The following is a 54,925-nucleotide window of genomic DNA, read 5'->3' as shown; positions in this document are numbered from 1 at the left end:
TCCGAACTGACCGGCAGGGCATGCCGTGGCGGTTTCGAATGCTTGCGGAACGGTTCATCACCGGAGCCGCAGATCAACAACAAACGCTCCCGCACCTTGTTGCGACGGCCGGAAACCGGGCATCGCGAGAAGGCTTCTTTGATGAAGCACGCAGGGGATCAGAAACGGAGTAGCAAAATGCCCAAGATGAAGACGAAGTCTGCTGCCAAGAAGCGGTTCAAGATCACCGCGACCGGTAAGGTCAAGGCTGCAGCTGCTGGCAAGCGCCATGGCATGATCAAGCGTACCAACAAGTTCATCCGCGATGCACGTGGCACGATGGTTCTCGCAGAACCCGATGGCCGCAAGGTCGTGAAGAACTACCTGCCGAACGGTCTCTAAGACTATTCCGCGAACGCTTTAGATTAAGGAGATCATGAAATGGCACGTGTAAAAAGAGGCGTTACCGCCCACGCCAAGCACAAGAAGGTTCTGAAGGCCGCTAAGGGCTTTTACGGCCGTCGCAAGAACACCATCCGCGCTGCGAAGGCTGCTGTCGATCGTTCGAAGCAGTACGCTTACCGCGACCGCAAGATCAACAAGCGCAACTTCCGCGCTCTCTGGATCCAGCGTATCAACGCTGCCGTCCGCGAATTCGGCCTGACCTACGGCCGCTTCATCGACGGCCTGAACAAGGCTGGCATCGAAGTAGACCGTAAGGTTCTCTCCGACATGGCAATCCATGAGCCGGAAGCATTTGGTGCACTCGTTGCTGCCTCCAAGAAGGCTCTCGAGTACCTGAAGGACGCCGGTACGAAGAACGAGTTTGAAGCAGCCGTCAACTAAGCCGGCGCTATCAAAGCTTTTGCTTCGATGATTTGGAACCCGCGCTGGCCAGGCCTGCGCGGGTTCTTTGCATTTGGCGCGATGGTGATTGAGACGGCTTAAGCGCTCCTCTTTCGACGTCGCGGGCTTTTTGTGGTGTGCCCGGTTGATTGGCCGCGTGCACATGGGTAGTGATCTGCGACGCTTCATCGTGGCGCTTGAGCTATCCGATGCATGTTTTCGTGAATTATCGACAAGACTGACGCCCTGTGAGGCAGGAAAAGATGACCGAACTCGAAACCCTGGAAAAGCAACTTCTGTCTGATGTGGCAGCCGCTGCCGACGAGCCGGCGATCGAAGCCGTGCGTGTCGGCGCACTCGGCAAGAAGGGTTCGGTCTCCGAGCTCCTGAAGACGCTTGGTTCGATGACGCCGGAAGAGCGCCAGACGCGCGGTGCCGCGATCAATGCGCTGAAGAACGCCGTCACCGACGCGATCACGGAACGCAAGGCAGACCTGAAGAAAGCCGCGATCGACGCCCGCCTGAAGGCGGAGACTGTAGACGTCAGCCTGCCGGTCCGCTCTTCGCCGGCCGAGCGCGGCCGCATCCATCCGATCAGCCAGATCATCGACGAGATCACCGCGATCTTCGGCGACATGGGCTTCTCGATCGCTGAAGGTCCCGATGTCGAGACCGACTATTACAATTTCACGGCGCTGAACTTCCCCGAAGGCCACCCGGCCCGCGAGATGCACGACACCTTCTTCTTCAATCCGGATGAGAACGGTGAGCGCAAGGTGCTGCGCACGCACACGTCGCCGGTGCAGGTGCGCACCATGGAAGCGCAGAAGCCACCGATCCGCATCATCATCCCCGGCAAGACCTATCGCCAAGACAGTGACGCGACCCACTCGCCGATGTTCCACCAGGTCGAGGGCCTCGTCGTCGACAAGAAGGCGAATGTCGCCAATATCCGCTGGGTGCTCGAAGAGTTCTGCAAGACCTTCTTCGAGGTCGACAGCGTGACGATGCGCTTCCGCCCGTCGTTCTTCCCGTTCACCGAGCCGTCCTTCGAGGTCGACATCCAGTGCGACCGCTCCGGCCCGATCGTCAAGTTCGGCGAGGGCACCGACTGGATGGAAATCCTCGGCTGCGGCATGGTGCATCCGAACGTGCTGCGCGCCGGCGGTCTCGATCCCGACGAGTACCAGGGCTTTGCCTGGGGCATGGGCCTCGACCGCATCGCCATGCTGAAATACGGCATGCCCGACCTGCGCGACTTCTTCAACGCCGATGTCCGCTGGATGACCCATTACGGCTTCCGCCCGCTCGACATGCCGACGCTGTTCGGCGGTCTGAGCGCGTAAGGGAGGATAGAGATCATGAAGTTCACACTTTCCTGGCTGAAGGATCATCTGGAAACGGATGCGACCCTCGATGAAATCTGCAAGCGCCTGACCGAGATCGGGCTCGAGGTCGAGGACGTCGACGACAAGGCGGCGTTCAAGCCCTTCGTCATCGCCAAGATCCTGACCGCCGAGAAGCATCCGCAGGCAGATCGCCTCAAGGTTCTCTCTGTTGATACCGGCAAGGGTGCGCCCGTCCAGGTCGTCTGTGGCGCTCCGAATGCGCGCGCCGGCCTGATTGGTGCCTTCGCGGCTCCTGGCACCTATGTCCCGGGCATCGACGTGACGCTTGCCGTCGGCAACATCCGCGGCGTCGAAAGCCACGGCATGATGTGCTCGGAGAAGGAACTGCAGATCTCCGACAGCCACGATGGCATCATCGATCTCCCCGAGGATGCGCCTGTCGGCCAGAGCTACGCCGCCTACGCGCACCTCGACGATCCCATGATCGAGATCAACCTGACGCCGAACCGTCCGGATTGCACCTCGATCTACGGCATCGCCCGCGATCTGGCGGCATCAGGCCTAGGCACGCTGAAGACACGGCCCGCGCCGTCCTTCGCCGTCGAGGGCGAGACGCCGGTGAAGGTGACGCTCGACCTCGACGACGAGAAGCTTTGCCCGGGCTTTGCACTGCGCCTCGTGCGCGGCGTCAAGAACGGCCCGAGCCCGAAGTGGATGCAGCAGCGCCTGCTGGCGATCGGCCTGCGCCCGATCAACGCGCTGGTCGACATCACCAACTACATGACCTTCGACCAGGGTCGCCCGATGCACGTCTTCGACGCCGCCAAGGTCAAGGGCAACCTGACCGTCCGCCGCGCCAAGGATGGCGAGACAGTGCTGGCGCTCGATCAGCGCGAGTACAAGCTTGGTCCCAACAATGTCGTGATCACGGACGCCGATGGCATCGAGTCGATCGGCGGCATCATGGGCGGCGAGCATTCCGGCTGCGATGAGAACACGACCGACGTCCTGATCGAGAGTGCTCTCTGGGATCCGATGAACATCGCAAAGTCAGGCCGCGGCCTCGGTATCATCACCGATGCGCGCTACCGCTTCGAGCGCGGCGTCGATCCTCAGTACATGGTCCCGGGTATCGAGCGCACCACCGAACTGGTCCTCGAGCTCTGCGGCGGTACGGCGGCCAAGGCCGACGTCGTCGGCTACAAGGGCTATGAGCCCAAGATCGTCGATTTCCCCTTCTCCGAAGTCAAGCGCCTGACGGGCCTTGAAGTCTCGACGGAAGAGAGTGTCGCAATCCTGACCCGCCTCGGCTTCAAGGTATCCGGCTCCGGCGAACGCGTCTCGGTCTCGGTTCCGTCCTGGCGCCCCGATGTCGACGGCAAGGCCGACCTCGTCGAAGAAGTCATGCGCATCCACGGCGTCGACAACATCAAGCCGGCGCCGCTGGAAAGCCACGCGGCCGTCAACGGCAGAATCCTGACGACCCTGCAGATCCGCACCCGCACCGCCAAGCGCGCGCTTGCCTCGCGCGGCATGCTGGAAGCCGTCAACTGGTCCTTCATATCAGAAGATCAGGCGAAGCTCTTCGGCGGCGGCTCGCCGGCGCTGAAGCTTGCCAACCCGATCGCAGCTGACATGTCCGACATGCGCCCCTCGCTGCTGCCCGGCCTGCTCACGGCTGCCCAGCGCAATGCCGACAAGGGCTACGGCGACGTCGCGATCTTCGAAGTCTCCGGCACCTATGAGAACGATCGCCCCGAGGGCCAGCGCCGCGTTGCCGGCGGTGTCCGCCGTGGCACCGCCTCGCTTGCCGGCGCCGGCCGCATGTGGCTGAACGCTGGCAAGGGTGGCGGCAAGCCGGTCGACGTTTTCGACGCCAAGGCCGATGCGCTGGCCGTGATCGAAGCTTGCGGCCTGCCGATGGGCAATATCCAGATCGAACAGGGTGGACCGGAATGGTACCACCCCGGCCGTTCCGGCACCATCAAGATGGGTCCGAAGGTCATTCTCGGCTATTTCGGCGAGTTCCATCCCTTGACGCTGGAAGCACTTGACGTGTCAGGCGCTCTCTCAGGCTTCGAAGTCTACATCGACGCCATGCCTGAGCCGAAGAAGAAGGCGACCCGCACCAAGCCGGCGCTCGAGCTTTCACCGTTCCAGGCCGTCAAGCGCGATTTCGCCTTCGTCGTCGACAAGTCGGTGGAGGCAGGTGCGATCATCAAGGCCGCGACCGGTGCGGACCGCAAGCTCGTGACCGGTGTCAACGTCTTCGACATCTTCGAAGGGCCGTCGCTCGGTGACGGCAAGAAGTCGGTGGCGATCGAGGTTCAGATCCAGCCGGTCGAGCGCACGCTGACCGACGAGGATTTCGAAGCGCTGACGCAGAAGATCGTTGCCAGCGTGACAAAGTTCACCGGCGGCGTCCTCAGAGCCTGAGGGCACGATCTCTTGAAGCAAAGGCTGGCGATCAATTTCGCCGGCTCAGACTGCTGACGAGTGTTCTCTTTGCGGAACGATCAGTTTCTCCGTCATGCCGGCCTTGAGCCGGCATCCAGCGGCACCGCGTCCGTGGCGCGAAAGGCCCTTTGCGCGCAAGGACTTGCGCGCGCTGGACCCCGGATCAAGTCCGGGGTGACGACCGATAGGGCATCCATCCCAACATGCCAGAAGACTTTCTCAACAAGCTGGGCCGGCGATCACTCGCCGGCTTTTCTATGCGTGGAGATAGTAGAGCTTGTTGACGATCGTCCAGCGGCCGTCGATCTTCAGCATCGAGAGGTAGTCGGTGAAGCGCATGCCGGCGAAATCGTCGCTGACCTTGACGCTTGCCGCATCCCCGATGATGTCGAGCATCTGGATGTCCATATGCGGCTGTGTCGTCGGCGGGGCCGAGCCCTCGGCGACGATCGCGGCAATGAACTCGTCCCGGCTCAGCCACTCGACGGCGTTTTCATAGTGTCCAATGATGGCGCATTGCGGATGAAAGGCCTTCCGCAACGCAGCTTCGTTCGCGAAGGTCATGCCTTCGACGTAGAGATGGACGACTGCTTCGATTGCTTGCTGGTCCGACATGTCTCACCTCGCCAGAACATCTCCTTAGCATAGTGCAGGGACTGCGCGCGGCAAGGCCGCTGAAGGATGTGGGCCGGCATTCGAAGCTTCAACCTTTAGAGGTTGGTCATCGCCAGCGACGACTCCGAGTAGCGCTTGCCGGCGATCTGATCGAGCGAAATCGTCTCCCTCAGTTCGGCCAGCTCGCCCTTGCTCAGCACGATATCGGCGGCAGCCGCATTCTGCTCCAGATGGTTCACCTTTCGCGCGCCCGGGATCGGCACGATGTCGTCGCCCTGGTGCAGAACCCAGGCGAGCGCCAACTGCGCCGTGGTCACGCCCTTCTGCTTTGCAAGCGCCTCGAGCTTCGCGACCAGCGCGGCATTGGCGTCGAAATTCTCGGCCTGGAAGCGTGGCAGCTGGCTGCGGAAGTCGTCGGCGCCGAGATCCTCGCGCTTCTGGATCGCACCTGTCAGGAAGCCGCGGCCAAGCGGGCTGTAGGGCACGAAGCCGATGCCCAGCTCGCGGCAGGTATCGAGAACGTCGTGTTCGGGTTCGCGGGACCACAACGAATACTCGCTTTGCAGCGCCGCGATCGGATGCACCGCATGGGCGCGGCGGATGGTGGCGCTGCCGGCTTCCGAGAGACCGAGTTCACGCACCTTGCCCTCCCGCACCAGCTCGGCCATGGCGCCGACGGTCTCTTCGATCGGAACGTTGGGGTCGACGCGATGCTGGTAGTAAAGGTCGATGACATCGGTGCCGAGCCGCTTCAAGGATGCCTCGGCGACCCGCTTCACATTCTCCGGGCGGCTGTCGACGCCGGTAATGGCCGCAGCCCCGGATTTGTTCGGATCGTACTTGAAGCCGAATTTCGTGGCTATGACCACGCGGTCGCGCACCGGCCTCAGCGCCCGGCCAAGCAGCTCTTCATTGGTGTAGGGGCCATACAATTCTGCCGTGTCGAAGAAGGTGATGCCAAGGTCGACGGCGCGATCAAGCGTCCTGATCGACTCGGTCTCGTCGCTGGCGCCATAGGCGAAGCTCATGCCCATGCAGCCGAGGCCGACGGCAGAGACTTCGAGGTTTCCAAGCTTGCGGGTTTTCATGCGGGTGCTCCTTTGTCGAGCGCAATTCGAACCGCCGTGTTGCGGTACGAGGCAAACCTAGCGTCTTGGCAGCCCTCAAAAAATACGTGCAATATGTAACGGGCTGTTCTAACTGATAGATCAATGAACCGCACCCAGCTCGCTCAACTCGCCGTCCTCGCTGCCGTCTCCGAACGGCGGAGTTTTCGCGCTGCCGCGAAGGAGTTGCAGATCGCGCCCTCGGCGGTCAGTCACGCGGTGTCGAGCCTGGAGGAAAGCCTTGGTGTCCGGTTGCTGGCGCGCACCACCCGCAGCGTGGCGCCGACCGAAGAGGGGCGCCTGTTGCTCCAGCGTCTGAAGCCGGCGCTGGATGAGATCGGTATCGCGCTGGAAGCCGTCACCGAAGCGGGCGGACGACCGGCTGGCAATCTGCGCGTCACGGCGCCGCGTTTTGCCTCGGATATCCTGCTGGCGCCGCGCCTCGGCGAATTCCTGAACCGCTATCCCGACATCACCCTCGAAATCGCCAACGAGGATGGTTTCATCGACATCGTGCGTGAAGGCTTCGACGCCGGCATTCGCCTGGAGGAAAGTCTTGAGGCGGATATGATCGCCGTGCGGGCGTCGCCGAACCTGACTACGGTCATTGCCGGATCGCCAGATTATTTCGAGCGGCACCCGAAACCGCTGCATCCTTCCGATCTCGTCAATCATCGCTGCATCAAGCGCCGCTTTACCAATGGCACGATCTATCGCTGGGAATTCGAGAAGGACGGACAGGAACTGGTGGTGGCGGTCAATGGCCCGTTGATCGTCAGCGAGGACAGGCTGGCGCTCGTTGCCGCGCTGAACGGCGCGGGTCTTGCCTACCTCTTCGATCTCCGCGTCGAAGATGAGCTGGCGAGCGGCAAGCTCGTTCGCGTGCTGGAGGACTGGTGTTCGCCCTATCCCGGCCCGTTCATCTACTATCCGAGCCGCCGCCAGATGCGGCCGGCCCTGCGCGCCTTCATCGACTTCTTCCGATATGTCGCGTGAGGCGAAAGGATGCCGTTGGGCATCCCTTCGGGTAGACAATCAGGCCGCTGCCTTCTGGTTGGCAGCTGTCGTGGCGAGCTTCGACAACGTCTTGTCCGTCGCTGCTTCTTCCTGCAATGTCTGGTCGAGCAGAGCGACGACGTCCTTCTTGCCGAGCGTCTGCGCCCAGGTCTTCAGCGTGCCGTATCGGGCGATCTCGTAGTGCTCGACCGCCTGCGCAGAGGAGATGAGGCCGGCATCGATCGCCGGTGAGCCCTTGAACTCCTCTATGATCTCCTCGCCCTCGGCAATAATGCCCTGGATCGCCTCGCAGGTCTTGCCCTGGGCGCGCTTGCCGACGATTTCAAAGACCTGTTGCAGGCGTTCGACATGGCCCTCCGTCTGCTCGCGATGCTTTTCGAAGCCGGCTTTCAGCTCTTGCGATTGCGCCGCCCGCGCCATTTTCGGCAACGCGCGCAGGATCTGCCGTTCGGCAAAATAGATGTCCTTGAGTGTATCGTAGAATAGATCGTCGAGGGTCTTTTCCTTGGCCATTGTCTCTTCCCTTGTTGTGTGGAGAACCGCGAAGCGCGGCCAAAAGGGTAAGATAAGAAGACGCTAATTGTTCCTATCGTTTTTCGGGTTGCGCTGATCGTCAAGGACGGCAGACTGCGCCGGTCAAAACACAGGAGCTTTTCGTGAAGAAACCTGGATCGATGAAGGGCCTGGAAGAACTCGGGCGTGTGCGGCTTTCGAAAAACTTCTTCCTTCGCGATTTCCTGCACTCCGAAATCGCCGATTTCTACCGCATACCCAATATCCCCGAGAATCCAGATCTGGCGATCGAGGCCGGGAGGCGGCTCTGCGAGGAGCTGCTGGAGCCGCTGCAGGCGACATTCGGAAGGCTGCATATCCGCTCCGGCTATCGCTCGCCCGAGGTCAACCAGTTCGGCAACCGCAACAATCTCAACTGCTCGTCAAATGCTGCCACGGCAGCCGACCACATATGGGACCTTCGCGATTTCGATGGCTGCATGGGGGCGACCGCCTGCGTCGTCGTCCCGTGGATGATCGATAGCTACAAGAACGAGGACGACTGGCAGCGGCTTGCCTGGTGGATCCACGACCATCTGCCCTATGCAGCACTTTGCTTTTTCCCGAAACTCTGGGCTTTCAACATCCAGTGGCACGAGCGTCCGCGCCGCGTCATCCAGAGCTATGTCCGGCCACGCGGCATTCTGACGAAGCCGGGGATGGAAAACTGGGAGGGTAGCCACGCCGCGTCCTACGAAGGTTTCCCGCCGCTCAGAAATTGATGCGGTAGCGAATGTGCCCGTCGCTTTCGACATAGCTGTCGTAGAGCGCCCGCGCTGATCTGTTCTGCTCGCTGGTGTGCCAATAGAGCCGCGACCAGCCATTCTTGGTGCAGAGCGAAACGAGGTCGTCCATCAAGGCGCGGCCGATGCCTTTGCCGCGCGCGGTCGGATCGACGAAGAGGTCTTCCAGATAGCAATCCTTGCCGCGGATCCAGGTGCCCTCATGCGTCAGGCTGAGCGTGAAGCCCATCACCTTGCCGTCCACTTCGGCAACGCGCATGAAGATCGCAGACGCCGGATCGAAGACCCGGCGCCATGTCGCATCGGTGATATCAGGATCGACCGTGACTTCGTAGAAGGCGAGATAGGCGGCCCAGAGCGCGCGCCAGCGCGCTTCGTCCTCGGGCTTCGCATCGCGGATCGTCACGGTCATTGGATGGCTCCCGTCAGGCGCCGGCCTTGTCGAGCAGCGCCATTGCGTCGTCGGAGAGCGAAAGTGTCGCCGACTTCGCCAGGCTGTCAAGCTGCGACAGGCTGGTGGCGCTGGCGATCGGTGCCGTCACGCCCTTCTTTCTGAGCAGCCAGGCAAGCGCGATCTCGGCCGGCTTGGCGTCGGTTTCAGCCGCGACCTTGTCGAGTGCCGCGAGGATCTTCAGTCCCTTGTCGTCGAGATAGCCGGCTGCCTTGCCGCCGCGTGCCTTGCCTTCGGTATCGGCCTTGCTGCGATACTTGCCGGAGAGGAAGCCCGCAGCGAGGCTGAAATAGGTGATGACGCCGATATCGTCCTTGACGCAGAGATTGGCCAGCGGGCCCTCGAAGGGCGCGCGGTCGTAGAGATTGTATTCCGGCTGGATCACGTCGTAGCGCGGCACGCCGGCCTTCTCGGCGGCATCGAAGGACGCCTGAAGCTGTGTCGCGTCGAGATTGGAGCAGCCGATCGCGCGGATCTTGCCTTGCTGCTTCAGCTTGGCAAAGGCGCCAAGCGTTTCCTCATAGGGCGTGCTCTCGTCCGGCCAATGCGAGAGGTAGAGATCGATATAGTCGGTCTGCAGCCGGCGCAGCGAATCCTCGACCGCCTTGAGGACATAGGTTTCCTTCAGCGTCTTGCCCTGGCCCATGTCGGAGCCGACCTTGGTGATCATGACAGCCTTGTCGCGGGAAACCTTGCCGCGCTTCAGCCACTTGCCGATGATTTCCTCGGAATCGCCGCCTTTGTTGCCCGGCACCCAGGCCGAATAGACGTCGGCCGTATCGATCGTGTTGAACCCGGCGTCGAAGAAGGCGTCCAGAATGTCGAAGGACGTCTTCTCGTCGGCCGTCCAGCCGAACACGTTGCCGCCGAAGACGATCGGGGCGATCGAAAGGCCAGTTTTTCCAAGACGGCGCATATCCATGGCGCTCTCCTAAAGTGCTGAATTGATTGAAATCGGTGACGCGGCAGAACGCCGCCGGGAGGTAACCTAGCGCGGTCGCCGTCTCATGGAAACCAGCTCCGCGAATTGTGATCGCACCATTGCGCCGCAGCCGCAGCCTCACTAAGCTTGCGCAAAAATCGAACCAGGAGAGGACCCAGGCTATGCTGCGTTTTGGCATTCTTTCGACCGCGAAGATCGGCCGCGAACTCGTTGTTCCCGCCATCCAGGATGCGGAAAACTGCGTCGTGACGGCGATCGCCAGCCGCGATCTCGCCAGAGCTCGCGAGATGGCGGATCGTTTTTCCGTCCCGCACGCCTTCGGCTCCTATGAGGAGATGCTGGCTTCCGACAAGATCGACGCCGTCTACATCCCGCTGCCAACCTCGCAGCACGTCGAGTGGACGATCAAGGCTGCCGATGCCGGCAAGCACGTGCTCTGCGAAAAGCCGATTGCGCTCAACGCCGATGAGATCGACAGCCTGATCGCCGCCCGCGACCGTAACAAGGTTCTCATCACCGAAGCCTATATGGTCACCTACGCGCCGGTCTGGCGGAAGGTCCGCTCCTTGATCGCCGACGGCGCGATCGGCACGCTCCTGCACGTGCAGGGCGCCTTCACTTACTTCAACCGCGACCCCGGCAACATGCGCAACATTCCCGAACTCGGCGGTGGTGCACTTCCCGATATCGGCGTTTACCCGACGATCGGCACGCGCTTCTCCACCGGCAAGGAGCCGCTGCGCGTCCAGGCGGTCACCCGCCGCGACCCTGAATTCGGCACCGACATCTATTCGAGCGTCAAGGCCGACTTCGGCGATTTCGAGCTGACCTTCTACATCGCCACCCAGATGGCAAATCGTCAGGTGATGGTGTTCCACGGCACGGACGGTTTCATCGAGGTGAAGTCGCCCTTCAACGCCGACCGCTGGGGTGCCGAGGAGATCGAGCTCACCAACCGCAACCACAATGAATCGACGATCTTCCGCTTCCCGGACAGTCGCCAGTACAAGCGCGAAGCGGAGGCGTTTGCCCGGGCTGCCAGCGGCGAGAATGAAGAGGTCGTGACGCTGGAGAGCTCCAAGCTCAGCCAGAAATTCATCGATGCGATCTATCGCGCCAGCGAGAAGGACGGCTGGGAGCCGGTCTGATCTCAGTCGCCGCGAAAAACGAAGCGCGAGTAGCCGAAGAAGCTGAACAGCATGGACGCGGCGGTGGAAAGCACCACTGCCGCGAGCGGCTGCAGGTCTGGCAGCCGCAGCAGCAGCGCCGAATAGAGCCCATAGTTGAGCAGTGCCGCCGTCACGCCGACGGAGCCATAGCGAAATCCTTCGACAGCGAGCGAGTGTCCGGAGCGGCCGAACGTGAACGTTCGGTTGAAGAACCACGTCGATGCCATTGCCAGAGCGATCGCGATCAAGCGGGCAAGAAAGGGGCCAAGCGACGTGACGTGCAGCAAGAGCGCAAGCACGCCGGCGTCGACAAGGAAGCCAAGGCCGCCTGCAATGCCAAAGCGGAGCAGCTTCTTCATCTGGTCCCGGTCTTGGCAGACTGATGATGAGCGCCGAGGTCCTCGATCGAGGGAAGCGTAAGCTCGCGCGCACCAGGGGCGACGAGGCCCATATAGTGGATGCGGAGCTGCTCGGCGCGGGCGCGTGAAACAGAATCGAGGATCACGCCTGCGGTAAACATCATGAACGAGACCATCATCAGCGCCATCGACAAGACCCATGTCGGCATACGGCTGACAAGGCCCGTCTCGAAATATTCGACAAGAACCGGCGCCATGAAACCCAGGCTCGCCAGCATGAAGGCCGCGCTGACGATGCCGAAGAACGCAAAAGGCCGCGTCTCTTTCATCAGCGTGGCGAACATCCAGAGGATCTTGGCACCGTCCTTGAAGGTGGAGAGCTTGGAGTGTGAGCCTTCCGGCCGGCGGCCGTAATCCAGCTCGAGCTCGCTGACGGGCAGCTTCAGACGCGAAGCGTGAACGGACATTTCGGTCTCGATCTCGAAGCCTCCCGAGACAGCTGGGAAGCTTTTGACGAAACGCCGCGAAAAAACGCGATAGCCCGAGAAAATGTCGGTGAAGTCGGTTCCGAAGATCGTTCGGTACAAGACGTTGAAAATCCTGTTGCCGAAGGCATGCCCCTGTCTGCCGGCGTCGGCATGCACGCCGCGCCGCGTGCCTACCACCATATCGGCGCGCTCGGTCAGCAGCGTGCGGATCAGTTCCTCGGCGTCGTCTGACGAGTACGTCCCGTCGCCGTCGGCCATGATGTAGATGTCGGCATCGATGTCGGCGAACATGCGCCGGACAACGTGACCTTTGCCCTGTCGCCGTTCGCGCACGACGTGCGCGCCGGCGAGCATCGCATGCAAGGCGGTGCCATCGGTGGAATTGTTGTCGTAGACATGAATGGCGGCGCCCGGCAAGGCGGACTTGAAGCCGCGCACGACGGAGCCGATGGTCGCGGCCTCGTTATAGCAAGGCAGGAGCACGGCAATACTGAGATTGTCGATACGCGATCCAGTCATGATCACACCCGTGGTGGAGAAAGTCCGGCCGACCATAGCAGTCGGCCGTTAACAACTCGCTATGGAGCCTGCGAAAGCGCCCCTGCCAGCAGCGCTTTTACCGTTTCTTGATAGGAGCGCGCTACGATTTCGCCACTCAAAACGGTGGGATCCGCCTGATGACGAATGTTGCCCAGATGGCCGATGCTCCCGCATCGGCATCGTCGATCGCCAAGCTGCGTTCCATGATGACCCGGCTATGGCCGGCGGTGCTCGTCTACTCTGCGCTCCTCATTGTCGCGATCCTTGCGCTGAAGCTGCCCGGCGCGATCGACTATGTCGGCGCGGACAATGATGATGGCATGCGGCTTGTCGAAGTGCGTGACTTCCTCAACGGGCAGGGCTGGTTCGACCTGATGCAGTACCGCATGGGGCTGGGCGACGGCACTCTGATGCACTGGTCCCGCCTGGTCGACCTGCCGATCGCGACGTTGATCAGATTCTTCGAGCTCTTTGTTTCGCAGGAGCGGGCCGAGGCGCTCGCACTGGCGGTCTGGCCGCTTTCACTCACCATCCCCACCATGTGGGCCATGGGGCTTGCGGGCCGCCGCATCGACGGCACTTTCGGGATGCACGTTGCTCTCGGATTGACGGCACTGCTGCTGGTCACGGGCAATCGCTTCCTGCCCGGTGCAATCGATCATCACAACGTCCAGATTGCCCTCGTCGCCATCATGGTCGCGATGCTGCTTGATGAGGACCATCGGCCATTGAGCTACACGGCCGCCGGGTTGGCAGCGGCGACAGCGATTGCAATCGGGGCAGAAACGACGCCCTTTGTTGCGGCGGCGTGCATCGCTGTCGCGGTCTCATGGGCCTGGGAGGGCGAAGCCTTTGCGCGCGCAGCCAAGGCTTTCGGATTCGCGCTGGCCGTGTCGATCAGCCTGCTGTTCTTTGCGACCGTCCCGCCGCGGCTCTATTCAGTCGTTTCTTGCGATAGTCTTTCCCTTGGCTACTACAGCCTTGCGACGATCGGTGGGGGTCTGCTCCTTTTCGGTGCGACCTTTGCAAGTCGGGCGAGCCGGTTGCTCCGATTTGTCGTCTTGGCCGGGGTAGGAGCAGTCGTTCTAGCCGCCACGGTGACGATAGCGCCGCAGTGCCTTCATAACCCGCTGGCCGACCTCGATCCCCTCCTGGTCACGCAGTGGCTTGATGGCGTGCAGGAAGCCCAATCCATTCTTGCTCTTGGCGGCCGCGATCCGTTCACGCTTGGCTTCTTCTATGCGACCGGCGTCTTCGCTATGGCCGTCTGTGTTTTCCGTCTCGTCCAGCGGGATCGTGTGCGGATCCACCTGATCCTGCTCTTCCTGCTGATCGTCAGCTGGGCCATCGCCGCGGTTCAGGTGCGCGGCGCCATGTTCTCCAATCTTGTCGCGATCTTGCCGCTGACATTGCTGATCGTCGACATGCGCCGGCTGTCGTCCACCGACAGTGAAAATGTCGCGGCCGCCTTCTGCTATCTATCCACCGTCCTGATGAGCGTTGCAGCCGTCTGGGGTCTCGGAGGGAGTCTCATGGACATGAACAACAGCGAAAGCTTCGGGCAAACAGCGTCCGCGAAGCCGTCCTGTTCATCGAGGGCATCTCTCGCTCCCCTGGCCGACGTCCCGGCGGGTCTGGTGGCTGCCCCATCCGACATGGGTGTCTCGATCCTCCGCTTCACGGAGAACAGGATTCTCTCGGCGCCCTACCATCGAAATCAGGGCGGCATGCTGACGGAAATGCACATTGGCCTGGCCACGCCGCAGGAGGCCGAGGCCTTCCTCAAGGGCGCAGGTGTCAGTGTTCTGGCGTTCTGCCCCCGCCATCCGCAGACCAGGGAGTTTGCAAAGATGAAACCGGATGGCCTCTACGGGCAACTGACGAAAGGCGTCGTCCCCGCTTACCTTGTGCCTTTGCCGACAACTGATGGTGCGCCAGTCCGCTTCTTTCGCTACGTTCCGACAGGCTCGTAGGGTTCAGACAAAGCGTCGGCGGTCGCGAAGGCGGCCGACAACGTGGAGGGCCAGAAGGCAGACGAGAAGCCCGGTATCATAGCAGACGATAGCGGCTACCAGGTCGAGAATGGACGTCGATGAAACCCAGGCTGCACAGGCATAGGCGACGCAAATCAGGAAGCCGACCAGCACCATCGAAAAAATCGAGCGCATTGGTGCGGTGGCGAAGCCAAGTGTCATGGCCGTCAGAGCGATCATCAGCATCTCCTGATTCGCTTCACTATACGCATGTCTGCCTTGCCGAACAATTAACCGGCTCATCGATTGTCGCTTTCCCTGCTGTCCCCGATCGGCACAGCCTGCCGTGGTAGACCTAGGTGAGCCCGACGATGTTTTCGGCGGTCGTTCCGCTGGCGTGGATGCGCGAAACCCGCAGCGGCAGCAACGATCCATCGGGCACGAAGGCAAATGTAAGCGTTTGCCCGGATGCCATCGTCACCACCAGGTCGCCACCCACGCCGACATAGAGCGCCCTTGTGATCTCCGCGATATCGAGGCTGTCGCTGGGCACGATGGCGAAGCCGGCGCTGGCGGGCCCGGTGAGCGAGGGGGCATGGGAGGCAAAACGATCGGACATGGAGAACTCCTTTCATGTTTGCCTGATGATCACTGCGCAAGGAATGCCGGGGAAAATGGGGAGCGGTGGAGTTGCAATTTCGGCCGGATGGTCGGATTAACGGTTTGATTTGAAAAAGAAAAATGATGGACGGGCGGATCTTTCTCTGGAGGCGAGCCAAAAAACGTCCCCCTCTGGAGGCTGCTCTTTTCTGCCTCATCGGCTAGAACAGCATTATGAGCAACGTCTTCGAGAATGATTCGCCCAGCAATCTTACCGAGTACTCGGTGTCGGAACTTTCCGGCTCGATCAAGCGCACCGTCGAAACGGCCTTTGATCAGGTGCGGGTGCGGGGCGAGATCTCCGGCTACCGCGGGCCGCATTCTTCGGGGCATGCCTACTTTGCCCTGAAAGACGACCGCGCGCGTATCGACGCTGTTATCTGGAAGGGGACATTTTCCAGGCTGAAGTTCCGTCCCGAAGAGGGCATGGAGGTGATCGCCACCGGCAAGGTGACGACATTCCCCGGTTCGTCGAAGTATCAGATCGTCATCGAGACGCTGGAGCCTGCCGGCGCCGGCGCGCTGATGGCTCTGATCGAGGAGCGAAAGCGCAGGCTGGGCGCCGAGGGGTTGTTTGATCCGTCCCGCAAACGCCGGTTGCCGTTCATGCCAAGGGTAATCGGGGTCGTGACCTCGCCGACCGGCGCCGTCATTCGCGACATCCTGCACCGCATCTCCGATCGATTCCCGGTCCACGTCATCGTCTGGCCGGTGAAAGTGCAAGGCGAAGGCTCCGGCGAGGAAGTCGCCAACGCCATCAGAGGGTTCAACAGCTTTGAGCCGCAGGGGGAAATGCCGCGACCGGATGTCCTGATCGTCGCCCGCGGTGGCGGCAGTCTCGAAGATCTCTGGAGCTTCAACGACGAAATCGTCGTGCGTGCTGCCGCCGACAGCCAGATCCCCCTGATCTCGGCCGTTGGCCACGAAACCGACTGGACGCTCATCGACTATGCCGCAGATGTGCGTGCGCCGACGCCGACGGGTGCTGCCGAGATGGCGGTGCCGGTGAAGGCCGAGCTGGAAGCGCAGACGGCGGCGCTCGCTGCGCGTCTGCAAGGCTGCATGAGCCGCCGCATGGATCATCACCGCCAGTCCGTGCGGGCCTTGATCCGTGCCCTGCCGTCTCTGGATCAGCTCCTTGCCCTGCCGCGTCGCCGCTTTGACGAGGCTGCAGCCGGTCTTGGGCGCGGCCTCGAACTCAACACGATCAACAAACGCCACAGCTTCGAGCGGACAGCCGCGCACCTGCGTCCCGATGTTCTGTCGAACCGCATTGCTGAACGTCGCCAGCTTCTGACAGAGCGGATGACGCGCGCCGAGCGGACGATTGAGCGCCTCGTGGATCGCTCGAAATCGCGGGTCGGCCGAGCCGATGCTATCTTCGCGACGCTGCCGGCGCGGCTGATGACCCAGACGGCTCGCCTGCGCGACCACCTCACCAATCTGTCGCGCCACGCCGATACTGCAGTCAGGCACAAGCTGACCCGTGCACGCGGCGAACTGACGGCGCAGGACCGCGTTCTTCAGTCGCTCTCCTACAAGAACGTGCTGAAGCGCGGCTACGCGGTGATCCGGGACGACGAGGACAAGCCCCTGTCACAGGCCGCGATGCTCTCGTCGGGCATGGGCATTTCGATTGAGTTTGCCGATGGCCGGGTCGGAGCTGTGACCGCCGAGGGAGGCTCGCCGCCTTCCGGGGCGAAGAAGCGCGCGGCCAAGCCACAGGACGAGCGCGTCCCGCCGAAACAGGGCAGCCTCTTCTAGGCGACGCACCCGAGCACAGGCATCATGTGAGTGCAACATATACGTGTTATCCTCCGGGCAATGTGGGAGGAGAGACATGAGGCTTGCATCGTTCAATGTCGAAAACCTGTTCGACCGCGCAAAGGCAATGAACCTTGACACGTGGGCCGAGGGGCGCGTCGTCCTCGACCGTTTCGCCGAGCTGGAGAAGCTGCTCGGCCAGGTGGTCTACAGCGAAGCCGACAAGGCGCGCATGGCCACGTTGATCGTCGAACTCGGCATGGAGAAGAGCGACACGGGCCCCTTCGTTATCCTTCGCCGCAACAGGGGCAATCTCTTGAAGCGGCCACGCACCGGCGGCGTTGTGATTACCGCGAATGGGCGCATCGATTGGGTCGGATCGCTGGAATTGCGCGACGAGCCGATCGACGAAATCGCCATGCAGAACACGGCGCGGGTCATGCGCGACCTTGAAGCCGACGTGTTGGGGGTGGTGGAGGCCGAAAGCCGGCCGGTCCTTTCCGCTTTCAATACGCAGGTGCTGCCGGCCATTGGCGGCAGCCCCTTCTACCAGGTCATGGTGATCGACGGCAATGACGAACGCGGCATCGACGTGGGACTGATGACGCGCAAGGGTTTCGTGCTCGATCTCATGCGCAGCCACGTGGACGATCGGGACGGGGCAGGGAACCCGATATTCTCACGGGATTGCCCTGAATATTACGTGACGACGCCCGCCGGAGCGACGCTGCTCGTCATGGTCAACCACTTCAAGAGCAAGGGCTTCGGCAGCGCCCAGTCCTCGAACGCTCGCCGGCGCGCGCAAGCGGAGAGGGCTCGGGCGATCTACGAGAAGCGAATTGCGGAAGGGCTGGACTATATCGCGCTGGTCGGCGACCTGAACGACACGCCGGACAGTTCGCCCTTGTCGCCGCTGAAGGAAAGCACGCTTCGCGATGCCTTTGTTCATGCCGCCTTCGACGATGGCGGCTTTCCCGGCACCTTTGGGCTCTGCAACGCCGAAAACAAGATAGACTACCTGCTTCTGTCGCCGAAGCTCTTCGACAAGGTTCAGCGCGGCAGCGTCTTCCGCAAGGGCGTCTGGCCCGGCAGCCGGCCGAGGCGTTGGGAGGCCTATCCGGAGCTGACCGAGCCAAAACACTCGGCATCGGACCACGCCGCAATCTGGGTCGATCTGGACATTTGAGGACGGTGTAGAAGCCTGTTCGCCGCAGCCACCTTCGGCTACTCGAAGGTCGCCAGGAACTTCCGCAGCAGGGCATCGAGTTGGGCTTTTTCCTCGGCGCTGAAGCCTTGCGTCAGGCGCTGCTGGTTGGCCACATGGGCTCCGGCCGCGCCTTCAACGGCGGCAAGGCCTGCGCCGGTCAGCGCGATGAGCACACTGCGTCGATCGTCGGGATTGACCACCCGTTCAACCAGGCCCGCTTTCTCCAGCTGGTCGATCCGGTTCGTCATCGTGCCGGAACTCACCATCGTCATCGACAGCAGATCACCGGGCGACAGCCGATAGGGTGTGCCCGAACGCCGAAGCGTCGCGAGCACGTCGAATGAGGAGGAGGAAAGTCCGTGCTGCTGTAGCACCTGCTCGACCTCGCGGGCAAGATGCGTGCTCAGCCGTTTCAGCCGGCCCATGATGCCCATCGCCTCGGTGTCGAGGTCGGGACGCTCCGTACGCCACTGCACAAGTATCTTGTCAACGTGGTCCATTAGCCAACCCGGTTTGTTCAGGAGACTGTTAGCACGGCATATCTTGACGTCAAGATAAATGGCGTTAGATTGTATTTATCTTGAAATAGAGATTCTTGATATGAAGATAACAAAAACACCCGCATCCGATGTGCTGATTACGGCGCTGGCGCCAGCGATCTGGGGCAGCACATATTTTGTGACCACGACCTTCCTTCCGCACGGATATCCGCTGACGGTCGCGTTCCTGCGCGCCTTGCCGGCCGGGCTTCTGTTGCTTGCGATCGTCCGGCAACTGCCCCAGGGAATCTGGTGGCTCCGTGTCTTCGTGCTCGGCGGCCTCAATTTCTCGTTCTTTTGGGCGATGCTGTTCGTCTCGGCCTATCGTTTGCCGGGAGGTGTTGCCGCGACCGTCGGGGCCATTCAGCCGCTCATCGTCATTCTGCTGTCGCGCTCTTCCTCGGCAGGCCGATTCATGCTCTTGCCGTTGGGGCCGGGGTGGTCGGGATTGCAGGTGTTGCTCTGCTTGTGCTCACGCCGAATGCGGCGCTCGACCCGATCGGCGTTGCCGCCGGCATCGCGGGTGCGGTCTCGATGGCGTTCGGCACGGTTCTGACGCGACGTTGGGTTTCGCCGGTGTCGAACCTTGCGCTTACCGCATGGCAGCTCACGGCCGGCGGAATCCTGCTTGCACCGGTCGTCCTGGTTTTCGAACCGGCGCTGCCGGTGCCGACCGCGACCAACGTCTTGGGCATGGCCTATCTTGGCCTGATCGGCGCGGCGTTCACATATCTGCTGTGGTTCCGAGGACTGGCGCGTATCGAGCCCTCGGCTGCATCCTCATTGGGGTTCCTGAGCCCGGTTACGGCCACCCTTCTCGGTTGGCTGGCTCTGGGACAAAGCCTGACGCCCGCGCAAGCCTTCGGTTTCGCGATGGTGCTTGCGAGCGTCTGGCTCAGTCAGCGCACAATCTCGGTCAGGCCCACTCGCCCTGACGCATCACCGGAACACGCGAGCCGTCCGGCTTGATACCATCGATATCGACCTGGCCGGAGCCGATCATCCAGTCGATATGGATCAGGCTCGAATTGCCGCCCTGTGCCTTGATCTGCTCCTGCGTCAGGCTGGCGCCATCGACGAAGCACTTCGAATAGCATTGGCCGAGGGCGATGTGGCACGAGGCGTTTTCATCGAAAAGCGTGTTGTAGAAGAGGATGCCGCTGGCGGAGATTGGTGAGGAATGCGGCACGAGTGCCACCTCGCCGAGCCGGCGCGCGCCTTCGTCGGTATCCAGCACCTTGTTCAGCACTTCCTCGCCGCGCGAAGCCTTTGCCTCGACGATCCGGCCGCCCTCGAAGCGGACCTGGATGTTGTCGATCAGCGTGCCCTGGTGGGAGAGGGGCTTTGTACTCGAAACATGGCCCTCGACCCGCAGCGCGTGCGGCGTCGTAAAGACTTCCTCGGTCGGAATGTTCGGGTTGCAGGTGATGCCGTTCTTGGCAGTTGAGGAGCCTCCGTGCCACTCGTGCCCGTCGGCGAGCCCGACCTTGAGATCGGTGCCGGGGCCCGTGAAATGCAGTGAGGCGAAGCGCTCGCCATTCAGCCAGTGCGAGCGCTTGGCAAGGCTGGCGTTGTGCTCGGTCCAGGCGGCGATCGGGTCGTCGACATCGACACGCGATGCCGCAAAGATCGCCTTGGCAAGCTTGGCGACGGCGATGGCCTCCGGATCATCAGGGAAGACCAGGGCTGCCCATGACGGGTTGGGATAGGAGACGATGTTCCAGTTGATGTCGAAATTCGAGATCTTTTCCAGCGCCGGCTTGTAGGCGGCAGAGTTCGCCCGGTTGGCGCGACCCACCTTTGCCGGATCCTGTTCCGAAAGCAGCATCGGATTATCGCCGGCAACGGCGAGGCGGGCGGCGCCCTTGGCATAGGCCTTGGCCATGCCGTCGTAGAGCCAGTCGGAAGCACGATCGAAGCTCTGATCGTTGCCGTATCTGTAGCGCGCGAGAGTCGATTCCTCGTCGGAATAGAATGCCGATACCAGACCCGCACCCGCCATATAGGCATGCTTCGTGATCAGGCGGACAAGCGGCAGGGCGACCACGGGAGCGGTGATGACCAGATCCTGGCCCGTCTGCAGCTGCAGGCCGACCTTGACGGCCACTTCCGCAAGCTTCTCAAGCTTTACCGGATCCACGGACGTCTGGCTTTGGGGCATATAATTCATGATCGGTCACTCCTCGAACGAAACGGACTGGCCGGTAGACTTAGACCCCTTTGCGGCGAAATTGAAGCTCGCGATCGGCTGTTGGTTGAGCTTAGGCGATAAGAGGTGCAGCGGCAGCGTTCAGCGTCTTTAATGCGTCTTTCGGATCAAGTCGAACCTGCAGCCCGCGCTGCCCGCCATTGATGTAGACCTGCGGCTCCGCAAGAGCAGCCTCTTCGATCGCGGTCGGAACGAGCTTCTTCTGCCCGAACGGGCTGATGCCGCCGACGTGGTAGCCCGTCAGGCGCTCGGCATCCGCAGGCTTCATCATGTTGGCCGACTTGCCGCCGAAGGCGCTTGCAAGCTTCTTCATGCTGACCTCGCGATCGGATGGCACGACAACGCAGACGGCCTTGCCATCGACTTCCGCCATCAGCGTCTTCAACACGCGATGCGGCTCCTCGCCAAGCGCTTCCGCGGCCTGTAGGCCGACGCGCTCCGCGTTCGGGTCGTAATCATAGGTGTGGACCGTAAAGGCAACCCCGGCCTTGCTGAGAACCTGCGTGGCGCGCGTGGTCTTCGACATCGATCAGGCCTTGAAGAAGCTGCCGTAGATCTCGGGCTTGAAGCCAACAAGCAACTTGCCATCAGCCTCGACAACCGGCCGCTTGATCATCGACGGCTGTTCCAGCATCAGAGCAATCGCCTTGTCCTCGTCGAGATTTTCGCGGTCTGCGTCAGGCAGCTTGCGAAAGGTCGTGCCGGCCCGGTTGAGAACCGTTTCCCACCCGGCTTCCTTCGTCCAGGCCTGCAGATGCGCGCGATCGATCCCCACAGCCTTGTAGTCATGAAACTGGTAGGCGATGTCATGCTCTTCCAGCCAGGTTCGGGCCTTCTTCATGGTATCGCAGTTCTTGATGCCGTAGATGGTGACGGTCACTTAGTCCTCCAGCGTTCCAGGCTTGCGCGTTGCCTTGCTGGCAGTCTTGCAAGCAATCTTCATCAGGTCGGCGCGGCGGCGAACCAGCCGCTCGGAGCTGCGCGTCACGATCAGGCCGGCCTGCGGCGCACGAATCTCGAGGCTGCCGTCAGCCATGCCGGGGCGGGTGATCAACGTGGCAAGCACATCGCCTTCGCCAACCCATTCGCCGATATTGCGGTGGAAGAGAACTGTTCCCGCCTCCGGCGCACGGACCATCTCGATATTGTCGAGCGGCACGGCGGGACCGTCGAAAGCGGGCAGTGAGACGGCGGTGTCGACTGCGCCTCTGCTCGCCAGGAATTTCCACAATCCCTCGGCATCCTTCTTCGCCATGTCAGGATAGACGTCACGCCGGCCGCGAAGCTCGACGGTGACGGACAGCTTGCCGGGCAGGCGCGATTGTTTGTCCGGCGTCTCGTATTTCCAGGCAAAGCCGACGGCTTCCTCGAAAGCGGAACTCTCGCCATCGGAGAGGAGAACTGCTTCCATATCCATCGCCGATGCGAGATCGGCGGCCTCTGGCCAGAAAGCCTCGTCGATGTAGGCATATTGCAGCGATTCGTCGTCGCAATGCAGATCGATCACCAGATCGCAGCCGAGCGCCATATGCAGCAGCTGGCGCTTCAGTTTGTCGATGGACGAACGGTTCTCGAGGCCCTCAAGCAACCCGTCACGATCCTTCACCGAGATCAGCGGAAATTCCCTGTTGAAATTGGTGCGCGATCCAAGATCAAAACGTCCCTGAAGCTCGCCGAAATGCGACTGCGCCGCGCCGATCGGATTGGCATGCGGGACGACGATGATGTCGCTCCTGATCTGGCCGGCGCTTTCCGCCTGGCGCAGTCTCTCGCACAGGAAATGGATCAGCGCAGTCCCCGGCAGCTCGTTGGCGTGCAGAGCCGCCTGAATGTAGATTTTCGGCGCCTTGGGATCGCTGCCCTTGAAACGAAGAACCGGCAATCGCCACTCGATGCCCGCGGTGTCGCCCGCAATGATGATCTCGGACGTGTTCATGTCGTTCTCCGCTTTCATGCCTCGTCGCAGGAGCTTTAAGCGAGTTCGATAGGCGGAGGCAAGGTGTTATCCGCGCGCATGCAGGGGCCAGCGCCCGAGTTCTTCGTAGCCGGCGTGGCCTCGGCGATTGTGGAGCAGAACGAATTCGCGTGCGGCCATCACGACCGGCTTCTGCAAGGCGATACGCGGCACCACGTCCCTGTCGTAGAGCAGCGTGGCATGCGGCTGAAAGTTCGGGTTCAGATTGGCGTCTGCACCCAACCGGTGCATCTCGATCGCGATCTGCACATGTAGTTGCCGCAACAGTTCCCGTCCGCCTTTGCCGGCCAGCACGATCGCGTTGTCCTGCGGCAGCAGGAAGGTGATGACATGGTCGAAGGCGAGCTCGAACTGACACGCTTCGATGGCCGTTCCCGCCTGGCGTGCCGCAGCGATGACTGTCTCGGGAATGTGGGCGCTCTTGCCGACACAATAGAGTGAGACGTGTATGGCCGCCGGCGGACGCGGCGATGCGAGGGGGAGGTAGTCCTGCTGCAGCCACTGCCGGATCGCCACGCATTCGTCGAGCGATCGCGAGTCCGGCAAAATCGCAAAGAATAGGCTTTCCCTGTCGAAGCGCGATGGTTGCTGGCGCGTCTTCGGCGAAGCGAAATCGAAAGATGCCTGCAAGCTCTCGTGCATGATCGGCTCCCGGAGCGAGCCCGCTCCCCATTCGTCACGGAAGGCACGGATCGTAACAGTTGATCTTGAAATGACAAGAACAAAAAGAGAACATGCATTCGAACGCACCGTGGGACAAGGCTCTGCCTGCGCAAGAAACGGGTTGAATTCAGGCGGCGGCAGGACGATCTTCAGGGTGACCCAGCAGGGAGGTATGGCCCATGCAACAGGAAGCGCACCACTATCTGATTTTCGAGACGGCCGGCGGCTTCTGCGGCGTCGCCTGGAACGATGTCGGCATAACGCGTTTTCAGCTGCCGACCTCGAGTGCCGAGTCCACCGAGCGGTTGCTGCTGCGCCGCATTCCCGGTGCCGAGCCCGCGATGCCCCCATCTGCCGTGGCCGAGGCTGTCGCGGCTGTGAAGCGTTATTTTAGTGGAGAACCCACGGATTTCTCTGACGTGAAGGTCGATCTTGCTGGTCAGGATGCCTTCTTCAAGCAGGTCTATGACGCCGCACGCCAGATCGGCTGGGGACACACGACCACCTACGGTGCTCTTGCAAAGCAACTTGGCGCAGGCCCGGAGGCCGCCCGCGACGTCGGCCAGGCGATGGCGAAAAACCCGGTCGCCCTGATCATCCCCTGCCACCGCGTGCTAGCGGCCGGAAACAAGATCGGCGGCTTCTCCGCGCCGGGCGGCTCGACGTCCAAGCAGCGGATGCTTGAGCTTGAAGGCGTGAGCCTGGCGCCGCCAAAGCCGGTGCAGCAGTCGCTCGATTTCTGAGGGAGATCGCCTCGAGCGAGGCGATTCTCAAATCATTCCCACTCGATCGTGCCCGGCGGCTTCGAGGTGACGTCGTAGACGACACGATTGATGCCACGCACCTCGTTGATGATACGGGTCGCGGCGCGGCCGAGGAATTCCATGTCGTAGTGGTAGAAGTCCGCTGTCATTCCATCGACGGAGGTGACGGCGCGCAGCGCGCAGACGAATTCGTAGGTTCGGCCGTCGCCCATGACGCCGACGGTCTGGACCGGCAGAAGCACGGCAAAGGCCTGCCAGATGGCGTCGTAGAGACCGGCCTTGCGGATTTCGTCGAGGTAGATCGCGTCGGCTTCGCGGAGAATCTCCAGCTTTTCGCGGGTGATGCCGCCCGGGCAGCGGATCGCGAGACCCGGGCCGGGGAAGGGGTGGCGGCCGATGAATGAGTCGGGCAGCCCGAGTTCCTTGCCGAGCACGCGCACTTCGTCCTTGAAGAGTTCGCGCAGTGGCTCGACGAGCTGCATGTTCATACGTTCAGGAAGGCCGCCGACATTGTGGTGCGACTTGATGGTGACCGACGGGCCGCCAGTGAAGGAAACGCTTTCGATCACATCAGGGTAGAGCGTGCCCTGGCCGAGGAAGTCGGCGCCGCCGAGCTTCTTGGCCTCTTCCTCGAAGGTCTCGATGAACAGGCGACCGATGATCTTGCGCTTGGTCTCGGGATCGGACACGCCTTCGAGCTCGCCGATGAACTTGTCGGACGCGTCGACGTGGATGAGGTGCAGATTGTAGTGTTCGCGGAACATGGCGACAACGTTGGCCGCCTCGTCCTTGCGCATCAGGCCGTGGTCGACCAGTACGCAGGTGAGCTTGTCGCCGATCGCTTCGTGGATCAGCAGCGCTGCAACCGAGCTGTCGACGCCGCCGGAGAGTGCGCAGAGGACGCGCTTGTCGCCGACCTGCTCGCGGATAGCTTCGACCGCCTTCTGGCGATAGGCCGACATCGACCAGTCACCCTTGATGCCGGCGATGTTGTGAATGAAGTTCGCGATCAGCTTGGCACCATCAGGCGTGTGCACCACCTCCGGGTGGAACTGCACGCCGTAATATTGGCGCTTCTCGTCGGCGATGAAGGCGTAGGGCGCGTTCGGCGAGGTCGCGACGACCTTGAAGCCTTCAGGGAGCGCGGTGACGCGGTCGCCGTGGCTCATCCAGACCTGATGGCGCGAGCCCTTCGACCAGAGGCCTTCGAACAGTTCGCTGTCTTCGTCCACCTCGAGGAAGGCGCGGCCGAATTCGCGGTGATGGCCGCTCTCGACCTTGCCGCCGAGCTGCATGCACATCGTCTGCTGGCCGTAGCAGATGCCGAAAACAGGAAGTCCGCTGTTGAAGATGATATCGGGCGCGCGGGGCGAGCCTTCATCGACCGTCGAGGCCGGGCTGCCGGACAGGATCACTGCCTTCGGCTGCAGGCGCTCGAAGCCTTCCTCGGCGGACTGGAAGGGAACGATCTCGCAGTAGACACCCGTTTCGCGCACGCGGCGTGCGATCAGCTGGGTTACCTGGCTGCCGAAATCGACGATGAGAACGCTGTCTGGGTGTGCTGTCTGGGTCATGGCGAGCCTTTAATGAAAAGCACCCGGTCTTGCAATGCGCGAAATCCTCTGGCCGAGGATTTTATTGTGCTGATTGTCCCTATCCCGCAGGGGTTAGAACCAGAATACGCCGTCTTCCAACGCCGTAAACAGGCTGTCGACGGCATAGGAAAGCTTGCGGTCTATGACATGCAGGTATTCTGTCCAGCCGGAGATGTGCTGCAACTCTTCAACGCCGTCGGAAATCCCGCGCAGGCCGATCAGCGGCAGGTCGTAGGCCTGGCAGGCGCGCAGGATCGCGAAGGTCTCCATATCGACCATGTCAGCGGCAATACCGTTATAGGCCTGCCCGGACACGACGTTGCCACCGGTCGACAGGCTCGCTTCCGGGACGCCGGGGATCCTGAGCGGCAGATCGACGACGGCGGGCAGGTCGAGAAACGGTGTGCGCCCCTTCTCGAAGCCGAGCGGCGATGCGTCCATGTCGCGATAGGAGACCGATGTGGCCTGATAGACCTCGGTCTGTTCGAGTTTTGCCGAGCCCGCCGAGCCGAGCGAGACGACGAGATCAGGCAACTCGTCGGTCTGCTGCAACTGCGCCAGGGCTCGTGTGAGGACGATGGCTGCCTCGACCGGACCGACACCCGTCATCAGCGGTTCGAAACGAGAGCGCAGGAACGGGCCGTATTCGGCCTCCGCCGCCATTACGAAGAGAATGGATTTGCCGGCGACCGACTTCAACTCGAACTTCATCCCGAAATGCCCTCTCTGCCACGGATGATCATCATGGTGCTCGTCATGGAAGCGATCAATTTCGCGCCCCCGTCGCCGATCGCGTAGCCGCGCCCGTCTGCAACGATGATGTTCGAGCCCGGCTTGGTGATCTCGCCCCGAAACAGGAAGCGATCGCCGCGGCCCGGCGACATCAGGTTGACCTTGAATTCGATCGTCAGAATTGATGCCTCCGCGTCGATGACGCTGTAGGCGGCAAAGCCGCAGGCGGAGTCGAGCACAGCGGAGATCACGCCGGCATGCAGGATGCCGTGCTGCTGCGTAAGTTTGACGTCGAAAGGCAGCTCGAGCTCGACCATGGCTCGTTCGATGCGGGTCAATTCCGCCCCGAGTGTGTGCAATGCCGCCTGGCGGGCAAAGTTCTGGCGGATTCGCTCGTGGAAATCGCCGCTGTCGGTGTCAGTCATCGTTGTGCCTTTCTTGCAAGCGCGAAAGTGGCATGCTGCGCCGCGTCAGACAAGCGGGTCCCCCGAAATGGGGTGGCTCACCCTGCACTTCGACATCCCGTGCCACGCCGGGCGTAAAGATTGGATTCAGTCTTTTTTGGTAATTCTACGTTAGCCATTGCTTTTCAATGGGTCCCTGGTGGCAGCGAATCTGCTGTCGACATTTGTTTTGCGTGCGGGTTCTTATGCGTTTATCGGCTGCGCCAGCTATCTTCCTTGCTTGCTTCGCTTTGTCGGGCTGCACATCCAGTTTGGGGCCGGACAGCCTCGTCGCTGGCCTACCTTCCCGTGAAACGACAAGCTCCGTGACGCGCCCAAGCGCGCCGGTACCGGCAACGCCGGTGCCGTCAGCGAATGTGGTCGAGGCCGCACCCGAAGCCGCGCCGCACCAGGAGGAACTTGCTTGGGCGGGTCCGGTGCCGCAGCCGCAAGCCTTCACGCCGCAAGCAGGCGTGGCGGCAGCGCCACCCATGCCGTCGGAAAGGCCCGTTGCGATGGTGAGCCCGGCGGTGTTGACACCTGCGGCACCAGACGTCGACAGGGCGCCCCGCACACGCTCGCGGATCTACAGCCATCGCTTCAGCGACGTCAAACCGATCAATTTCGGATCCTCGTCGCCCAGAAAGCTCGCCGTTCATGGCGTCGACGTTTCGCGCTGGCAGGGCGATATCGACTGGCAGAAATTGAGAACACAAGGCGCGAACTTCGTCTACATCAAGTCGACCGACGGTGGCGACCATCTCGACCCGATGTTCCGGAAGAACTGGCGCGACGCCAAGCAGGCCGGAATGAAGCGTGGCGCCTATCACTTCTTCTACTGGTGCCGCACGGCAGGCGAGCAGGCCGACTGGTTCATTCGCAACGTCCCCCGGGAAGCCGGGGCCCTGCCGCCGGTCATCGACGTCGAATGGAATGGTGAATCGAGCTGCAAGCGCCGGCCTTCCCCCGAGAAGGTCCGCGAGAAGATGCAGGTCTTCATGGACAAGCTGGAGAAGCACTACGGCCAGCGCCCGATCATCTACACGGCACCGGATTTCTACCGCGACAACCTCAAGGGCGCGTTCCTCAACTATCCCTTCTGGCTGCGCTCGGTTGCCGCACACCCGTCCAAGGTCTATCCAGGACGCCGGTGGGTGTTCTGGCAGTATTCAGGTTCCGGCATCTCGCATGGCGTCGATGGTCGGATCGACCTGAATGTCTTCCACGGCAGCGAAGCCGACTGGCACGAGTGGGTCGCCAGAGCAGACTGAGGCGCTGTCGGTTCCCTCGCCGCAAAACGATCGGGAGGTCCAGCCATGGCAGAGATTGTGCTGTTTCACCACGCGCTCGGATTGACGCAAGGCGTGGTCGCTCTTGCAGACGATCTGCGGGCCGCAGGCCATGTCGTTCATACGCCTGACCTGTTCGCCGGCCGAACCTTCGAAACCCTGGATCAGGGTGTGCGCTATGCTCAGGAGATCGGGTTCGGCGAGGTCATCCAACGGGGAGCCCGTGCCGTGGACGGCCTTGGGGCCGGTCTCGTCTACGCAGGTCTTTCCCTGGGAGTGCTCCCGGCACAGTATTTGGCGCAGACACGTCCCGGCGCGCGGGGTGCGATCTTCCTTCACGCCTGCTTGCCGCGCTCGGAATTCGGTCCGGCCTGGCCGAAAGACCTGCCTGCGCAGATCCACGCCATGGATGCAGACCCGTTCTTCGTTGGTGACGGTGATATCGAGGCGGCGAAAGCGCTGGCCGGCGAGTCGACTGACGTCAGGCTTTTCCTCTACCCCGGCGATGCACACATCTTTTCCGACCGGTCACTGCCGGTCTATGATCCAGCCGCGGCAGCCGTTCTTGAGCGGCGATTGCTCGCGTTTCTCGCGGATCGGTGATGCCATGTTGCGGCTGGCTGCAAGTCGCTAGTTCAAATAGACGATCGATGAATTGAGCAGCGTCGCGAAACCTACCCATGCGGCATAGGGCGTGAAGAGCAGCGCGGAAATCCGGTCCGATTTCCAGCGGTTGGCGATGAAGGCAAAAATCAGCGCCAGTAGCAGGACGATGACGACGAGCGCAGCCCACGGCATCCTTAAACCGAAAAAGGATGGCGACCAGAGAAAATTCAGCACCATCTGCCAGGCCCATATGAGCATGCCGATGGAGAGGTGCCCGCGCAGCCACGTCCGCGCCCCGGCAATGCCGATCAGGACGTAGAGAACGGACCAGACAGGCCCGAAGATCCAGTCAGGCGGATTGAACGGTGGCTTGGCGAGAGATTGATACCATTCCCCCGGCAGATTGTTGAAGCCGATGACCAGGCCTCCACCCAGCGCGATGGCGATGAAGACGACATAGGTCAGTGCTTTGCTCATCCGCCTGACATAGGGCGGACTACATCCTTGAGCCAGATAGCAGGCGATCTTTTGCGCACAATTCAGACGGTCACAATGCGCACGATGTGCTGATCCCAGGCAACGTCGCTCCGGGTCGAGAGGAACTCGCCGTCATAGGACGATACCGCAAAACCGCTCCTGGCGGCGGCGATGCCTGCCGCGTCGGGCACCAAGTCCTCGCGGAGCACTCGGCCGGTCTTCGTATCGATCGTCACGGAAGCGCCGCCCTTGGGCGATGTGACACCGACCAGCCCTTCCGCTCGATTGACTGCGATCGCGCCGACATAGTTTCCGAGCCGGCGTGTGGTCACTTCCGGCAGGTCGATGAAGCGGAGTTCCTCGCCCTTCGCAAACGAGCCGACGAGGGGCGGCAGGTCGTTGCGGTGCCCTTCGTACTGGCAGGCGAACCAGATGCGGCCACTGTCACCGATGTCGACATGCCGCGTCGAGAGCTGCGCCCACTGCGAAGGTAACGCGTGCTTCTCGATAAGTGCGCCCGTTGCCGCGTCTATGAGCGTCAATGACGGCTGCATGCTGTCGAGGTTGAGCTTTGTGCGGCCGAAATCCGGATGCGTCTCGATCCCGCCATTGGCAACGATCAGCATGCGCCCGTCGTCCGATACCGTCATATCGTGTGGCCCGACGCCGTATGTTTCAAACTCGCCGATCCGCTCGAAGCGGTTTGTCGCGTCATAGAGTCCGATCATGCCCCGGTTGGCGTCGAAGTCATTCTCGCTGGCGTAAAGAATCCGGCCGTCGGGTGAAAAGGCGCCATGCCCATAGAAGTGGCGACCGTCGACAGCCGTGATCACGATTGGTTGGCTCTTGCCGCGGGCGTCGATAATCATCGCATAGGTGCCGGGACGGCGGGCGAATGCGACAGTCTTGCCCGTCATATGGCTGAAGGCCATGCCATGGGCGCGCGCCGGAAGGGCGATTTGATCGATGATCTCGCCGCGCTCCGAGACCGTGGCAATGGCATAGCTTCCGCCTGCCGTTCGCATGCCGGATGCAAAGACGGCGTCCGCCCGCTCAAGCGCCATCAGCGCCCGCGGCTGAAGTGCCGCCAGGAACGTCAGTCCGGCGGCCTTGACGAAACTGCGCCGGTCGATCGCCGAGCTGTTCCACATGGGTTCAGTCGCCGTCAGAGAAAGAGAAGCCGGCCGACAGGCCGATTGCCGAACCGTAGTCGTCGCTGATTCTGGTGATCAGCTCGCGCGAACTGGCAAGTAGGGCGTCGAGCTTTGCTTTCTCGGCAGCGTTTGTCGCGACCTCAATATCGGGGTTGAGCTTCGGCACGGTTTCGAGCAGCGACTTGAAACTTGCATCGATTGCGTCGGCGATGGGCTTCTTGTCCGCAGGCAGAAGTTCGGCCATGCCGGCCTTTTGCCAGAGCGTACGCAGTCCCTCGAGATTGGCCGTCATCGACTTCCAGGTGTTCTTGGAGCGCCAATAGATCGCCATGCGGGGGCGCGGCGTGGTGTCCTTGCCCTTGTAGAACTGCTCGAGCCGCTGATCGCGGACGGTCTCGGCGCCGTGAACGAGAATGCCGAGCAGCGCGGTCACCGCCTCCTTGTTGTCCATGAAGTCTTCGCTCTGCGGGCCGGGATGCTTCCAGCTCGCCTGCACGCCGTCGGGCTTCTCCCAGGCTGCGACGACCTCGCCGGCCTCGCGCTGGATGTTGCCGGCAACTGCTGCGCCATAGAGGCATCGGAAGCTGTTTTTCTGTGTTGTCAGGTCTTCGGAGCCGGTGCCGTAAAGGACGTATTCAAGTGCGGTGAGCCCCTGCAAGGCCACGCTCTTGCCGGCGATCGCATCAACAGTCGTGTCCTTTGGATCTGCCTTGGCGATCAGCGCCTGAACCTGCTTGAGGCCGACGCCCTTGCGATCGGGATAGAACAGGATGTGCTCGAAGAGGTTGTCCTGGATGACAGGCCCGGTCTGGACAATCTCGATGACCGACCAATAGCGGATTGTGTCGTCGAACGCCGATTTCGCCTTGTCAAGCTTCTGCTGCGTCGCGTCTTCGCAGAGATCCTTCATCGCAGTCGTCAGGCGAGCCGCCGATTGCTGGGCATTGCGGTATCCGGGACGAATGACCTCGTCGACTGCTCGCTGCATGACCGCGGACACGGCCTCCTCGTTCAGGCCGGCTTGGGGTGCTGCGGTCTGGGCGACAGCGGAGGAGGCAAGGGCCAGGGAGAGGAGAAGAGGTTGCCAAAGGCGCATCAAAGGGACTCCAGGAATGTAATCAGTGCCTGCCGGTCATCCCCGGGCAGGGATGCAAAAGCGTCACGCGCCTTCTGAGCCTCGCCGCCATGCCAGAGAATCGCTTCGGTGAGATTTCTGGCACGGCCGTCATGGAGAAAAAAGCTGTGCCCGCTGACAGTCTGGGTGAGACCTATACCCCATAGTGGAGGAGTGCGCCATTCACGACCGTTGGCGCTCCCGACTTGTTGTCCATCCGCAAGACCTTCGCCCATGTCGTGCAGCAGGAAATCGGAATAAGGCCAGATCAGCTGGAAGGACTGGGCCTTGTCGGCGCTGTCGCGCCGCGTGACGAACTTCGGCACATGGCAGGATATGCAGCCGCTTTGGTAGAAGATCTTCTTGCCGCGCAAGGTTTCCGGAAAGCTTGCCTTGCGTCGGGCAGGCACGGCGAGGTTCGCGGAATAGAAGGTAACGAGATCGAGGATCGGGCCGGGTGCCTCCTCGTTGCCCAGCCGTTTCTGAACGCCCGTCGGCATGTCACGGCATTTGGCTTCGGCGTCTGTGCAGTCACCATGCGGATCCGGCCGATCCGGAGTTGAAATGCCGATATCGTTGGAGAAGGCGTCCGCGCTCTGGTCGCGCACCGTGGCATTCTGGGCCTTCCATCCGAAGCGACCGAGCGCAAGATTGCCCGTGCGGTGGTCGCGCACGATCGCCGCCTTGCCGTGGATGCCGTCGCCGTTCGCATCGTCCGGATCGGCGTGGGCCAGGATATCCGCCTCGGGAATTGCCTCGATCAGCCCAAGACCGATCATTGCGGGCGCGACACGCGGCGAAATTGTCGTTGCCGGATCGAGCGGCCCCTGCGCGAGGTCCTCCACAGCATAGCTCGGCCGGCGCAGTGAGACGACTTCGCCGTCCCCGAGCGTTACAGCCTCCTCGGTGTAGCGTATGGCCATCTTGCCCTCGGCCGAAAGGCCGGGAACGGCAAGATCCTGCAGCTGGTGTCCGTAGACCGGATCCGGAAAGTTGACTGCCCGGGCTTGTGCGACCGCGTCCTTTTCTTCGGGCGTCTGTGCTGGGCGTGCCAGGCGCAGGAACATCGACGTTGCGCTGGCGCCGCCTTCCGGCGGCTTGCCGCGGCCATCGTTGACATGGCAACTCATGCACGAGCGGGCATTGAAAAGCGGCCCAAGACCGTCGGATGCCTGGGTGGAAGAGGGCGCGGACACCCATAGCTTCTTGAACAGCGCGTTGCCGAGCCGGAAGTTCTGTTCTTCCTCGAAGGGTATGTTGGCGGAGATGTGCGAGAACGAGTCTTCCGTGACCGGATCGATCGAGGTCGCGGCACCTGCCTGCATCGCTTCATACTGCTCGGCTTTGGAAAAGTCGGTCGTCGGTCGCGTAACGTCCGTGACGCGCTTCTGGTCGGCAGCAGAGAGGTCGGTACGCCTTGTGGAGAGATCGAGATCCGAAGCGGCGGCGACGGAAACGACGGCGAACGCGGCGCAGAGTATGAGGCAACTGGATAGGCCGCGAGCCGGAATAGGCAGCATTTTCGAAATTCGGGCCGCCTCGGAAGCGAAGCGGCCCGCCTTTTCACTTATTGGAAGACGGCGCTAGGATTATCCAGGCTGTCTGAACCTTCAAGCTTCACCGTGCCGAGATCGAATGCGGCAATAACGCGCTGCACCGATTTGGTCTGGTCGATGAGACCGTCGATGGCAGCCTGAACGACAGCGTTGCCCTTCTTGTTGCCCTCGGCGATCATCTGGTCGTACTTCTCGACGTTCTGACCGCGCTTGGCCATGATCTGCATGGCGTTGAGCGTCTTCTTGAGCTTGGCCTGCATTTCCTCGTCAAGCTTCTTGTCCTTGGCGGCAACGAGATCGTGCAGCGACGGACCCTTCATCTTCGTACCGTCAACGCGGGTATAATCGCCCGTGTAGGCGGAGGCGATACCGATCGCGTCGTTGAAGTGCGAGTTGTAGGTATTGTCGGAGAAGCAATCGTGCTCTTCTTCCGGATCGTGCAGCAGCAGGCCGAGTTTCATGCGCTCGCCGGCCAGTTCGCCGTAGGAGAGCGAGCCCATGCCGGTGAGGATGGCCACGAGGCCAGCCTTCGGATCCGCTTCGACATGCTTGGTGGCTTCGCCATCAGGCGCCCAGTTGTTGGTCATTTCCTGAAGATCGGAAACGAGCAGCGTCGAGGCGGATTTCAGATATTCGGCGCGGCGATCGCAATTGCCATGCGTGCAGTTCTTCAGGTCGTAGTCGGTGGCCGGGCGATTGCCCGCGCCAGGTCCTGTGCCGTTGAGGTCTTGGCCCCAGAGCAGGAATTCGATCGCGTGGTAGCCCGTTGCGACGTTGGCTTCGACGCCGCCTGCTTCCTGCAGAGTGCCCGACAGGAATTCAGGCGTCAGCTTCGACGCATCGACATCCTTGCCGTCGATCTTGATGGTCTTGTTGGCGATGACATTGGCGACGTAGAGCGAGTTCTCGTCACTTTCGGTGCCGTAGGACGGATCGACGTAATCGATCAGGCCTTCATCGAGTGGCCAGGCATTCACCTTGCCTTCCCAGTCGTCAACGATCGGGTTGCCGAAACGGTAGACTTCCGTCTGCTGGTACGGCGCGCGGGCCTTGATCCAGGCTGCGCGTGCTGCCTTCAGTGTCTTGTCCGTCGGGCTCTTGAGCAGGGCGTCGATCGCAGCGTCGAGGGCTTTCGCCGTCGTCAGCGAATCTTCGTACTTGGCATGCGCAACTTCGGCATAGTGCTTGACGACTGCTGCAGCGTCCGGTGCCGCGTAGGCGGGAATGGCGAACAAAGCGGTTGGGGCCACCGCCAGCGCCACAGCTGCGCAGAAATTCCTGTTGAGTTTCATGATCCTCTCCTGTGCGGACATTACGTCTGACGTCCGACGAAAAACCCTTCGCGCAAAAGCAAACTGGTGTCAAACACTCTAGTTTGGAATGATTTTAAGTAGATCCGCCGCATTGCCGAGCGGCTGAAGTGAGGCTCAGCCCTTGCGCTGCATGCGACAGAAAAAGAAGCCATCCGTATCCGTGGAGGCAGGCGTCAGCGTGATGGTCTTGCCGTCGGACGAGCGAGGACGCGGGCTGTCCTTTCCGAACAAACCGTCCCAGGCAGGCAGGGCGCTGACGATCTCGTAGTCTGCATTTTCCGCGGTAAACCGCCGGACCTGTTCCTCATTCTCCTGCGGCAGCACCGAGCAGGTCACATAGATGAGTTCGCCGCCCGGGCGGACAAAGGCGCTGGCCTGCTTGAGCGCATCCTGCTGCTGGGCAGTGCGCTCGTCGAGGTTCTTTGCGGTCAGCCGCCATTTGGTGTCGGGCCGCCGCCGCCAGGTGCCGGTTCCCGTGCACGGCGCGTCGACCAGCACCTTGTCGCAACGCTCGTTGAGGCTCTTCAGCGCCTTGGCGTCATCATGGACCTGGACGTTGCGGGTTCCCGCACGCTTCAACCGCTCGATGATCGGGGCAAGCCGCTTGCGATCCGCATCATAGGCATGAACCTGGCCCTTGTTGTGCATGGCCGCCGACATGGCGAGCGTCTTGCCGCCGCCGCCCGCGCAGTAATCGAGAACCTGTTCGCCGTCTTTCGGGAGCACGAGATCGGCCACGATCTGCGACCCTTCGTCCTGCACTTCGAACCAGCCTTTTTGGAACGAAAGCTCGGCTGTCACGTTTGGAAGCCGTGAGGCACCTTCGCCGGCGGGAATCCGGATCCCGTAGCGCGCGATCTTAGCCTCTTGTGCACCGGCTCTTTCGAGCGCCTTCACCGCCTTGTCGCGGGTGGCCTTGAGGATGTTGGCGCGCAGATCAAGTGTAGGACGCCCGGCAAGGGCCTGCGCCTCGGCAAGCCAACTATCGCCGAAGGCACTTTCGAAGGAGGATTGAACCCATTCGGGGATGTCGCCCTGGATATGAGCAGGAGCATCCGTCAGCTGACGGTCCTTGAAGGCGGACAGTTGCGCTGCGGAAAGCGGGCTCGGCGCGAACCTGTCGTCCGTAAGTTCTGCGGCAAGGCTTTCCGGTGTGAAGCCCCACTGCCGAAACATCACGGCGTAGGCAATCGCGGATGCGCTGTCATCGTCCATCAGCCAGGCGTGGGAGAGGCGCATGCGAAGCGCATCGTAGACGATGTTGCCGATCGCGGCGCGATCGCCGGATCCGGCGAAGCGGTGCGCGAGGCCCCAGTCCTTCAGGGCATCGGCGACAGGCCGTCTGCGGGCATCGATATCTGCAAGAACCGAAATCGCCCCTTCGAGCCGTCCGCCCAAACGCATTCACACAGCTCCTAGTCGCTTTGGATCAAAATACCAGGCTTGTGAACAATCTGCAGGAAGCGCGACAGACGCAGCAGATTGTACACAAGTCAGCAATCGCGTCGTACTCGCGATTGGTGGCAAGAGCAAGCGGCCCTTCGGACCTGCAGATGCTTTAGCCTATGACCTCGTAGCAGACCTTCGCGGTACCGCTGCTGACCATACCAATGTCCTGGGCGGCGGCGCGGGAGAGATCGAGCACGCGGCCGCGAATGAAGGGGCCACGATCGTTGACACGGACGACGACACTGCGTCCGTTCTTGCGGTTGGTAACTTTCAGCTTCGTGCCAAATGCCAGTGAACGATGTGCTGCAGTATTGATGGCCGGGTTCATACGTTCCCCGGAGGCGGTTTTGGAGCGAAGTGCGTACCAGGAAGCGCCACCACAACCATTTGCAGCAAATCCTTCAACAGGAAGGATGGTAGAACAGGCTGCAATAGTTGCTGCGGCGATAACAGAACGGCAGATTTTCTTCAAAACGGATTGTCCCTCAATTGTTGAACTTGCGCCTTGTGGGCGGTGGGAGGGTTGAATCCGGCCAAGTGTGGCGAAAAAGTGCCCCCAATTATCACGGAATATTACAGAGCGTAATATTTGTGATGGCTAGATGCGCGGCAAGGCGCCGCAGAAAATCTTAAAGATGGAAAAAAAGGTAATGAAATCAAGTCAAATTCGAACGTTTTTTGCAAGGGTTGATCTACGCAACCCAAGATCACAAAATTAGAGAAAATAATTTTGCGCGCCTGCCACAATTGATGCCCCATTTGAGCAAATTCAGAGGCCGTTAACTATAGTAACGCGCTAGATTATTCGTGACTAATGAACGAGGAAGGAATTTTCTACCTGTCGATCGTGCCGCCTTCGGTCGATTAGAGCAACCATAGGAAGCAATTTTTGCCACTCGCTCTCGCTGCACTGGCGAGGGTCGTGCATAATTAACCCGCGCTTGTCGAAAACGGAGGCGTCCAAACGTCTTTACCTTGCAAACGCGCAGGTGGTGCGCGTCTCGATCAACTGGGAGAGGGAGGCCGACAAGTCATGAGCATATCCTATCGTTGGATCATTGTTGCTGCCGGGGCGTTGATGACCTGCGTTGCGCTTGGTGCGATGTTCTCGCTGGCAATTTTCCAGGAACCAATAGCAACCGCGACCGGCTGGTCCCACGCGGGCATTGCCAGTGCAATGACGCTCAATTTCATCGTGATGGGGATCGGTGGCTTTCTCTGGGGGGCTGCAAGCGATCGCTTTGGCGCGCGAGTTGTCGTCTTGATCGGCTCTGCCGGTCTCGGACTGGCCCTCGTCCTGGCGAGCCGCGCGGAAACGCTCCTACAGTTCCAGCTGACCTACGGGATCCTGGTGGGACTGGCGGCCAGCACGTTCTTCGCACCGATGATCGCAACGACAACGGGCTGGTTCGAGGAGAACCGCAGCCTTGCCGTTTCGCTGGTTTCCGCCGGCATGGGCGTTGCACCGATGACGATTTCGCCCTTCGCTCGCTGGCTCATATCAGCCTATGACTGGCGAACCGCAATGCTGCTGATTGGCGTTGCCGCCTGGGTGCTGCTGATACCGGCAGCCCTGCTCGTGCGCCGCCCGCCAACCGACACCAGTGACGACGCCGCAGCCGTCGGCATGGCGGGCAGCGAGCAACCCAAACTCTCGCAGGTGTTCCGTTCACCGCAATTCATTGTTCTAGGCCTGACGTTCTTTGCCTGCTGCGCAGCGCATTCCGGCCCGATCTTTCACATGGTCAGCTATGCCACGATCTGCGGCATTGCACCGATGGCTGCCGTCAGCATCTACAGCGTCGAGGGGCTCGCGGGCCTCGGCGGTCGTCTTCTCTATGGTGGGCTTGCCGACAGGATCGGGGTAAAGCCGGTTCTCGTCGCCGGTTTGCTCGTTCAGGCCATCGCGCTTGCAGCCTATCTCTTCGTCAGCCGTCTTGGCGAATTCTATGCACTCGCAATCATCTTCGGGAGTGCCTATGGCGGCGTGATGCCGCTTTATGCGGTGCTCGCCCGGGAATATTTCGGACCGCGCATCGTCGGCACCGTGTTTGGTGCAGCCACCATGCTCTCCAGCCTCGGGATGGCCTTTGGCCCGCTGATCGGGGGCTGGATCTTTGACACCTACGCCAATTATTCCTGGCTATTCATCGGATCCGCGCTGGTCGGGCTCGGGGCAGCGGCGATAGCACTTGCATTCCCGCCGCTCGCACGGGCAAAGGCCGAACCGGTTCTTGGCGTCTCGGCCTGACGCGCGGTTATCCTCGCCAGCTGTTGCTCTGCATCAGCTGCGCGAGGGAGGCGGGATAATTCGGGAAGGCGAACGCGAAGCCTGCCGCCTTCAGCTTGGCGTTCGAGACCCGCTTGTTCTCGCCATAGAAGGACCGCGCCATCGACGTCAGTTCCGCCGTCTCGAAAGGCTGCTCCGGCGGCGGCTCGACGCCCATCAGGCGCGCAGCCTCGACGATAACGTCCTGGGGAGGGCCGGGCAGATCGTCCGTCACATTATATATGCCGCCGAACCCGTGCGCGGCGAGGAACCGCGTCGCCGCGCCGATATCTTCCACCCGGATCCGGTTGAAGACCTGATCCTTCTTGATCAGCCGCCGTGCCGTGCCGCGTTCCAGATTGCAGAAGGCGTTGCGGCCTGGGCCATAGATGCCGGAGAGGCGGAGGACCGCTGACGGAATGCCAGCCTCGGCGCCGATCGCAAGCCAGCCTTCTTCCGCTTCCAGGCGCTCCTTGGAGCGGCCGGAAACCGGCGTACATGGCGTATCCTCGGTAACCCAGTTGCCCTTGTGGTCGCCATAGACACCCACCGTGGAGAGGTAGCCGATCCACTGAAGCGCGGGCATCATGTCCGGCAACCGATCGTTGACGAGCCGGATCAGAGGATCCCCATTGTCACGTGGCGCGATGGATTGCACGAGATGTGTCGCGCTTCCCATAGCCTCACTCAATTGCTCGTCCAGCACGTCGCCGTCGAAGACAAACGCGTCTATGCCCTGGCTGCGGAGAAGGGTCGCCTTGTCTTCCGAGCGCGTCGTCCCGGACACCCGCGCGCCGTCTGCCATGAAGGCCTTGGCGATCGCGGTTCCCGAGTAGCCGCAGCCGAAAATCATCACATGCATCAAACCGCTCCCGCCAATCGCCATTCGTCCAGCACGTCGCCGTCCGACTCATCTGGCCTTTGTGCCGCAAAGGCCGAAAATTCTCCAGCCTCCAGAATGCGCGAAAGCGCCCAGACTGCCATGCCGCGGACAACGGGCGAGGCGTCGCGCGCGAGTTCTCGACAGCGCGCGGCAAATTGCGCGTCGCCCGAATTGCCGGCGGCAACCAGCACATTGCGGATGAACCGGTCGCGGCCGATCCGCTTGACCGGCGATCCGCTGAAAAATGCGCGAAAGCCAGGATCGTCGAGACTGAGCAGGTAAGCGATCGATGGCTCCTTCAGATCTTCGCGTGCCTGGAGCTTCATTTCCGAGGCCTCATGGGCGAACTTGTTCCAGGGGCAGGCAGCGAGGCAATCGTCACAGCCATAGATCCGGTTGCCGATCAGGGGTCGCAACGCCGGATCGATCGGTCCCTTGTGCTCGATAGTGAGATAGGAGATGCAGCGCCGCGCGTCGATCTGATAGGGCGCTGGGAAGGCGTTGGTCGGGCAGATATCGAGACAGGCGCGGCATGAACCGCAGTGATCGACCTCGGCAGTATCGAGGTTCAGGTCTGCAGTCGTGAACATCGAGCCGAGGAAAAGCCAGGAGCCGTGCTCGCGGCTCACAAGGTTCGTGTGCTTGCCCTGCCAGCCGAGGCCAGCGGCGGCCGCCAGCGGTTTTTCCATTACCGGCGCGGTGTCGACGAAGACCTTGACATCTGCCCCTGCGCGGGCGGCAAAGCGCGTCGCGATCTCTTTCAGCCGGCCCTTGATGACATCATGATAGTCCCGGTTTCGCGCGTAGACGGAGATCGCAGCCTTGTCGGGCCTTGTCAGAATGGCGCGAGGATCCTCGTCTGGACCGTAGTTGAGGCCGAAAACGACAACAGACCGGACGTCGCTCCAGAGCGTGCGCGGATCGCCGCGCCTGTCGCGGGTTTCCGCCATCCATTCCATCGTGCCGTGCCGCCCGGCATTGATGAACTCGCCGAGTCGTTCTTTGGCTTCGGGAATGGCGTCGGGCCGGGTGATGCGACAGAGATCGAATCCCTGTGCCCGCGCTTCCGTCTGAACGAAAGCGGTCAGTGTGTCGCGGCGCTTCTGCTCCTTGTTCTCCGTGGCCATCGAAGGCCCTCGTCAGAAATCCAGATCGGCGTAATGCGAAACCGGTGTCAGGCCGCGCACGCGCTCGGTGAGCAGCGGACGGAAGGAGGGGCGCGACTTCAGGCGCTGATACCACTCCTTCACGACAGGCGCTTCCGACCAGTCGATCTCGCCGAGATAATCGAGAATGGAGACGGCCGATGCGGCCGCGAGATCGGCATAGCTCATCCGGTCACCAGCCAGCCATTGGCGCGAGCCCGAGAGCCAGGTCAGATATTTCATATGCTGGCGAATGTTTGCCCGGGCCGTGCGCAGAATCTTCGAATCCGGAGCGCCGCCACCTTGATCCGCCGTCATCTGGAGCTTGTAGACGCGCTCGCGGGCTAGCGGCTTGGTCACGTCGGTTTCCATCTTCTGCATGAACCATTCCGTCAGCCGGCGAATCTCCGCGCGCTGGAATGGATCTTCGGCGAGCAGGCGGCGATCACGCTTCAGGACCCCGTGCGTCTCGTCGAGGTATTCGGAGATCACTGTAGCGCCGCACAGCGCCCGCATGCTGTCATCGACATAGACCGGCAATGTACCGGCCGGGTTGAGCGCGAGAAAATCCCGGCGCTTCTCCCAGGTCTGCTCCTCGATAAGGTCCGCCTGATAGCCGTATTCCGTCAGGATCAGCCGAACGAAGCGTGATGCGGATGACATGGGGTGATGATAGAGCGTGGGCATCGATTCTCGGATTTTTTGACGGGCGGTGGCATTTTGCAAGGGTGCGTCTGTCTGCGCCCTAGTCATGACTCATTCGTTGAAGCTATAGGAGCTTGGCCCTTCCAACACAAGCGGAACGGGCCGTTACGTTGTCGGACAAAGGATAAAACATGGCTGACATCCTCAGTGCGCTTATACTTGGCCTGATCGAGGGCCTTACCGAATTCATTCCGGTTTCATCGACGGCCCACGTGCTTCTGGCAGGCCACTTTCTCGGCTTCCGCTCGCCTGGTAACTCGTTTGCGGTCCTGATCCAGTTGGGCGCGATCCTCGCGATTCTGCTCGTCTATTTTCAGAAGTTGTTGCATATCGCCATGGCGCTGCCCAGCAATGCGCGCGCCCGCCATTTCGTCCTCTCGGTGCTGTTCGGCTTCCTCCCGGCCGCGGTGATCGGAGCTCTGGCGCATGATTTCATCAAGAAGGTGTTGTTCGAAACGCCGATGCTGATCTGCATCGTGCTGATCGTCGGCGGCGTCATTCTGCTCGCGGTCGACAAGATCCAATTCAAGCCCCGCTATCACGACGCGATGGATTTCTCCTGGCCAATGGCAATCGGTATCGGTTTCTTCCAGTGCCTTGCCATGGTGCCCGGCACCTCTCGCTCCGGCGCCACGATTGTCGGCGCGCTGTTGATGGGAGCGGACAAGCGGTCGGCCGCCGAGTTCTCGTTCTTCCTCGCCATGCCGACAATGGTCGGCGCTTTCGCGCTCGATCTCTACAAGACGCGGAATGAGCTGAGTTTCGATGACGGCCTGTTGATCGGGATCGGCTTTGTCGCAGCCTTCGTTACGGCACTCTTCGTCGTGCGTTCGCTGCTGGATTTCGTGTCCCGCCGTGGCTACGCGCCGTTCGCCTGGTGGCGAATCTTCGTAGGCGCTGCCGGTCTGGTGGGGCTTGCCCTGGTGGGCTAGTCTTCCCGGAGCAGGGGACAAGAAAGAGGCCGGCACCAAAGGGTGGCCGGCCTTTTTTGTTATCGGCTGATGGAGCCGGTCTCGCAGGGGTCGACGCCATAGGCCGGCGAGCACTCACCCTTCACTGCTGCAACCGAACCGGGTGCAATGAAGGAGCCTGCCAGAATCACAAGCACCGCACACGCAAACAGAAGCGCGATTGACCTACCCATCGAAGAAAAGCCTTTCAAAAGTCGTTAGCACGTCGTTAAGACGCTGAGTCCATTGGGAGACGCGCCGGGTGTGTAGTCAGTGGAATGATAAATAGCAATAAATGTTCCTGCTAAATTTGGTGTTAATTCCGCTAATTTTTTGATGCGGCTTTTATGCAACGAATGGCCACCCGGTACCGGCAAAAAAAGCATTCACAACCTGCACGATTCTGAAAAACTGATCCAAAAAAACGCCGCCAGCGGAACCGCGGGCGGCGTGGGATGACTGATATGCAGGTGCGTTCGCGCCCCTCAGGCGGCCTTGCCGGATCCCGTGTACTGGCCATGCGGGCGATACTGCACGAGGTATGAGCTAAGCACGGAGTTCACCAGGGTCGGCGTAACGCCAATGCCCTTCAAGGTGCGGCCCGCGGCTTCCGCTTCCTTCGAAACCACGTTGTCCTTCTTCAGCAGACGCACCTGGTCGGCCGTGATCGGCGGCGTGATGAAGGGAACGAGAGAGGCGATGCTGCCGATGAGGGAGGCGATGCCGAAAGGAAGCGAAACGAGGCGGTTCTTGCGCCAGGTAGCCTTGAGCATGGCCTCGAGACATTCGCGGAATGTCAGCACTTCCGGTCCGCCAAGTTCGTAGATTTCGCCGCCGGTCACCTTGCCTTCCGCGGCTTTTGCCACCGCCTCGGCGACGTCAACGACGTAGACCGGCTGGAACTTCGTCTTGCCGCCGCCAATCAGCGGCAGGGCGGGCGCGATGCGGGCCATCTCGGCAAACTTGTTGAAGAAGCTGTCCTCCGGACCGAACACGATCGATGGGCGATAGATGATCGCATCCGGCTTGATCGCGTGGATTGCCGCCTCGGCACGGCCCTTGGTGCGGGCATATGCGGAATCGGAATGTGCATTCGCGCCGATTGCCGAGATGTGGATCAGCTTGGCGCCAACGCCGCGAGCCGCCTCAGCAACGGCACGTGCGCCGAACTCCTGAACCGCTTCGAACGAGTTGCGACCGGATTCGAAAAGGATGCCGACGCAGTTGACGACGTAGTCGGCGCCTTCGACGGCGCGGTCGACGGAGTTGCGATAACGCAAGTTCGCCTGGACAAAGGAGATCTGGCCGACATTGCCGAGCGGCTGCAGGAAGCCGGCAAGGTCTGGGCGGCGGACGGCGACACGGATGCGGTAGCCGCGCTTTGCGAGCTCACGCACGATATGCCTGCCGATGAAGCCGGACCCTCCGAACACGGTGACGAGTGGCGGCAGGTTGGCAAGGGTCATGGCAGGCTCCTCGAGAGGCTCAGTTGTGTGATCGATCTGGCTTCGTCTTAGACCAATCGCGGCGCGACGAAAAGAGCCATCGCGCCGCAGTTCTCACCGCTCAGAACTCGTCTCAGATGCCTTCAACGACGACCATCTCGGCATCGGCGATTTCCTGGCGGATTTTCGCGGCCACCTGATATTCCGGCGAGTTGTAGCAATCGACGGCGTGCTGCATCGAAGGAAACTCGATGAGCACGTTGCGTGCGCGGGACTTGCCTTCGAGCTCGGTGATTGCGCCGCCACGGGCGAGGAAGTTGGCACCGTACTTTTCGAAGGCCGGCTTCGCCGCTGCGACATAATCCTTGTAGCGATCAGGTTCGCGCACATCGACGCGTGCGATCCAGTATCCTTTTGCCATCTGAAATCTCCCTTGCTTTATTGAACTATTGAAGGGCGGCCGTCATTTCCGCAAGGATCGCGCGGGCGGCTTCCTTCGGATCCGGTGCCTTCACGATCGGACGTGCAACGACGAGATGGCTGGAGCCTGCCTTCAATGCGTCGGCAGGCGTCATCACGCGCTTCTGGTCGCCCTTGTCGGCGCCGGCGGGGCGAATGCCCGGCGTGACAAGCGCCATATCGGGGCCGATGATCCTGCGCACGGCCGCGGATTCTTCGGCGGAGCAGACGATGCCGCCCATACCGGCGAGATGCGCTTGTTCGGCGCGGCGCAGGACGAGCGTATGCGGATCGTATTCATAGCCTGCGGCAATGAGATCTTGCTCGTCCATCGAGGTCAGCACGGTCACGCCGAGAAGGCAGAGATCCGAGCCCTTCGCCGCCTCGACCGCCGCTTTCATCGCCTTCGGATAGGCGTGCAGCGTCAGCATCGACATACCCATCTTGGCGATGTTCTCGACGCCTGACGCGACCGTGTTGTCGATGTCGAGCAGCTTCATGTCGAGGAAGATCTTCTTGCCGCTCTTGGCAAGATCGCGGGCAAATTCAAGGCCGCCGGCAAAGGCCAGCTGGTAACCGATCTTGTAGAAAACGACGTCATCGCCAAGTGTATCGACGATCTTCTCGGCTTCGCCAAGCGTTGGAACATCCAGCCCGACGATCAGGCGTTCGCGCGCATCCATGTCACATCCATCCCTGCCAGTCTTCGATAGGCGTCCAGTCGCACGACAGGCGCCGATCCGCAAGGCTGAAACAGTAGAGATTTCCGCCACCGCCCGGCTGATCGCCGTCACGCCGGATCGGGCGGTCCTCAAGATGGCACTTGAGCAGTGTGCCAACGCCTCCGTGCCCGACGAATGCGATGGGCAGGGCGGGGTCATGCAGTGCCAGGATGTCGTTGACGGCGGAAACGATGCGCCGTTGCGCGTCGATCGCTTTCTCCCAACCCTTGAAGCTCGCTTCGGGATGCGCGAAGAACCAGTCGGCGGCCTTCTCGAACTCCGGCGGTGGCAAAAAGCCGGTCGCAGAGCGGTCGTTCTCATGCATGCCGTGGACGATCTCAACGCTCACTCCGGCGGCAGTGGCAAGGATCTCGGCTGTCTCTATCGCCTTGGTCTCGTCACTGGAGATGACGCGTCGCAGCTGGCTTGCCCAACGGCTTTCGGCCGCTTTGTGGGCACGAGCCGCGCCAACTTCTGACAGTCCCCATTTCGGCACGGGGACATCAGGGTCAATCCTGACCTGCGGATGCGTGATGTAGAGACCGAACACAGGGTCAGCCGCGCCGGTAGATCCAGAGCTGCGCCGGCGGGATGTTGCGGACGATGAAATCGAAGTGCTGGATGTGATAGCGGTCCGGCCGCGCGATGATCGGCGAGACCGGGCCGTAGGAAATCTGGACGACGGGGCGGCCTGCCGGCAGACGATCAAGCAGGCTTTCCAGAAGCGCGATGCGCGCCTGCATCGGGAAGTTCAGGAGCGGGACGGCGGAGACGACAGAGTCGAACTTTTGATCCTTCATGGCGCCCAGCGTCTTGTCGAGATTGAACGCGTCGCCGTTGATGAAGTTCACGCCCGGGTAGAGTCGGACGAGGTGTTCGTAGAAATCGGTCGAGTACTCGACGGCAACCAGGTTTCCCGGCTTTACGCCCCGTCCGAGGATCGCCTTGGTGATTGCACCGGTGCCAGGACCGAGCTCGAGGACCGGCAGTCCCGAATGCGGGTTGACGACGCTCGCCATCTTGCGTGCGGTAACGGAGGAGGTGGGAACGATCGAACCGACGGTCTTCGGCCCCTGCATCATTCCCTTGAAGAAGCGGATCTCTTCGTCAAATTTCTTGCCCAGCCGTTCCTTCAGGCGCAACGCCATGCCGTCCTCCTAGATATGCAACAAAACAGCCCGCCACTTAATTGCAGCCAGCCGATACGAAAAACAAGCCCCGGCGTCGCAATCAAGAAAGTTTATGATGAGAATGCGACGCGCGACTACACGCGCATCGGCATCAGCACGTAAAGGGCGTCGTCGCCAGCCGTGTCGCGAATGAGCGTCGGCGAGCCCGCGTCCGCGAGCAGGAAGATCGCGGCATCCCCGGAAAGCTGCGCCGTGATATCGAGCAGGTACTTGGCGTTGAAACCGATTTCCATGGCGTCCATGTCGTAGCCCACCGCGACTTCTTCGGTGGCGCTGCCGGAATCCGGATTGTTGACGGTGAGTAGCAACTGGCCATCGGAGAGAGCAAGCTTGACCGCGCGGCCGCGCTCGGAGGAGATCGTCGAGACGCGGTCGACGGCCTGCGCGAAGGTCGTGCAGTCGACGCGCATTTCCTTGTCGTTGTTGGTGGGGATGACACGCTGGTAGTCCGGGAAGGTGCCATCGATCAGCTTCGAGGTCATGACGATCGAGCCGATGCTGAGGCGGATCTTGGCGTCAGACACTTCGACGGTCACCAGCGCATCAGGCACATCGACGAGCTTCTGCAGCTCGCCCACGGTCTTGCGCGGGATGATGATACCAGGCATGCCTTCCGAGCCGGATGGTGCGTCGACGTCGGCGCGGGCGAGGCGGTGACCGTCGGTTGCGACGGCCCGCAGCTTGAGGTCGCCCTTGCTTTCGATGGTGTGAAAGAAGATGCCGTTCAGATAGTAGCGGGTTTCCTCGGTCGAGATCGCGAACTGCGTGCGATCGATCAGCATCTTGAGGTCGGTCGCCTTCAGCTTGAAGGTGTGGCTGAACGTGCCTGCGGTGAGATCCGGGAAGTCGGATTCCGGTAGGCACTGCAGCGAGAACTTGGAGCGACCGGACTGGACGGTCATCGAGCCGCCGTCGGTGCTCGTCGCAAGCAGAACTTCGGAACCATCCGGCAGCTTGCGCACGATGTCGTAAAGGAGATGGGCGGGAACGGTGGTGGCGCCTGCCTGTTCGACGTTGGCTGGCGTCGCTTCGGTCACTTCGAGGTCAAGGTCGGTCGCCTTCATGTCGAGGTTCTGACCATCGGCGCGCAGCAGAATGTTGGACAGGATCGGGATCGTGTTCCGGCGTTCGACCACGCGATGCACGTGGTTCAGCGACTTCAAAAGGTTGGACCGCTCAATTGTAATACGCATGGGATGCTACCGCTTTCGACCGTTACTGCTTGAGCGCGCATGTCGCGCGCCGCAAGGAATGCCTTTGCCCAAGAGGGACCGGAGAGTGGACAGGCAAAATGGCAGGATTTTGGGATCGATTGCAAGAGGCGCGATCGGCGACGCCAGTGCAATTGCCGTTTTCCCGTGCGATGCTCACAGAAATTGCAGCGGCCTTGCCGAATGGCGGGGTCTCGCCCATAAAGGCGTGAACCAGCAAAGAGTATCGATACCTTGAGCAATGACGATGTGATGGCCGATGGCGGCAGGCAACGCAGCTTCCGCCTGCACAATATGTCCGTTCCGGCAAGGCCGCTGGAGCCGGCGCTATACCTCGTCGCGACGCCCATCGGAAATCTCGGTGACATCACGTTGCGCGCATTGGAAACGCTGGCCGGTGCGGATGTCCTGGCTTGTGAGGACACGCGCGTTACCCGCGTGCTGCTCGATCGCTATGGCATCCAGACACGACCTTACGCCTATCACGAGCACAATGCAGTTGAAGTCGGCCCACGGCTGTTGCAGGCGCTCGAAACCGGAAAGTCGGTGGCGCTGGTCTCGGACGCTGGAACGCCGCTTGTCTCCGATCCCGGCTACCGCCTCGCACAGACCGCAATCAAGGCGGGCCATCGTGTCGTGCCGATCCCCGGGGCCTCGGCGCCGCTCGCGGCACTGGTCGGTTCCGGCCTGCCGAATGACGCCTTTCTGTTTGCCGGTTTTCTGCCGACCAAGGACAAGGCGCGCCGTGATCGCCTGGCCGCTTTCGAGGCGGTTGCCGCGACACTGATGTTCTTTGAATCGCCGCATCGCATTGCTGCAACGCTGACCGCCGCCGCCGATGTGCTCGGCGGTGATCGCCGCGCCTCCGTCTGCCGCGAATTGACCAAGACCTACGAAGAGTTTCGTCGCGGTACGCTGGCGGAACTTGCTGCACACTACGCCGATGTCGATAACGTCAAGGGCGAGATTGTGCTCGTCATCGGCCCACCGCCCGAGCGCCAGGTCGAAGCCGCTGACGTCGATGCGATCCTGGCCGATCTAGCCTCAAGCTTGCCGACGTCGAAGGCTGCCGCGGAAGCCTCTCGGCTCACGGGTCTTTCCAAGAAGGAGCTCTACCAGCGTCTGCTCGAGATGAAGGGTGGCGATGGGCGATAGGGCTCCCTCTGTCGATCGCCGCAAGGCGCTTCGCCGGGGACATGTCTCCGAGTATCTGGCTGCTCTCTATCTGATGCTGAAGGGCTATCGCATCGTCGCCCTGCGCTATCGCACCAAGCTTGGCGAGATCGACATTATTGCACGCAAGCGCAACCTGGCGATTTTCGTGGAAGTCAAGGCCCGACGCAAGGAGATGAGCGCCATCGATGCGGTGTCCCCGACTGCGCAAAGCCGCATACGGGCGGCCAGCGATCTGTGGTTGTCGCGCCAACGAGATAGTGCCGTGCTTTCGCAGCGTTACGACATCGTGGCGATCCTGCCTGGCCGCTTGCCGCGTCATTTTCCGAACGCCTTCTGACGTCATTGCAATCGCGTGCAAAAAGACAGGGCTGTAACACTCCTGTCATCAAACCATCAAGGAGGCGTCATGGAAGGCCTCTATTGCACTCCTCACCCCAACAACTGGTGGAGAGGGATTAGTCATGTTCAAGAAATTTACGATGGCGGCCGTGGCCGTGAGCTTCTCGGCCTCGTCGTCTTTTGCCGCAACCAATATCACTTGGTGGCACGGCATGGGCGGCCGCAACGGCGAAGTCATCAACGAAGTCGCGCAGAAGTTCAACGCATCGCAGACGAGCTGCGCGATCACGCCGGTCTCCAAGGGATCCTATGAAGAAGCGCTGGCCGCCGGCATCGCCGCTTTCCGTTCGGGCGAACAGCCGAACATCCTGCAGGTTTTCGATGCGGGTGCAGCCACGATCATCAACGCCAAGGGCGCTGTCATCCCGGCTGAAGACCTGATCAACAACGCCGGCTACAAGTTCGACCGCAACGCCTTCATCCCTGGCGTTCGCTACCTCTACGCTGCTGCTGATGGCAAGTTCGTCGGCATGCCATTCAATTCTTCCGCTCCGATCATGTATACCAATCCGGAAGCGCTGAAGAAGGCCGGCGTTGAAGCGCCGAAGACCTGGGAAGAGTTCGAGGCGATCGCGCCGAAGCTCAAGGAAGCCGGCTATATCCCGCTCGTCCAGACGCAGCTGACCTGGGAGTTCACCGAGAACTTCTTCTCGCGCAACAACATCCAGTTCGCCACCAACAACAACGGCTACGACAGCATCGTCGACACCAAGCTCAAGGTCACCGACCCGAACCTCATCATGATGTTCGAAAAGCTCAAGGCCTGGAAGGATGAAGGCTACTTCGCCTACTACGGCGCCGGCTGGAACGACAACCAGAAGCCCTTCGAGGAAGGCAAGGTCGCTCTGTGGATCGGCTCCTCCGGCTCGTTCGGCGGCCTGAAGAAGACCGCAACCATGCCCTTCTCGGCAACCTTCCTGCCTTACTGGAACTCGATCAGCGGCGCTGGCAAGAACACCTTCATCGGTGGCGCTGCCCTCTTCGCCATGGCCGGAAAGCCGGAAGCCGAAAACAAGTGCGTTGCCGACTTCTTCCAGTTCCTGACCTCGCCTGAGATCCAGAAGTTCTACCACCAGGCAACCGGTTATGTCGCCATCACCGAAGCCGCCTATGAGCTGGCCAAGAAGGAAGGCTACTACGAGAAGGAGCCTGTCGCTGAAGTCGGTATCAGGCAGCTGAAGCTGGAAGGCGGCGAATGGTCGAAGGGCTATCGCCTCGGCTTCTACCCGCAGATCCGCTCGATCATGGAGCGCGAATACAACCGCATCTTCGCTGGTGAAACGACCGTCAAGGACGCGTTCGACACCATCGAGAAGGAAGGCAACGAACTTCTCGCCCGCTTCGCGAAGACCGCTGGCTGATCCAAGCCACGTCGACCATGACAGTCAACATGGACCTCCCTTCTCCGGAAGGGAGGTCCTATCAGCGATAGAGGACCGCGCGTGGCCTATACACCTTCTCAACCCCGCTTCGGCCGGTTCATTCCGGGCCTTGCGGCAGGCGCCAGGAAACCGGCAGCCGCCGCCGAGCCGTCGGGCGCCAAGCGCGTCCAGTTCTCGCCATCGCTGATCCCTTATCTGTTTCTGGCGCCGCAGCTCGCGGTGATCTTCATTTTCTTCTACTGGCCATCCGTACAGGCGGTGCAGTCGTCCTTCTATATCGAGGACCCGTTCGGATTCGGCTCGACCTTCGTCGGCTTCGCCAACTATACGGACGCGATCTTCAGCCCCGAATATCTGAGCATCGCCAAGTTCACGGTCGTCTTCACTGGCCTGGTGACCTTCTTCTCGCTGGCGCTCGGCCTGCTGCTGGCGGTCAAGGCCGATGCGGTCATTCGCGGCAGCTCTGCCTACAAGACGCTGCTGATCTCGGTCTACGCGATCGCCCCGCCGGTTGCCGGTCTCATCGGCATGATGTTCTTCGACCTGCACATCGGCCCCTTCGTCAAGCTGGCGGCATGGTTCGGCTGGGACATGCAGGTTGGCCTGAACTACTACGACACCGCCTTTGCGCTGATCGTCGTCGCCGTCTGGAAGCAGATCCCCTACAATTTCATCTTCTTCCTGTCGGGTCTTCAGGGCGTGCCGGTCTCCGTGCGCGAAGCCGCCACCATCGACTGCCGCTCCGGTTTTCGACGCTTCTGGACGGTGACGCTGCCGCTGCTGGCTCCGACCGCCTTCTTCCTGCTGATCATCAACATCACCTATGCCCTGTTCGACACCTTCGGCGTCATCGACGTGATGGTGAAGGACAAGCCGGCCAACAATCCGATCACCCTTGTCTACAAGGTCTACATGGACGGCTTCCGCGGCAATGACATCGGCAGCTCCTCGGCGCAGTCGGTCATCCTGATGATCGTTGTCTTCGTTCTCACCATCATCCAGTTCCGCTTCATCGAGAAGCGCATCCACTACACGTGAGAGGGAACGACCATGTACAAGACAAAACCCCTCGACCACCTGATCCTGATCCTAGGCTCGCTGTTCCTGATCGTGCCCGTGATCGTCGCTTTCATGACCTCGACGCACGAGGCGGCCGAAATCCACACCAAGGGCCTGATGCTGGTTCCCGGCGACAATTTCGTCGGCACCTATGAGAAGGTCCTGACCCAGAAGGGTGGCTTCACCGGTGAGGTCACCGGCCTCAACATGGTGCTGAACTCGCTCATCCTCGGCATCGGCTTTGCCGTCGGCAAGATCGTGCTGTCGATGATGGCGGCCTACGCAATCGTCTATTTCCGCTTTCGCTTCGCGACGCTGGCCTTCTGGATCATCTTCACGACGCTGTTGCTGCCGCTCGAAGTCCGCATCATGCCGTCCTACGAAGTCATGAGCAAACTCGGGCTGCTGAATTCCTACACCGGCCTGATCGTACCGCTGCTCGCCTCCGCGACCGGAACCTTCTATTTCCGCCAGTTCTTCAAGTCGGTTCCCGAGGAGCTCTTGGAGGCCGCCCGCATCGATGGCGCCGGCCCGTTCAAGTTCTTCGTCGACATCCTGATCCCGCTGTCGCGCACCATGATGGCGGCGATCTTCATCATCATGTTCGTCTATGGCTGGAACCAGTATCTCTGGCCGATGCTGATGACGACAGACGAGAGCTTCTTCACGCTTATGCGGGGTATCAAGTCGATCCTGCAGGTCTGGGTCGGTTCACAAATTCCCGATTACAACGAAGCCTTTGCACTCGCCGTGTTGGCCATGCTGCCGCCGGTGCTGATCGTCGTGATTTTCCAGAGATGGTTCATCAAGGGCCTCACCGAGAGCGACAAGTAAGGAAGAGAAACATGGCACGGATCGAAATCTCGAAGGTCTGCAAGGATTATCATGGCGGCGTCCGCGCCGTGAACGGCGTCGATATCTCCATCGCCGACGGTGAGTTCATCGTGTTGGTCGGCCCGTCCGGCTGCGGCAAGTCCACGCTGCTGCGCATGGTGGCCGGGCTCGAGGAGATCTCCGACGGCACCGTCAGCATCGGCGACCGCGTGGTCAACAGCGTCGACCCTGCCGATCGCGACATCGCCATGGTCTTCCAGAACTATGCGCTCTACCCGCACATGACAGTGCGCGAGAACCTGGAATACGGTCTGAAGAACCGCAAGACGCCGAAGTCGGAGATCGACGCGCGCGTCACCGAGGCCGCCCGCATGCTGCAGCTTGAGCCCTATCTCGACCGCCGCCCGCGCGCGCTGTCGGGTGGTCAGCGCCAGCGCGTTGCCATGGGCCGCGCCATCGTCCGCAAGCCGGCTGCCTTCCTGTTCGACGAACCACTATCGAATCTCGACGCCAAGCTGCGCGTTTCCATGCGCGGCGAAATCAAGCGCCTGCAGCGCCGCTTGGGCACTACCTCGCTCTACGTCACCCACGACCAGCTCGAAGCGATGACCTTGGCCGATCGTCTCGTGGTGCTGAGCAAGGGCGAAATCGAGCAGATCGGCACACCGCTCGAGGTCTATCATCGCCCGGCTTCCACCTTCGTCGCCAGCTTCATCGGCTCTCCGGCCATGAACCTGCTCAAGGGCGAACTGCATGGCGACAAGCTGGCGCTTGGCCCGAACTTGATCGACCTTGCCGGTCACGCACCGACATCAGGATCCGTCACGGTCGGCATTCGTGCCGAGGATCTGCGCGTCGCCGGTCCCGGCGAGCATGCGATGCTCGTCACGGTGGACTATGTCGAAGAGTTGGGCTCGCAGCGTCTCGTGCACGGAAATCTCGGCGACCAGCCGCTGACGGCTGTCCTGTCTCCCGAAACGGTTCTGACTTCGGAGCTGCGGCTGGTTGTGGGTGCGGGGAGGCTGCATTTCTTCAGCCACGATACGGGAAAACGCATCGGAGAAACGAGATATCCACAGGTCGCGGGAGTGAAGACCGAGCTCGCCTAGCACTTTGGATGTAGTGATCGTTCAAATTGTACGCATTGCTTGTACCGCGCCTTTACAACTCTCTGCTACCCCGTCAATAATCAGGCAACAACGGGGGTTGTTCATGGGTATGCAGATGATGCTGGCAAGCGTGGTCGCAATGGCCGCGCGTGTAGTCCCTTTTCCGAATCTTCCACAGGCGACACCGAAAACGTTCGTCGCGAAGTCGGGCGACAATTTTGTCATGCGTTCGACCCCGATCAATCCGGATTGGATCATAAGCGGTGATCCGCAGGCGCGCACCGGCGAGCACTCCCGCAGCAACGACGATGCTGCCCTCACCGCGATCTGGGATTGCACGGCGGGTGAATTCCGGTGGTTCTTCTACTGGGACGAGACCGTGATGATCCTCGAGGGTGGGGTTCACATCCTCGCTGAAGACGGTACGCAGCGTACGCTCGCGGCTGGCGACGTCGCCTTCTTTGCAGCCGGCACCTGGGCAAGTTGGCGCGTGGACACCTATGTGCGCAAGGTTGCGTTCCTGAGGAAGCCTTTCCCCAAGCCTGTGGCGCTTGCCTATCGGCTGCGAAACCTGCTGCGCGGCGACGCTCCAAAGAGCGGAATCGCCGCCTGAGGATCTGCTGCTTCCGCATCAGCATGCCGTTGATTGGCGTTGCTTTCGGGGCATCTGCAGCCTACATCTGTCCGGCATCAGCTAAGGGACGGAAATGGCCAAGATCAAGAATGTAGCGGTCCAGATGGACCATGTTGCCGGCATCAATATCGCAGGCGATTCCACCTTTGCGATGAGCCTGGAAGCACAGGCTCGCGGTTACAAGCTCTTCCATTACACACCGGAACGCCTGAGCTTCCGCGATGGCAATCTCTACGCCACCGTCGAGCCGATGGTGCTGCGCGACGTCAAGGGCGATCACTTCGAGCTCGGAACGCCTGAGCGTGTCGATCTGTCGACCATGGATGTGATCCTGCTGCGCCAGGACCCGCCGTTTGATATGGCCTACATCACCTCGACGCATCTCCTGGAGCGGATCCACCCGAAGACGCTTGTCGTCAATGACCCTGCCTGGGTCAGGAACTCCCCCGAAAAGATCTTCGTCACGGAATTTGCCGATCTGATGCCGAAGACCCTGATCACCAAGGATGCAGCCGAGATCCGTCGCTTCCGCGACGAAATGGGCGATATCATCCTCAAGCCGCTCTACGGCAACGGCGGCGCCGGCGTCTTCCACTCCACCAAGGACGATCGCAACCTGTCGTCGCTGCTGGAAATGTTCGGCCAGCTCTTCCGCGAACCCTTCATCGCGCAGCAGTATCTCCCCGATGTGCGCAAGGGCGACAAGCGCATCCTGCTTGTCGACGGCGAGCCGGTTGGTGCCATCAATCGCGTTCCTGCCGAGCACGACAGCCGCTCCAACATGCATGTTGGCGGGCGCGCAGAGGCGACCGAGCTGACAACCCGCGAGATCGAAATCTGCAAGCGCATTGGCCCTGCGCTCAAGGAGCGCGGCTTCCTCTTTGTCGGCATTGATGTCATCGGCGATTATATGACGGAGATCAATGTCACCTCGCCGACGGGCATCCGCGAAGTGCGCAAGTTCGGCGGCGCGGACGTCGCAGCGCTGCTTTGGGACGCGATCGAGAGAAAGCGCTCGTAGCGTTTCCTCTCCCGGTGGGAGCGGGGGCGCCGCCTTCTGTTCTCAGGCTACAACCAGACACAACCTGGACACAGCGAAGGCGTGAATCTGTTCCTTTATTGTTCTTGTTTCATTCCCGTTTCTATGCAAGATTGCAATTGGCGACAATGATACGTCGTTAAACTGCAGTGTAGTGGGTTGCGGCACAGGGGATTGGGGCATGGTCGCACGCGTCAGTACGGTTGCATTTCAGGGCA

Annotated in this window: 58 protein-coding genes and 1 pseudogene (1 of these 59 only partly in view); 25 read left to right on the top strand and 34 right to left on the bottom strand. The window is 61.3% G+C overall.

The window, feature by feature from the left end; genetic code table 11:
* Positions 1-177: 177 nt before the first annotated feature.
* The 4 genes from rpmI to pheT all read left to right on the top strand — a co-directional run bounded on the left by rpmI (position 178) and on the right by pheT (position 4,610).
* Positions 178-381 (top strand): 50S ribosomal protein L35, encoded by a 204-nt coding sequence (rpmI, locus tag JNB88_RS01960; RefSeq protein ID WP_007529267.1) that lies wholly within the window; start codon positions 178-180, stop codon positions 379-381.
* Positions 382-420: 39 nt separating this feature from the next.
* Positions 421-825 (top strand): 50S ribosomal protein L20, encoded by a 405-nt coding sequence (rplT, locus tag JNB88_RS01955; RefSeq protein WP_007798644.1) that lies wholly within the window; start codon positions 421-423, stop codon positions 823-825.
* A 263-nt stretch (positions 826-1,088) separates the two neighbouring features.
* The gene (pheS, locus tag JNB88_RS01950) at positions 1,089-2,171 is read left to right on the top strand and encodes a phenylalanine--tRNA ligase subunit alpha (RefSeq protein WP_016552375.1); all 1,083 of its coding nucleotides are present in this window, start codon (positions 1,089-1,091) and stop codon (positions 2,169-2,171) included.
* 15 nt (positions 2,172-2,186) lie between these two features.
* The gene (pheT, locus tag JNB88_RS01945) at positions 2,187-4,610 is read left to right on the top strand and encodes a phenylalanine--tRNA ligase subunit beta (RefSeq protein ID WP_220354078.1); all 2,424 of its coding nucleotides are present in this window, start codon (positions 2,187-2,189) and stop codon (positions 4,608-4,610) included.
* A gap of 276 nt (positions 4,611-4,886) precedes the next feature.
* On the opposite strand, the gene JNB88_RS01940 is transcribed toward pheT, so the two are convergent.
* Both JNB88_RS01940 and JNB88_RS01935 read right to left on the bottom strand, forming a co-directional pair.
* Positions 4,887-5,246: a nuclear transport factor 2 family protein gene (locus JNB88_RS01940; protein ID WP_220354077.1), complete on the bottom strand. Its 360-nt coding sequence runs from the start codon at positions 5,244-5,246 to the stop codon at positions 4,887-4,889.
* A 95-nt stretch (positions 5,247-5,341) separates the two neighbouring features.
* Positions 5,342-6,334, bottom strand: coding sequence for an aldo/keto reductase (locus JNB88_RS01935; RefSeq protein ID WP_220354076.1), 993 nt, complete (start codon positions 6,332-6,334; stop codon positions 5,342-5,344).
* A 123-nt stretch (positions 6,335-6,457) separates the two neighbouring features.
* Between JNB88_RS01935 and JNB88_RS01930 the strand changes: the two genes are divergently transcribed.
* Positions 6,458-7,348 (top strand): LysR family transcriptional regulator, encoded by an 891-nt coding sequence (locus tag JNB88_RS01930; RefSeq protein WP_220354075.1) that lies wholly within the window; start codon positions 6,458-6,460, stop codon positions 7,346-7,348.
* A gap of 39 nt (positions 7,349-7,387) precedes the next feature.
* On the opposite strand, the gene JNB88_RS01925 is transcribed toward JNB88_RS01930, so the two are convergent.
* Positions 7,388-7,882, bottom strand: coding sequence for a YciE/YciF ferroxidase family protein (locus tag JNB88_RS01925; protein WP_113361023.1), 495 nt, complete (start codon positions 7,880-7,882; stop codon positions 7,388-7,390).
* 143 nt (positions 7,883-8,025) lie between these two features.
* On the opposite strand from JNB88_RS01925, the gene JNB88_RS01920 reads away from it, so the two are divergent.
* Positions 8,026-8,643 (top strand): hypothetical protein, encoded by a 618-nt coding sequence (locus JNB88_RS01920; RefSeq protein ID WP_220354074.1) that lies wholly within the window; start codon positions 8,026-8,028, stop codon positions 8,641-8,643.
* Here the strand turns inward: JNB88_RS01920 and JNB88_RS01915 are convergent.
* Together JNB88_RS01915 and JNB88_RS01910 are read right to left on the bottom strand one after the other, a co-directional pair.
* Positions 8,633-9,076, bottom strand: a complete 444-nt coding sequence (locus JNB88_RS01915; protein ID WP_220354073.1) for a GNAT family N-acetyltransferase — start codon at positions 9,074-9,076, stop codon at positions 8,633-8,635. The two genes, JNB88_RS01920 and JNB88_RS01915, sit on opposite strands and share 11 nt — an antisense overlap.
* A gap of 13 nt (positions 9,077-9,089) precedes the next feature.
* Complete coding sequence (locus JNB88_RS01910) at positions 9,090-10,037, bottom strand: aldo/keto reductase (RefSeq protein ID WP_220354072.1); 948 nt, start codon at positions 10,035-10,037, stop codon at positions 9,090-9,092.
* Positions 10,038-10,219: 182 nt separating this feature from the next.
* On the opposite strand from JNB88_RS01910, the gene JNB88_RS01905 reads away from it, so the two are divergent.
* Positions 10,220-11,206 carry a Gfo/Idh/MocA family protein gene (locus JNB88_RS01905; RefSeq protein ID WP_220354071.1) on the top strand — a complete coding sequence of 329 codons (987 nt, stop codon included), beginning with the start codon at positions 10,220-10,222 and terminating at the stop codon, positions 11,204-11,206.
* Between the two features lie 2 nt (positions 11,207-11,208).
* On the opposite strand, the gene JNB88_RS01900 is transcribed toward JNB88_RS01905, so the two are convergent.
* Both JNB88_RS01900 and JNB88_RS01895 read right to left on the bottom strand, forming a co-directional pair.
* A complete protein-coding gene (locus JNB88_RS01900) occupies positions 11,209-11,586 on the bottom strand; it encodes a GtrA family protein (RefSeq protein WP_220354070.1) in 378 nt (125 codons plus the stop codon).
* Positions 11,583-12,593, bottom strand: a complete 1,011-nt coding sequence (locus JNB88_RS01895) for a glycosyltransferase (RefSeq protein ID WP_220354069.1) — start codon at positions 12,591-12,593, stop codon at positions 11,583-11,585. The genes JNB88_RS01900 and JNB88_RS01895 overlap by 4 nt, the downstream gene beginning before the upstream one ends.
* Positions 12,594-12,751: 158 nt before the next feature.
* Between JNB88_RS01895 and JNB88_RS01890 the strand changes: the two genes are divergently transcribed.
* Positions 12,752-14,587, top strand: coding sequence for a hypothetical protein (locus JNB88_RS01890; RefSeq protein ID WP_220354068.1), 1,836 nt, complete (start codon positions 12,752-12,754; stop codon positions 14,585-14,587).
* Between the two features lie 3 nt (positions 14,588-14,590).
* Here the strand turns inward: JNB88_RS01890 and JNB88_RS01885 are convergent, their stop codons facing one another.
* Positions 14,591-14,827, bottom strand: coding sequence for a hypothetical protein (locus tag JNB88_RS01885; protein ID WP_220354067.1), 237 nt, complete (start codon positions 14,825-14,827; stop codon positions 14,591-14,593).
* Between the two features lie 115 nt (positions 14,828-14,942).
* Positions 14,943-15,206: a spike base protein, RCAP_Rcc01079 family gene (locus JNB88_RS01880; protein WP_220354066.1), complete on the bottom strand. Its 264-nt coding sequence runs from the start codon at positions 15,204-15,206 to the stop codon at positions 14,943-14,945.
* A gap of 215 nt (positions 15,207-15,421) precedes the next feature.
* Between JNB88_RS01880 and xseA the strand changes: the two genes are divergently transcribed.
* Both xseA and JNB88_RS01870 read left to right on the top strand, forming a co-directional pair.
* Entirely contained in the window at positions 15,422-17,011 is a 1,590-nt protein-coding gene (gene xseA / locus JNB88_RS01875) for an exodeoxyribonuclease VII large subunit (protein ID WP_220354065.1), read from the top strand.
* Between the two features lie 76 nt (positions 17,012-17,087).
* The gene (locus JNB88_RS01870; RefSeq protein ID WP_220354064.1) at positions 17,088-18,197 is read left to right on the top strand and encodes an endonuclease/exonuclease/phosphatase family protein; all 1,110 of its coding nucleotides are present in this window, start codon (positions 17,088-17,090) and stop codon (positions 18,195-18,197) included.
* 38 nt (positions 18,198-18,235) lie between these two features.
* Here the strand turns inward: JNB88_RS01870 and JNB88_RS01865 are convergent, their stop codons facing one another.
* On the bottom strand, positions 18,236-18,718 hold the full coding sequence (locus JNB88_RS01865; RefSeq protein ID WP_220354063.1) for a MarR family winged helix-turn-helix transcriptional regulator: 483 nt from the start codon (positions 18,716-18,718) through the stop codon (positions 18,236-18,238).
* Between the two features lie 100 nt (positions 18,719-18,818).
* Between JNB88_RS01865 and JNB88_RS01860 the strand changes: the two are divergent.
* Positions 18,819-19,726, top strand: a pseudogene (locus JNB88_RS01860) (EamA family transporter).
* Here the strand turns inward: JNB88_RS01860 and JNB88_RS01855 are convergent.
* The 5 genes from JNB88_RS01855 to JNB88_RS01835 all read right to left on the bottom strand — a co-directional run bounded on the left by JNB88_RS01855 (position 19,674) and on the right by JNB88_RS01835 (position 23,583).
* Complete coding sequence (locus tag JNB88_RS01855) at positions 19,674-20,927, bottom strand: aminopeptidase (protein ID WP_037130725.1); 1,254 nt, start codon at positions 20,925-20,927, stop codon at positions 19,674-19,676. The pseudogene JNB88_RS01860 and the gene JNB88_RS01855 sit on opposite strands and share 53 nt — an antisense overlap.
* Positions 20,928-21,018: 91 nt before the next feature.
* The gene (gene ybaK, locus JNB88_RS01850) at positions 21,019-21,492 is read right to left on the bottom strand and encodes a Cys-tRNA(Pro) deacylase (RefSeq protein WP_220354062.1); all 474 of its coding nucleotides are present in this window, start codon (positions 21,490-21,492) and stop codon (positions 21,019-21,021) included.
* 3 nt (positions 21,493-21,495) lie between these two features.
* Positions 21,496-21,846, bottom strand: a complete 351-nt coding sequence (locus JNB88_RS01845; protein WP_220354061.1) for an ArsC family reductase — start codon at positions 21,844-21,846, stop codon at positions 21,496-21,498.
* The gene (locus JNB88_RS01840; RefSeq protein ID WP_220354060.1) at positions 21,847-22,902 is read right to left on the bottom strand and encodes a M14 family zinc carboxypeptidase; all 1,056 of its coding nucleotides are present in this window, start codon (positions 22,900-22,902) and stop codon (positions 21,847-21,849) included.
* A gap of 66 nt (positions 22,903-22,968) precedes the next feature.
* Entirely contained in the window at positions 22,969-23,583 is a 615-nt protein-coding gene (locus JNB88_RS01835; RefSeq protein ID WP_220354059.1) for a 2'-5' RNA ligase family protein, read from the bottom strand.
* A 200-nt stretch (positions 23,584-23,783) separates the two neighbouring features.
* On the opposite strand from JNB88_RS01835, the gene JNB88_RS01830 reads away from it, so the two are divergent.
* Complete coding sequence (locus tag JNB88_RS01830) at positions 23,784-24,347, top strand: methylated-DNA--[protein]-cysteine S-methyltransferase (protein ID WP_220354058.1); 564 nt, start codon at positions 23,784-23,786, stop codon at positions 24,345-24,347.
* Between the two features lie 32 nt (positions 24,348-24,379).
* Here the strand turns inward: JNB88_RS01830 and guaA are convergent, their stop codons facing one another.
* From guaA to JNB88_RS01815, 3 genes are all read right to left on the bottom strand, one after another.
* On the bottom strand, positions 24,380-25,942 hold the full coding sequence (gene guaA, locus JNB88_RS01825; RefSeq protein ID WP_220354057.1) for a glutamine-hydrolyzing GMP synthase: 1,563 nt from the start codon (positions 25,940-25,942) through the stop codon (positions 24,380-24,382).
* A 93-nt stretch (positions 25,943-26,035) separates the two neighbouring features.
* A complete protein-coding gene (locus tag JNB88_RS01820) occupies positions 26,036-26,674 on the bottom strand; it encodes a 5'-methylthioadenosine/S-adenosylhomocysteine nucleosidase (protein WP_220354056.1) in 639 nt (212 codons plus the stop codon).
* Positions 26,671-27,120, bottom strand: coding sequence for a PaaI family thioesterase (locus tag JNB88_RS01815; RefSeq protein WP_037130704.1), 450 nt, complete (start codon positions 27,118-27,120; stop codon positions 26,671-26,673). The genes JNB88_RS01820 and JNB88_RS01815 overlap by 4 nt, the downstream gene beginning before the upstream one ends.
* A 224-nt stretch (positions 27,121-27,344) precedes the next feature.
* Between JNB88_RS01815 and JNB88_RS01810 the strand changes: the two genes are divergently transcribed.
* Together JNB88_RS01810 and JNB88_RS01805 are read left to right on the top strand one after the other, a co-directional pair.
* Positions 27,345-28,409, top strand: a complete 1,065-nt coding sequence (locus tag JNB88_RS01810) for a glycoside hydrolase family 25 protein (protein ID WP_220354055.1) — start codon at positions 27,345-27,347, stop codon at positions 28,407-28,409.
* 45 nt (positions 28,410-28,454) lie between these two features.
* On the top strand, positions 28,455-29,030 hold the full coding sequence (locus JNB88_RS01805; RefSeq protein WP_220354054.1) for a dienelactone hydrolase family protein: 576 nt from the start codon (positions 28,455-28,457) through the stop codon (positions 29,028-29,030).
* Between the two features lie 27 nt (positions 29,031-29,057).
* Here the strand turns inward: JNB88_RS01805 and JNB88_RS01800 are convergent, their stop codons facing one another.
* The 7 genes from JNB88_RS01800 to JNB88_RS01770 form a co-directional block, all read right to left on the bottom strand.
* Complete coding sequence (locus JNB88_RS01800) at positions 29,058-29,510, bottom strand: TspO/MBR family protein (protein ID WP_220354053.1); 453 nt, start codon at positions 29,508-29,510, stop codon at positions 29,058-29,060.
* Between the two features lie 62 nt (positions 29,511-29,572).
* Complete coding sequence (locus tag JNB88_RS01795) at positions 29,573-30,661, bottom strand: DUF1513 domain-containing protein (RefSeq protein WP_220354052.1); 1,089 nt, start codon at positions 30,659-30,661, stop codon at positions 29,573-29,575.
* A gap of 4 nt (positions 30,662-30,665) precedes the next feature.
* Positions 30,666-31,760, bottom strand: coding sequence for an imelysin family protein (locus JNB88_RS01790; RefSeq protein ID WP_220354051.1), 1,095 nt, complete (start codon positions 31,758-31,760; stop codon positions 30,666-30,668).
* Positions 31,760-33,298, bottom strand: a complete 1,539-nt coding sequence (locus JNB88_RS01785) for a di-heme oxidoreductase family protein (protein ID WP_220354050.1) — start codon at positions 33,296-33,298, stop codon at positions 31,760-31,762. Before JNB88_RS01785 ends, JNB88_RS01790 begins: the two co-directional genes overlap by 1 nt.
* A gap of 47 nt (positions 33,299-33,345) precedes the next feature.
* Complete coding sequence (locus JNB88_RS01780) at positions 33,346-34,626, bottom strand: imelysin family protein (protein ID WP_220354049.1); 1,281 nt, start codon at positions 34,624-34,626, stop codon at positions 33,346-33,348.
* A gap of 135 nt (positions 34,627-34,761) precedes the next feature.
* Positions 34,762-36,051: an RsmB/NOP family class I SAM-dependent RNA methyltransferase gene (locus tag JNB88_RS01775; protein WP_220354048.1), complete on the bottom strand. Its 1,290-nt coding sequence runs from the start codon at positions 36,049-36,051 to the stop codon at positions 34,762-34,764.
* Positions 36,052-36,205: 154 nt separating this feature from the next.
* Positions 36,206-36,568: a septal ring lytic transglycosylase RlpA family protein gene (locus tag JNB88_RS01770; protein ID WP_037130688.1), complete on the bottom strand. Its 363-nt coding sequence runs from the start codon at positions 36,566-36,568 to the stop codon at positions 36,206-36,208.
* A gap of 561 nt (positions 36,569-37,129) precedes the next feature.
* Here JNB88_RS01770 and JNB88_RS01765 point away from each other — a divergent pair.
* Positions 37,130-38,347: an MFS transporter gene (locus tag JNB88_RS01765; protein WP_220354047.1), complete on the top strand. Its 1,218-nt coding sequence runs from the start codon at positions 37,130-37,132 to the stop codon at positions 38,345-38,347.
* A 7-nt stretch (positions 38,348-38,354) separates the two neighbouring features.
* Here the strand turns inward: JNB88_RS01765 and JNB88_RS01760 are convergent, their stop codons facing one another.
* The 3 genes from JNB88_RS01760 to JNB88_RS01750 are packed head-to-tail and all read right to left on the bottom strand — an operon-like array spanning position 38,355 to position 41,080.
* Positions 38,355-39,227 (bottom strand): SDR family oxidoreductase, encoded by an 873-nt coding sequence (locus JNB88_RS01760; RefSeq protein ID WP_220354046.1) that lies wholly within the window; start codon positions 39,225-39,227, stop codon positions 38,355-38,357.
* Positions 39,227-40,375 carry a tRNA epoxyqueuosine(34) reductase QueG gene (queG, locus tag JNB88_RS01755; protein ID WP_220354045.1) on the bottom strand — a complete coding sequence of 383 codons (1,149 nt, stop codon included), beginning with the start codon at positions 40,373-40,375 and terminating at the stop codon, positions 39,227-39,229. The genes JNB88_RS01760 and queG overlap by 1 nt, the downstream gene beginning before the upstream one ends.
* 12 nt (positions 40,376-40,387) lie before the next feature.
* Complete coding sequence (locus JNB88_RS01750) at positions 40,388-41,080, bottom strand: glutathione S-transferase family protein (protein WP_037130679.1); 693 nt, start codon at positions 41,078-41,080, stop codon at positions 40,388-40,390.
* Positions 41,081-41,229: 149 nt separating this feature from the next.
* Here JNB88_RS01750 and JNB88_RS01745 point away from each other — a divergent pair, with 149 nt between their 5' ends.
* Positions 41,230-42,030 carry an undecaprenyl-diphosphate phosphatase gene (locus JNB88_RS01745; RefSeq protein WP_220354044.1) on the top strand — a complete coding sequence of 267 codons (801 nt, stop codon included), beginning with the start codon at positions 41,230-41,232 and terminating at the stop codon, positions 42,028-42,030.
* Positions 42,031-42,533: 503 nt separating this feature from the next.
* Here the strand turns inward: JNB88_RS01745 and JNB88_RS01740 are convergent.
* The 6 genes from JNB88_RS01740 to dnaN all read right to left on the bottom strand — a co-directional run bounded on the left by JNB88_RS01740 (position 42,534) and on the right by dnaN (position 47,057).
* Entirely contained in the window at positions 42,534-43,514 is a 981-nt protein-coding gene (locus JNB88_RS01740) for a complex I NDUFA9 subunit family protein (RefSeq protein WP_220354043.1), read from the bottom strand.
* Positions 43,515-43,626: 112 nt separating this feature from the next.
* Positions 43,627-43,914, bottom strand: coding sequence for a DUF1330 domain-containing protein (locus tag JNB88_RS01735; protein WP_220354042.1), 288 nt, complete (start codon positions 43,912-43,914; stop codon positions 43,627-43,629).
* A 25-nt stretch (positions 43,915-43,939) separates the two neighbouring features.
* Positions 43,940-44,635: an orotidine-5'-phosphate decarboxylase gene (gene pyrF, locus JNB88_RS01730; RefSeq protein ID WP_220354041.1), complete on the bottom strand. Its 696-nt coding sequence runs from the start codon at positions 44,633-44,635 to the stop codon at positions 43,940-43,942.
* A 1-nt stretch (position 44,636) separates the two neighbouring features.
* On the bottom strand, positions 44,637-45,224 hold the full coding sequence (locus tag JNB88_RS01725; protein WP_220354040.1) for a histidine phosphatase family protein: 588 nt from the start codon (positions 45,222-45,224) through the stop codon (positions 44,637-44,639).
* Positions 45,225-45,228: 4 nt separating this feature from the next.
* Entirely contained in the window at positions 45,229-45,822 is a 594-nt protein-coding gene (pmtA, locus tag JNB88_RS01720) for a phospholipid N-methyltransferase PmtA (RefSeq protein ID WP_037130661.1), read from the bottom strand.
* Between the two features lie 116 nt (positions 45,823-45,938).
* Positions 45,939-47,057, bottom strand: coding sequence for a DNA polymerase III subunit beta (gene dnaN, locus JNB88_RS01715; protein WP_037130658.1), 1,119 nt, complete (start codon positions 47,055-47,057; stop codon positions 45,939-45,941).
* Positions 47,058-47,327: 270 nt separating this feature from the next.
* On the opposite strand from dnaN, the gene rsmI reads away from it, so the two are divergent.
* The 9 genes from rsmI to JNB88_RS01670 form a co-directional block, all read left to right on the top strand.
* A complete protein-coding gene (gene rsmI, locus JNB88_RS01710; protein WP_220354255.1) occupies positions 47,328-48,230 on the top strand; it encodes a 16S rRNA (cytidine(1402)-2'-O)-methyltransferase in 903 nt (300 codons plus the stop codon).
* The gene (locus JNB88_RS01705) at positions 48,220-48,588 is read left to right on the top strand and encodes a YraN family protein (RefSeq protein ID WP_220354039.1); all 369 of its coding nucleotides are present in this window, start codon (positions 48,220-48,222) and stop codon (positions 48,586-48,588) included. Before rsmI ends, JNB88_RS01705 begins: the two co-directional genes overlap by 11 nt.
* Before the next feature lie 124 nt (positions 48,589-48,712).
* Positions 48,713-50,011, top strand: a complete 1,299-nt coding sequence (locus JNB88_RS01700) for an extracellular solute-binding protein (protein WP_220354038.1) — start codon at positions 48,713-48,715, stop codon at positions 50,009-50,011.
* Between the two features lie 81 nt (positions 50,012-50,092).
* Positions 50,093-51,070: an ABC transporter permease subunit gene (locus tag JNB88_RS01695; protein ID WP_220354037.1), complete on the top strand. Its 978-nt coding sequence runs from the start codon at positions 50,093-50,095 to the stop codon at positions 51,068-51,070.
* A gap of 12 nt (positions 51,071-51,082) precedes the next feature.
* Positions 51,083-51,925, top strand: coding sequence for a sn-glycerol-3-phosphate ABC transporter permease UgpE (gene ugpE / locus JNB88_RS01690; RefSeq protein ID WP_220354036.1), 843 nt, complete (start codon positions 51,083-51,085; stop codon positions 51,923-51,925).
* A gap of 11 nt (positions 51,926-51,936) precedes the next feature.
* Positions 51,937-53,034: a sn-glycerol-3-phosphate import ATP-binding protein UgpC gene (locus tag JNB88_RS01685; protein WP_220354035.1), complete on the top strand. Its 1,098-nt coding sequence runs from the start codon at positions 51,937-51,939 to the stop codon at positions 53,032-53,034.
* 103 nt (positions 53,035-53,137) lie between these two features.
* The gene (locus tag JNB88_RS01680) at positions 53,138-53,647 is read left to right on the top strand and encodes a cupin domain-containing protein (RefSeq protein WP_220354034.1); all 510 of its coding nucleotides are present in this window, start codon (positions 53,138-53,140) and stop codon (positions 53,645-53,647) included.
* Between the two features lie 94 nt (positions 53,648-53,741).
* A complete protein-coding gene (gshB, locus tag JNB88_RS01675; RefSeq protein ID WP_037130636.1) occupies positions 53,742-54,689 on the top strand; it encodes a glutathione synthase in 948 nt (315 codons plus the stop codon).
* A gap of 199 nt (positions 54,690-54,888) precedes the next feature.
* Positions 54,889-54,925: the 5' end (the start) of a YifB family Mg chelatase-like AAA ATPase gene (locus JNB88_RS01670; protein ID WP_220354033.1), read on the top strand. The gene runs 1,487 nt beyond the window's last position; only the first 37 of its 1,524 coding nucleotides appear in the window; the start codon lies at positions 54,889-54,891; the stop codon falls past the right edge of the window.

Origin of the sequence: Rhizobium cauense (assembly GCF_019511525.1) — a bacterium.
Lineage (GTDB): Bacteria > Pseudomonadota > Alphaproteobacteria > Rhizobiales > Rhizobiaceae > Rhizobium > Rhizobium cauense.
The sequence above is the reverse complement of the archived record's forward strand: the minus strand, read 5'-3'. Positions and strand labels throughout refer to the sequence as shown.

Coding starts and splice junctions, on each gene's coding strand:
- rpmI (WP_007529267.1), top strand. CDS start 178: ATGCCCAAGATGAAGACGAAGTCTGCTGCCAAGAAGCGGTTCAAGATC.
- rplT (WP_007798644.1), top strand. CDS start 421: ATGGCACGTGTAAAAAGAGGCGTTACCGCCCACGCCAAGCACAAGAAG.
- pheS (WP_016552375.1), top strand. CDS start 1,089: ATGACCGAACTCGAAACCCTGGAAAAGCAACTTCTGTCTGATGTGGCA.
- pheT (WP_220354078.1), top strand. CDS start 2,187: ATGAAGTTCACACTTTCCTGGCTGAAGGATCATCTGGAAACGGATGCG.
- JNB88_RS01940 (WP_220354077.1), bottom strand. CDS start 5,246: ATGTCGGACCAGCAAGCAATCGAAGCAGTCGTCCATCTCTACGTCGAA.
- JNB88_RS01935 (WP_220354076.1), bottom strand. CDS start 6,334: ATGAAAACCCGCAAGCTTGGAAACCTCGAAGTCTCTGCCGTCGGCCTC.
- JNB88_RS01930 (WP_220354075.1), top strand. CDS start 6,458: ATGAACCGCACCCAGCTCGCTCAACTCGCCGTCCTCGCTGCCGTCTCC.
- JNB88_RS01925 (WP_113361023.1), bottom strand. CDS start 7,882: ATGGCCAAGGAAAAGACCCTCGACGATCTATTCTACGATACACTCAAG.
- JNB88_RS01915 (WP_220354073.1), bottom strand. CDS start 9,076: ATGACCGTGACGATCCGCGATGCGAAGCCCGAGGACGAAGCGCGCTGG.
- JNB88_RS01910 (WP_220354072.1), bottom strand. CDS start 10,037: ATGGATATGCGCCGTCTTGGAAAAACTGGCCTTTCGATCGCCCCGATC.
- JNB88_RS01905 (WP_220354071.1), top strand. CDS start 10,220: ATGCTGCGTTTTGGCATTCTTTCGACCGCGAAGATCGGCCGCGAACTC.
- JNB88_RS01900 (WP_220354070.1), bottom strand. CDS start 11,586: ATGAAGAAGCTGCTCCGCTTTGGCATTGCAGGCGGCCTTGGCTTCCTT.
- JNB88_RS01895 (WP_220354069.1), bottom strand. CDS start 12,593: ATGACTGGATCGCGTATCGACAATCTCAGTATTGCCGTGCTCCTGCCT.
- JNB88_RS01890 (WP_220354068.1), top strand. CDS start 12,752: ATGACGAATGTTGCCCAGATGGCCGATGCTCCCGCATCGGCATCGTCG.
- JNB88_RS01885 (WP_220354067.1), bottom strand. CDS start 14,827: ATGATCGCTCTGACGGCCATGACACTTGGCTTCGCCACCGCACCAATG.
- JNB88_RS01880 (WP_220354066.1), bottom strand. CDS start 15,206: ATGTCCGATCGTTTTGCCTCCCATGCCCCCTCGCTCACCGGGCCCGCC.
- xseA (WP_220354065.1), top strand. CDS start 15,422: ATGAGCAACGTCTTCGAGAATGATTCGCCCAGCAATCTTACCGAGTAC.
- JNB88_RS01870 (WP_220354064.1), top strand. CDS start 17,088: ATGAGGCTTGCATCGTTCAATGTCGAAAACCTGTTCGACCGCGCAAAG.
- JNB88_RS01865 (WP_220354063.1), bottom strand. CDS start 18,718: ATGGACCACGTTGACAAGATACTTGTGCAGTGGCGTACGGAGCGTCCC.
- JNB88_RS01855 (WP_037130725.1), bottom strand. CDS start 20,927: ATGAATTATATGCCCCAAAGCCAGACGTCCGTGGATCCGGTAAAGCTT.
- ybaK (WP_220354062.1), bottom strand. CDS start 21,492: ATGTCGAAGACCACGCGCGCCACGCAGGTTCTCAGCAAGGCCGGGGTT.
- JNB88_RS01840 (WP_220354060.1), bottom strand. CDS start 22,902: ATGAACACGTCCGAGATCATCATTGCGGGCGACACCGCGGGCATCGAG.
- JNB88_RS01835 (WP_220354059.1), bottom strand. CDS start 23,583: ATGCACGAGAGCTTGCAGGCATCTTTCGATTTCGCTTCGCCGAAGACG.
- JNB88_RS01830 (WP_220354058.1), top strand. CDS start 23,784: ATGCAACAGGAAGCGCACCACTATCTGATTTTCGAGACGGCCGGCGGC.
- guaA (WP_220354057.1), bottom strand. CDS start 25,942: ATGACCCAGACAGCACACCCAGACAGCGTTCTCATCGTCGATTTCGGC.
- JNB88_RS01820 (WP_220354056.1), bottom strand. CDS start 26,674: ATGAAGTTCGAGTTGAAGTCGGTCGCCGGCAAATCCATTCTCTTCGTA.
- JNB88_RS01815 (WP_037130704.1), bottom strand. CDS start 27,120: ATGACTGACACCGACAGCGGCGATTTCCACGAGCGAATCCGCCAGAAC.
- JNB88_RS01810 (WP_220354055.1), top strand. CDS start 27,345: ATGCGTTTATCGGCTGCGCCAGCTATCTTCCTTGCTTGCTTCGCTTTG.
- JNB88_RS01805 (WP_220354054.1), top strand. CDS start 28,455: ATGGCAGAGATTGTGCTGTTTCACCACGCGCTCGGATTGACGCAAGGC.
- JNB88_RS01800 (WP_220354053.1), bottom strand. CDS start 29,510: ATGAGCAAAGCACTGACCTATGTCGTCTTCATCGCCATCGCGCTGGGT.
- JNB88_RS01795 (WP_220354052.1), bottom strand. CDS start 30,661: ATGTGGAACAGCTCGGCGATCGACCGGCGCAGTTTCGTCAAGGCCGCC.
- JNB88_RS01790 (WP_220354051.1), bottom strand. CDS start 31,760: ATGCGCCTTTGGCAACCTCTTCTCCTCTCCCTGGCCCTTGCCTCCTCC.
- JNB88_RS01785 (WP_220354050.1), bottom strand. CDS start 33,298: ATGCTGCCTATTCCGGCTCGCGGCCTATCCAGTTGCCTCATACTCTGC.
- JNB88_RS01780 (WP_220354049.1), bottom strand. CDS start 34,626: ATGAAACTCAACAGGAATTTCTGCGCAGCTGTGGCGCTGGCGGTGGCC.
- JNB88_RS01775 (WP_220354048.1), bottom strand. CDS start 36,051: ATGCGTTTGGGCGGACGGCTCGAAGGGGCGATTTCGGTTCTTGCAGAT.
- JNB88_RS01765 (WP_220354047.1), top strand. CDS start 37,130: ATGAGCATATCCTATCGTTGGATCATTGTTGCTGCCGGGGCGTTGATG.
- JNB88_RS01760 (WP_220354046.1), bottom strand. CDS start 39,227: ATGCATGTGATGATTTTCGGCTGCGGCTACTCGGGAACCGCGATCGCC.
- queG (WP_220354045.1), bottom strand. CDS start 40,375: ATGGCCACGGAGAACAAGGAGCAGAAGCGCCGCGACACACTGACCGCT.
- JNB88_RS01750 (WP_037130679.1), bottom strand. CDS start 41,080: ATGCCCACGCTCTATCATCACCCCATGTCATCCGCATCACGCTTCGTT.
- JNB88_RS01745 (WP_220354044.1), top strand. CDS start 41,230: ATGGCTGACATCCTCAGTGCGCTTATACTTGGCCTGATCGAGGGCCTT.
- JNB88_RS01740 (WP_220354043.1), bottom strand. CDS start 43,514: ATGACCCTTGCCAACCTGCCGCCACTCGTCACCGTGTTCGGAGGGTCC.
- JNB88_RS01735 (WP_220354042.1), bottom strand. CDS start 43,914: ATGGCAAAAGGATACTGGATCGCACGCGTCGATGTGCGCGAACCTGAT.
- pyrF (WP_220354041.1), bottom strand. CDS start 44,635: ATGGATGCGCGCGAACGCCTGATCGTCGGGCTGGATGTTCCAACGCTT.
- pmtA (WP_037130661.1), bottom strand. CDS start 45,822: ATGGCGTTGCGCCTGAAGGAACGGCTGGGCAAGAAATTTGACGAAGAG.
- dnaN (WP_037130658.1), bottom strand. CDS start 47,057: ATGCGTATTACAATTGAGCGGTCCAACCTTTTGAAGTCGCTGAACCAC.
- rsmI (WP_220354255.1), top strand. CDS start 47,328: ATGGCCGATGGCGGCAGGCAACGCAGCTTCCGCCTGCACAATATGTCC.
- JNB88_RS01705 (WP_220354039.1), top strand. CDS start 48,220: ATGGGCGATAGGGCTCCCTCTGTCGATCGCCGCAAGGCGCTTCGCCGG.
- JNB88_RS01700 (WP_220354038.1), top strand. CDS start 48,713: ATGTTCAAGAAATTTACGATGGCGGCCGTGGCCGTGAGCTTCTCGGCC.
- ugpE (WP_220354036.1), top strand. CDS start 51,083: ATGTACAAGACAAAACCCCTCGACCACCTGATCCTGATCCTAGGCTCG.
- JNB88_RS01685 (WP_220354035.1), top strand. CDS start 51,937: ATGGCACGGATCGAAATCTCGAAGGTCTGCAAGGATTATCATGGCGGC.
- JNB88_RS01680 (WP_220354034.1), top strand. CDS start 53,138: ATGGGTATGCAGATGATGCTGGCAAGCGTGGTCGCAATGGCCGCGCGT.
- gshB (WP_037130636.1), top strand. CDS start 53,742: ATGGCCAAGATCAAGAATGTAGCGGTCCAGATGGACCATGTTGCCGGC.